The following is a 57,671-nucleotide window of genomic DNA, read 5'->3' on the forward strand; positions in this document are numbered from 1 at the left end:
TTTACGCATGAATCCATATCTATTGCTGTTATTAGTTGGGGGAGCTGCAGCAGTTATAAATATGATTCCTTGGGGTGGTCCATTAGGTCGTGTTGCTTCCGTTTTAAAGACGGATGTCACTGAACTTTGGTATCCTTTAATCACTATTCAAATCATTGGTGTCGTGTTAATGATAACTTTAGCGGTGTTCCTTGGTTTTAGAGAAAAGCGCCGTATTCTAAAACAATACGGTACCCTTGACTTCACAAATGATGATCATGCTATTACACAAGGTGTTGTTTCATCAGAAGTAGACACAAGCTTACAACGACCAAAACTACTGTGGATTAATGCTATTGTTACGGTTCTTGTTATCGGAATTTTAGTTGCAGGTATTTTACCAGCAGGATTAGCCTTTTTAATTGGCGTGGCCATCGCCTTACCAATCAACTATCGTTCTCCTAAAGAACAGATGGAACGTGTACAAGCACATGCACCGAATGCCTTAACGATGGCGTCTATCATTATTGCCGCTGGATTATTTTTAGGCATCCTTAATGGTACTGGGATGTTAACTGCAATTGCCAACAACGCCGTACACATTCTACCATCAGCCCTATCATCTTATTTACATATCATTATCGGGGTTTTAGGGGTACCATTTGATTTATTATTAAGTACGGATGCATATTACTTCGCTTTATTCCCTGTAGTTGAACAGATTGGCTTATCTTTCGATATTGATTCTCTTTCAACTGCCTATGCAATGATTATTGGTAATATTGTAGGTACATTTGTATCGCCACTTGCCCCTGCTGTTTGGTTAGCTTTAGGCTTATCAGGCTTAGAAATGGGAAAACACTTAAAATACTCTTTCTTCTGGATGTGGGGATTGAGCATTACTTTACTATTCATTGCTGTAGCAATAGGAATTATTGCTATCTAGCTCATCATCGATTGTTGGAGATGATATTTTTAAAACGTATGCTATGTGTATAAGTTGATTGGAGTGGGGGCTGGGCGACTCCTTGGGGATTAGCCATATAGAGGCACGAAGGCTAAAAGCATCACGTCCTGTGATAACGCCTTCGTGACCCTGCAGCGAAGCGGAGCGGCTCATCGGACGCCCCCAGGAAGCTTCGCTCTGTGCGAAAGCGGAGCGACAGCTACAAATGTTTTCTGTGCGAAAGCGAAGCGACAGCAACAAAGCGCCCTGCCGGAACGGAAATCAACCATCCGTTATGGTGATAATCCTATAAATGAAAATAAAGACCAGTTATCGAGTCGTGAATCGGCAACTGGCTATTTTATATAGATATCGTCTTATAATGGAAAATCAGATCCAGCAAGTATTTCCTTAGAACTTTTTACATGCAGTTTATTGGCTGAATGATTTCTAATATATGACCTTACTATTTCATAACCAATGCAATACCCTATCCATTGAGGAAGCTTTCCGCCATATAAAAATTCAGCATGATTGTTTAACCCTTGTATATTGATTTGAGGTAAAAAATGCCCCTTCCAAATTTCTAGCATGTTATCTAATGAGTAGGACCTCAACCATGGTGCTAACCATCTATCACCGTAAATCTCCTCCACTGCACATTCTGCTAATCCCTCTAAAATTAAAGAATCTAACAACGTCACCTCATCTAGAGATTTATCTAAATATTGCAGACGACAAACGTGATTATACTCATGCGCAAATAACGCTTTAAGCTCCTGCTTTTCAAGCTCTCCAATATATAAAAACAAAGCATTTGGATAGGCAACACCGTTTTTATTAGTAATCGTTTGCTCTTGTGTGATTGGAAAGATATAGATTGGTATAGTTGGTCCGCTCCATCTCTCTTTTAAATATATAAATTCCTTCTGTACTACTTCCCAAACGTTTTGTTTTTTCAACTTGGTAATGTCTATTTTTTCATGTGATTTAAATAGCCCCTGTTGCTGTAGTTCAAATTGTATTTCATGTGGAGATCCACCAATAAAAATCTCTACCAAACGATCGCAAAGGATAGAGCGTTGTAAGTCCTCAAGATTTTTACTATCATTAAGCCTTTGACTAGCTTTTAATTCATTGAGCCACTTATCTGTTGGTATTACTGACATACATTCCCTCCTTACTATAGCTTATGTTCGAAGTAGACAATCGGCTAGTGATAATGATTGCAACCGCATATATTAGCTTGTAAGGAAGTCGAAAGGAGGGATAGTTTGTGAATCCAGCTAATACTTATAATCTTTGTTGTCAATATCATGGTAAACGTGTAAGAATTGAAGAACGAGGTGGCAGAGTACATTACGGAGAAATAACTAGGGTGGATAGAAGACAAGTGTGGATTCAACCTGATAGACGATTTGGCGGTTATGGTTTAGGTTATTGGGGTTGGGGAGGCGCCGGAGCAGGTTTCGGCGTTGGAATCGCACTTGGAGCGGTTGCCGGAATTGCATTAGCACCACTATTATTTTGGTAATTTTGAAATGACTAATTATTCTATCCGCTGCGCAATGACAGACTTACTGTCATAGGGGAAAAAAACAAGCCATTTCATGCTGCTGAGATGGCTTGCTTTTCCTTATTGCACTTGCTCTTGTTGCTGTTTACTTTTAATCAACTCGGATATTGTGACAAATGTATAACCTTGTTTTTTTAGTTCTGGTAAGATTTCTTCCAGTGCCTTAATGGTCTGCGTACGATTGCCGCCTCCATCATGAAACAAAATAACATCTCCAGGCTTCGACCCCTTCATCACTTTTTGGACAATTTTGTTAACCCCTGGCTGTTTCCAATCTTGAGTATCCTGATGCCAAGACCACATAACTACTTTATATCCATCCTTAATAGCGGAATTGATCATTTGATCATTATAGTATCCGCCTACAGGACGAAACAAAACTGGTGCAAATCCAGTAATACCATAAATTATTTCCTTTGTCTTGCGTAGTTGTGCCTGTAATTCAGCTACAGAAGCTTTAAACGGATGTGAATACGTATGATTGGCCAGCTCATGCCCTTCAGAATAAGATCGTAAAACAAGGTCTGGATATTTTTCTGCATTTTTTCCAATAATAAAAAACGTAGCCTTTGCATCATACTTTGCCAATAAATCTAAAATAGCTGCCGTATATTTAGGATGAGGTCCATCATCAAAGGTAAGAGCAATTATTTTGTCTTTTGTGTTAATATCCCAGACAACTTCCCCTGTCTCCTCATAATAAGGTCGACCTTTATCCGCATAAGTTGTCAGCCCTGTAAAAAATACCGATATGATTAAAAAACAAAGGGATAAAACCAATACATATTTACGTGTCATAAGCATCACCTCCCCAGTTCAAATTCACATAACTCCGTCAACTTACTATTTACGAATTACATTGAATTATACTTGCGAAAGGTTTGGCTGTTTTCTCCTCTTACTTATTTCAAAATTAAATTCCCAGTCATATTTTGAACGAAATGTGAAAACACTCACAAAATACTTTCTTTTTTCACTAATTGATGTAAAATAAAAGACATAGCTGATATATAACAACAACAGATAAAATCAATTTATTTACCATCTGTTATAGCACAAAAAAACAACAAAGGGGATCTTTCATTATGTGGGTTATTACAGTTTTTGAACAAAATACTTACCGTATGTTCGAGTATAAAACTAAAAACGAGGCAACGGTTGCATTAAAAAATTTCAAGCAAACTGCTATGCTTTCTTATACTAAATAATTTTAAAGAATCAGCTCTTATGAAACGGGTTGATTCTTTTCTTCAATTTGTTGGAAAAACTAGGTGTCAATTGAGGTGTCATTTTCAGTATATCGAGGTATTGATTCCTGTTCCAACCTGGGCGCTTTCGTACAGAAAACATCCTCTGCGCTCCAGTCTGTGACGTAATCCCCAAGGAGTCGCTGGGTTGGAACGGAAATCAACCAACTTACTAAGTTGTATCTCCTGGCATAACACATTCGCCGTTCGTTTTATTTTAGGTAACAAATAATTTTTAGTGAAAATGTCGAACACCTTTTTATCTATTGCCATATGTATATAGAGAAAAGGAGTGATTTCGGATGGTAACAATTGAGCCTATTATGATTAAAGGCAATTTTTTCACTGCGATAATTGTTCAACTACCTAAAACAACACTGCTGACAATTTCAAATGATACGGGCTACATTATGTGTGGAGCTTTAGATGTTGGACTATTAAATGATCGTTTAGCAGACCGCAAGATTATTGCTGGGCGAGCAGTTGGTGTGAAAACAATTGATGAGCTATTGACGGCTCCATTAGAATCCGTGACATATGAAGCGCATCAACTTGGTATTACTGAAGGAATGTCTGGCGTAGAGGCTTTATTAAAAATGGTATAACAATTTTTTTACAAAGCGTCAGTGCAATATGCCTAGGCGCTTTTTTACTCCTATCTTATGTAAGGTGTATAAGCTATTTACTATATCCCTATACTTTAGACAAAAGAAGTGTTCGTTTTGGAAAAAGATAAACATCGGAAAACACATGTAATCTTGTTGTTAATAGTACTTATCATTTTCGTGTGGTCTGTCATAAAACCATCATCCTATTTGGACTGGGTCGCAGAAGTAAGTCCTGCTGTCGTTGCCATTATTATTGTAATCGCCATTTATAGCAAGTTTCGCTTTACAACGTTTTCTTATTTTATCATTGCCCTTTTGTCTATTTTAACATTTATTGGTGGGCACTATACTTATTCGGAGGTTCCACTTTTTAACTGGATTAAAGAGGAGTTTCACTTAAAACGCAATGACTACGATCGATTTGGGCATTTTTTAAAAGGTTTGATGGCCATTGTCATAAGAGAAATATTAATACGAAAAACACCACTAGTAAAAGGTGCTTGGTTAACAGGCATAACAATAAGCATTATGCTTGCTATTGCTGCTCTCTATGAAATTATTGAATGGCTCAGTACAAGAATTTCAAAAGGTAGTAAAGGAGCCAAAGATTTTTTAGGTATGCAGGGCGATCGCTGGGATGCACAATGGGACATGTTTTCGGCCTTCCTTGGAACAATTTTGACTTTACTGCTATTTACAAAATTACATGATAGATTATTAAAAAAACTCAAAAACAGGTTTCTTCAAAAGTAAGCATAGTAAAGCTGTATGAGCCTTCTGCCTGGATAACATAAGGCTTTTTCTATAGTTAAAATTTAAAAGTATTTTTTTCTAGACATACTGTTTCATCAAAAGCTTTAAAAATGATATCAAAATGCTGACTATACGAATGCATAAACAATTCATATTGGATTCGACGTTCTTCATGGGAGTGCTTTAAATAATTGATATCAGTTCCCCTTTCAATTACATCACGACTCGACCTTCTCTTCAATTCCGTCTCACCATCTGTATAAAAATAAATTTTTAAATCAAATAATTTCGGATTAATAAATGCTACACTCATTCCCTCAACAATGGTTATTTTAGTTTTTGAAGAAATTAACGCACTTTTCATATAGTGCGTATCAATTGTCAATAAATCCAGACCTTCTCTAACCATCTGAACATCCCTTTCCAAAGAAGGTAAATGATGTGCCGCTGGATGGCAAGCGGTCATTTTAAAATGATGCTGTTTTTTTCGAAAATTATAGTTGATAATTGTATGCTTGCGTATATCCGAACTAACAATATACGGGTCTGTATTAATATAATTCACTTCACTTTGGTTTAAACAGTTGATAAGTTTATTAGCAAATGTTGTTTTTCCTGCTGCACCATGTCCTGAAATACCAATAACAATTGATCTATCTTCCTTTTTGATCCAAGTAACAATATCTTGCAATAACCTATCCATCTTTCTCCCCCTTCCTTTTCCCACAAAATACATTTACATAAAATTCCACAATTAACTTTACAACTCAAAATTTAGCCTATCACATAATGTAGGGTTGATTTCCGTTCCGACTGGGCGCCAGTCGGAACGGAAATCAACTTTACACACAGAATACGTTTTAACTAATGATAGCCAACTTTTATTAAATAGGAAGGATATTCATATAAATTTTCTTCATTCCCATATACGTTCTAGAGTCATTTCATGATCCTTAACACTTAGCCTAAAAACATCTGGATTTCTTAATTGAGTCCAAAATTGAAAGTTTACATCATTATGATAATGTTTCAACAGTAAGGTAATTATATTTCCATGACTAACGATAATTGTATGTTCGGACTCACTTTTGAAAGTTTCCTCAACTGCGTTAACGATACGCTCCATCGCTTCATTACTTGACTCTTCACCCTCAAACTTTAACTCCATATCAGTAAAAGTTGCTCGAAGTTTTTCATACCAATCGAGCAAATCACTTTTGAAACAAGTTCTCGTCTTAACATGATTCATTTACCTCACAGATTAAGTTTTTATTTTACAGTAATTATACCTCCATTGCTAATTAGCTCCAATTTGTTTGACGCATCACCAATCTTACCTTTCTTTAATTGATCCGTATGTTCTTCTTTCTGGTAACCTTCTAAACTTATGTCAGATGAATCACTGTTCGCTATAAGCTCTAATGATTTCGGTGCCTCTTTGTATGAGATCGTAATATCCCCAGAAGCCGTTTCTACAAATAGTGCTTTTCCTTCGCTAATTTCTTTCATTAAGACTTCACCGCTAGTCGAAGTAATTTTCGTTTTCGGACTGTTAACCCTAGTAATGAAGCTATCACCATTTGTAGCAGCTATCGTTAATTCATTTAAAGAACTTTCTACGATACTTAATTCACCATCTTTTGATGTAATTGTACCTTTATCAGCCGATAGGCCTTTAATGATTTTAGCGCCAGAACTCGTAGAGATTGTAAGTTCTTCTGTTTCAATGTTGTTAATTTTGATATCACCATAGCTATTATTTAATGCAATCTTCTTCACTGCATTTTTAGGGATTGAAATATGAATAGTAGCTTTTTTTCCAAAGCTAAAATTTTTCATAGCCCCTTTTTCAGTGTCTTGTTGAAGTACCTTTACTTTATTTCCGTCTTTCTTAATTTCAACAGGATTACTTTGCTGCTTTTGTTGTTGCTTACTGTCAAATTCAATTGTTAGTTTATCAGATTCTGTATTTTCTAATGCTATATCCCAGGACTCTATGTTTAGTTCTAGTTCTTTAATTTGCTCAACATCAAAGGTCTGTTCTTCAGTGATGCTCTTTTCTCCATTTATTTTCAGCGTGAACAATATTCCCCCTATCGCCATAACGAATATCAATGCTATAATTGCTTTTTTCACATTACTTCCTCATTTCTCATTTTTAGGTTAAATCTACTTTGTCGACTTTATAATAGGACAGATAGCCGATAATAAGCCCTAATAGACACATTATTGTTGGGACAATGATAAATTGAGATAAACTTGTAGATGTATCCCCATTTGAAACCGTTGCATTAATCAAAAATCCAATTAAAACAGCGGATGTAATTGTCGCAGCTGTTGATTTTTTCCGCATACCAAAGTACAAAGGAATTAGACTTACCCCAGCCATCATAAAAGCAATGATCAAGGTAGAAGGTATAGTAGCTACCATCTCCTGTATCTCAACGGGAGATTCAAAGAAGTTCATCATTGGATTTAAAAAATAAACAGCGATATTCATCATTAAGGTCGCAATGACAATGCTAAAGAAACAAAATCCGCAAACTAAAGACAGCTTAGCAAAAATAATTTTTTTCCTTTTTAACGGGTACGTAAATAATAATTGAGCCGTCTTATTTTTGTATTCGTCAATGACTAAACGAGATAAAATCACACTCGAAAAAATGATAAAAACAATGCGAATTAATATATTTGTCAAAGACATAAAATCTGTATAATCTTGAAACATCTTTTCATCTGCAGAACCAACTGCCATAAGTGCAACTGCCGCAAAAATTCCAATAATACAAATGGTTAAGCCTTTAAAATAGCTAGACATACTATTCTTTTTCCATTCAAGTCTTAATAGTTTAAGCAATTTGATTCCCTCCATTAATAAGGTTTAAGAAATACTCTTCTAAATGCTGTTGCTGTTTTTCAATGCCATTGACAGCAATGTTATTGAATATAAGTTCTTTATTAATTTGAGATTGAGAAATGCCATGTTCAAAAATTCGAATACAATGCTGATTGACAATTTCATATTTTCGAATTCCTAACTTGTTCTCTAGCACATGGATCGCTTTTTCCACATCGTCTATTTTAATCTCCAGATATTCCATGTTCTCTTTTCGAATATCGTCCATTTTTACTTCCTTTAATAATTTTCCATGATGAAGGATGCCAATTGTATCTGCGATTGATTCAATTTCTGATACGATATGACTTGATATTAAAATGGTGATTCCTAGCTTCTCCTTTAGATATAGCAAGAGCTCTCGAATATCTTTAATACCGATTGGATCAAGACCATTAATAGGCTCATCCAAAATAAGAATTTCCGGTTTAGCAACAATGGCACGTGCGATGCCTAATCTTTGTTTCATCCCTAGAGAAAATTCATGTATTTTTTTATGTTCAACACCATTAAGACCTACTATCTCTAATGCCTCTTCGGTAGCTCCTTTTTCATAAACTCCAATATACTCACAGTGAAGCTCTAAATTCTCCTTCGCTGTTAGCCTGTCGTAAAATTCCGGGTACTCGATAATACTGCCTATTTTGCTCAAGTATTGATAGGAAGTAGTAGAAATGGATTGATTCAATATTTTAATATCACCTGAAGTTGGTTTTACTAAGTTTAAAATCATCTTCATAATCGTTGTTTTTCCAGCACCATTCGGACCTAAAAACCCATAAATCTCCCCTTTCTTAACGTTCATATTGACATTTGAGACGGTTTCGACTCCTTTAAAGCTCTTACTTAATTGATGTAGTTGAATAACAGTTTCCATGTTATGTACTCCTTATCGTTTTGAATTCGTTACATTCAGCTTAATAAACGAAAGTAAAATCAAAGTAAACTCGATGGAAAATGACAGTAATTTTTTCAAGAGAGTAAGGATAAAAGGATCAGAAGCTGTTATGATGAGTTTGAAACGAGGGATAAAAATGGAAACGGCTGAAAAAATCTTAATCGTAGATGATGAGATTGGTATATTAAAATTATTAGAAATTACGTTACGGAAAGAAAACTTTATCCATATTGATACTGCTTCAACAGGCAAAAGTACACTACAGCTTGTCAAAGACAATCATTACGATATTATTTTGCTCGATATCATGCTACCAGATATAAGTGGTTTTGAACTTTGCACAGAAATACGCAAGCATACAAATACACCCATTATTTTTGTCAGTGCTCGCTCTACCGATTTTGATAAATTAACGGGATTAGGTATCGGCGGAGATGATTATATTACAAAGCCTTTTAATCCTTTAGAGGTCGTCGCTCGAATAAAGGTCATCCTTCGACGTCAAAAAATGTATGAAAGTTCTCAACATCAGCAGACTACAAAATTTGATTTCGGTTATTTTGCTCTTAATCCTGAATCTGCTACATTAACCGTTAACAATCAGCCTGTCGAATGTACAGCTAAAGAGCTAGAGTTGCTTCACTTCTTTTGTAAAAATCCAAATCGTATTTTTACAACTTCACAGCTTTACGAATTCGTGTGGGGAAATGATGTATATGGTGAGGAGAAAACCGTCACGATTCATATTTCAAAACTAAGGAAAAAACTTGGGGATGATACGCGTAAACCTAAAATAATTGTGAATTTAAGGGGCATTGGCTATAAATTCATTCCACCGAAAGAGGATTCACTATGCGAATAAACACTCGATTTACGTTACACCTTGCACTTGGGATTATTCTGTGGATGCTATTGAGTGGAATTTGTATTGTGATCGGGCTTGAAGGTATTCTCCCACTCCTTAAAAAATCTGTTAGTGAAGCTTATCAGAGTCTACTAGTCGCATGGATTTTCGGATTTAGCACTATTGTTTGTATTGCTGTATTTGGTTGGTATTTCGGGGGTCCTCTTGGTTTTATAATGTCTTGGATCCATCAGCTATCACAAGAAAACTATACAAAACCTGTTGGACTATCAAAAATCTATACACGCAAAGAAAAGCTCCGTATGCGTTATATGTTATATCAAGAGGTACTTCAACATCTACAATCTTTATCTGAAAAATTAAAAGCTGCTAAAACAGAACGTAACAAGGTTGAAGAGGCAAAACAAGAATGGATTGCCGGTATATCACATGATTTAAAAACGCCATTAACGTATATTACAGGCTACTCTACCTTACTATTAAACGATCAATACGATTGGTCCAAGGAGGAAGCTCGTTCCTTTATTCAAGAGATTGCAGATAAAGGCAAGCATATGGAGGAACTTATTCAAGATTTAAGTCTCGTCATTCAGTTTAATCATACAGATGGTCAGTTACCCTTGCATAAAACCAAGCAGGATATTGTGGATTTCTCTAAAAGAATTGTTGCTAATATAAGCAACAATCCACAGGCCAACGACTATATATTGCATTTTAAAACTGATACATCTGATATAAACATTGACTTTGATACGAAATTCATGCAACGCATTTTACAAAACATTCTGATGAATGCCGTTATCCACAATCCACCTAATACAAATATTTATACACAGATTTTTAATAGGGCAGAGCATGTAGCAATCCACATTGTGGATAATGGCGTAGGTATGTCTCAACACATGAAGGAGAATATATTCCAACAATATTATCGTGGAACTACTACAGAATCTTCTTCTGAAGGTACTGGACTGGGCATGGCGATTGTTTATAAACTCGTTCAAGCTCATAATGGCACTATCACAGTACAGAGCGAACCTTCTGATGGGACTACATTTATTATTACATTACCTAAAAAATAGAAACCCCACCTCTTAGAAGTTAACATCTAAGAGGTGGGGTTTTTGTGTATTTTACTAAAAATTCAAACGACCCAACTTTTCTTACCCCTTGCCTAGTCACTTTTGATTGCCTTTTTATTTGATAACAAAAGCGCACAAAGAATAATAAATATTCCTACCATATGCTGCAATGCTAATGATTCGTTTAAAATAAAATACCCCATCAGTACACCAACTACAGGAACAATGTAATTACTAAAGGAAGCAAATAATGCTCCCTCTTTTTTTATTAATAGGTTATAAAGCATGTAAACAATCCCCGCGTGAAAAATACCTAAAATAACAATCGAGGCCATTTGTAGCCTGTCTATATCCAAATGTAATGGTCGTTCAAAGATAAAGGCTAATGGTAACAATATGATTGTAGAAATCCATAATACATTTCGCATATGAATAACCGGCGAACGATTATCTAACTTTTCCATTAAAATCAATGACAGTGCAAAACTAATTGCCGCCAATAAGAGAAGCACATTTCCAAATATCGTTCCTGAGCCATCCATTACTTGTATCGGCCATGATAGAATAACCATTCCTAAAAAGCCTAAAAAAATACTGAAAAATTGAAACTGACTTACTTTCATTTTAAAGAAAAGGAAGAAAAGAATTAAAGTGATGATTGGTACTGTCGCTATAAGCATAGATGCAATACTGCTCGATACATACTTTTGACCTTGGGCAATAAGGAAAAAGGGTAACACTACTTCAAAAAAAGCGATTCCAACATACAATTTGAAATCGGTCGGGCTTTTTTCTCTTTTAAAAACTAAGCTAACGAAGGATAAGCATAGAGCACCAATAATTGCTTTTAGCAAAGATAGGGTAAATGCTCCAACATCATTCGTTACTAACGCTACGAAGAAAAATTGAGAACCCCAAATACAGCTTATTAAAAGTAAAAGAATATATTTACTCATTGTGCTCCCCTCCTGTGCCCAAAATAATTGGTTCCTATTACGCCAATAATAATGACTAACCCACCAATCAAATGATAGAAATGAAATGTTTCCTGTAAAAAGATCACACCCGAAAGTATTGTAATAAGCGTAGCAAAATTACTAAAAACACTCATTTTGGAAGCTTCCAATATCGATAAAGTATAATTTGATAAGTAGGAAGTAACGAGGGAAGATAGAATACCTAAATATAAAATAGCTATAACAAAATCTACATGAACAAATGGTTTGAAAAATTGAAGAAGCGTACCATTTATTAAGTGATTTCCAATTGATACTCCATTAAAAATAACAAACCCACATAATGTCATCACATATGTTAATGTCAGTAATGAATATTGTTTTGTAAGCTTTCTTGCTAAAACGTTATATAACGAAGCTGCACAAGCTGACATTAATATAAATCCGCTACCAATTAAATTCCCTGAGCTAGCACTTCCATTGTTCATAAAAAGCATATAGATAACACCAAATACTGATAAACTAATGAAAATAAGTTGTTCACGTGTAGCTTTTTCCTTTAAAAGTACACTTGCAAGCAATAATGTAAAAATAGGAATTGTCGCTTGAATAATTCCTGCCTCTGTGGAGGAAATTCTTGCGAGCCCAAGCACCTGAAAAGTAAAAAATGCTATCGGATATAATAGTGCCAAAGGTAGAATTTTAGCTATATCTTGTTTATTAATTTTCAACTTATTCTGTGTAATGACTATACAAAAGACAATACCAATAAGTGCGATAGTAAATCGGTGTGCAAGCGTATCAATAGGGCTTGCCACTGTCAATGTAACTTTAACAAACATAAATGATAGCCCAATGACAAAAGCATAAATAATGGCTGCCAAATACGCCTTTCTTTTCATTGTCATATAATGTACTCCTTCTCTTCATTCCGGCCGGTAAAGCTATAGTAATAAAAAGTAAAGACTCGCACGATATAAAAATTACACATCTGTACCGATACAGATGCGTAGGAGGCTGTATATGTTTAAATACGAATTAATCTATTCTAAGCTATTGAACCAAATACAAACAGGTGCCCTACAGTCTGGTGCAAAGCTTCCCTCTATTCGTCATTTATCACAAGAATTTTCTTGTAGTAAAAGCACCATTTTGACCGCCCTAAGGAAACTGGAAAATCAGCATCTTATATACGCACTATCCAAAAGTGGTTACTATGTTGTTGACAATCAACTCCCAGATAAGCCACAAGAGTACAATTGTATAGATTTTGCAACATCATCACCTAGTTGGCATGCATTCCCCTACAAGGATTTTCAGCATTGTATTAATAAAGCTATTGAGACATATCAAGCAGACTTATTTCGATACGGAACAGCAAAGGGATTGCCTTCGCTAATTATAGAAGCAAAAAAATTGTTAGAATCGTATCAAATATTCACAAAAAAAGATAATATCTTTATCACTTCTGGTGTACAGCAGTCTCTCTGCTTGTTAAGTGTTATACCATTCCCTAATAATCGGACAACAATTCTAGTAGAACAGCCTAGCTACCACCTATACATGGATTATTTAAAAACATATCAAATACCAGTAATGGGCATTAAAAGAACATTAAAAGGCCTAGATTTAGAGGAGTTAGAAACTCTTTTTAAGACGTATGACATTAAGTTTTTTTATACAATGCCACGCCTGCACAATCCTCTAGGTACTTCCTTTAGTAAAAAAGAGAAGGATGATATTCGAAAGCTTGCCTATAAATATAATGTTTATATCGTTGAAGATGATTATTTAGCGGATTTCGATCAAAATACAAAAAATGATCCAATATTTACAGATGATACGGAGGGGCATGTTATATATTTAAAAAGCTTCTCTAAAATTATGTTTCCAGGCTTACGTATTGGACTTGCTATATTACCAGATGTATTCATTGATAGTTTTCAAAAACATAAAAACACCACGGATATTGATAGTTCCATGATTTCACAAGCTGCGCTAGAGCTATATTTAAAAAGTGGTATGTTTGAACGCTACCAAAAGAAAGTGAGCGAATCCTATACAATACGTGCCAATATACTTCAACAATCCATAAAAACTTATTTACCAAAATATCAAGCATCTACAGAAATTTGCATGCATAGTCATATCGTATTGCCGAGGGAGGTCAATACAAATATGCTTATACAGCATTTAGCACAGCAGGACATTTACTTAGATACAATTGATCGTAATTATTTAGATGGATTTTACCGAGAACGAATTTTAAAACTAAATGTTTCGAATGTTGCTGACCAAAAAATTGAAGTCGGTATAAAGGAAATTGCTCAGGCCCTTAGCAGTCCTAATAACTACTTTTAAATCTTATTCATGAAAATTAGGTGATAGGCATATAGTTAGACATCATTATTTGTTCAAAAAGGAGGATTCCATGCAATCTGAAAAATTGCGACTAAGAAAAATTCAACATCTTGCTCATGAAATTACTGATAAAATGAATAAAGGTGAGGAACTTACTCACTCAAAAACGATAATTCCTGTTATTGATAATTTATCTCGTGCAATTGGCGATTTAACCGATTCCTATGGACAGTATTCATTAGATTATGTAGAGGAAAAAGTAAAAAACGCTCATGCCCTTTTATTTAACAAGGAAAAAATTGATGTCTATTTATAAAGATATGGGAAAAGGGTAACCATTAATATGGTTACCCTTTAGATTTAATGCGTTTCAGGATTAAATGTCTTACAATCTGTTTCTTCACTATTAGATGCCTGTTGTCCCTTTTGACTTACAACATAGATTTTTTCTGCACCACATCTGTTTCCAGAGTTCCAAAATGTACAGTTATTGACTTCACAAAGAATTTCTTGTGCCATCGTTTCCACACCTCCTCTTTTTTTATCATTAACAAAATCGAGGTATTCAATACTTATTTAGATGGTGTAATGAAACAGAGGTATGCATCTTATATGAATGTTTATTGGCTCCTGGTAAAGAAATTTAAGCTCCATGATTATAAAAAATGCTATTGCCTTCAGATAGGTAACAGCATTTTTTTCGCACGTTATTCAATAACCTTTGTTGGCGTTGCCTCTTGCACAATTATCATGCCATCATATGCCTCAGTTGGTGTCATTTTAATTGTATAAAGCATCTGTGTGAACTTGTACCAAAAGCTAAAGTCATCTCCGATATTACCCATTCTTTGTTTTTTTGCTAAGATGTCAGCTAAATCCTGAGATTCATTAGCTTTTTTAAAGTCTACGTAGAATACATTTTCCTTCACTTCGCTGAAAGCATCTATTAATGCATTATGATGCTCAATTGTATAATCTTTTCTTTCGCCAGACCCATTTTGTGCCTGAAACGTATTGTTTACAAAGTCAGTTCCAATAGCCAAGTACGCATCTTTATACACTTCGTCTAAATGTTGACCCATAGATTTGTATCCTGCCGTATTCGCTGAAGTTTTCTCTATATGCCCATTATGAGCAGACATTAGTACTTTATCATGACCTTGAGCCGCTTCAAAATCAACGATCCATTGTAAGTTTTTCGCTAAATACTCATCACGAAGATTCATATAATTGCTGTCATTTAAAAATAATTGCGTGCGTTGCTTGATGATTTGTGCATATTGGGCAGCAAATAAATAAGCTTCTTTCGATGATTGCTTTTCATAAGAATCTTTATTAGATTGTAAATCTTTTATGATTGCATCAATATTTTTGTCGAGCTCCTCTAGCTGACTAGTTGATAAATCTCTCATTGTTTTATTCGTCACATCTTTTAACTGTGCCTTATATTTCTTAGCACCTTCACTATTAACCACTTCGTAATAGTTTAATAACCCTTTTTTACTATCATCATAGCGTTGCATATCGTTTCCGTAAAAATAAATTTTATCCTTCTTATCGGCAGTCATGTTATAATCATGCATCCACTGAACAAACTCAATCATTTGCTCCGTTTTATAAATACCATAATCCAACGCTTTTACCGCTTCCTCAGCTGTGCCAGTACCATTTAAAATAAATTGATTAATTTGCTGAGCACCACCAAAGTCACCTTCTAATACAAAAACGCGAACATTTTCATTTTTAATAAGAGCCTGAAATACATCCTTCTTTAATGTTTGGAATTCAACATTTCCATGTGTTGCTTCTCCAAAACCTATTACTTTCACGTCATTTGGAATAACGATATCTTCAATCGCTGATGTATATTTTGCAGCATCCTTAATAGCTTCTCCCTTTCCGCAGCCCGCTAAAGATACCAAAAGAAATAATGCTGAAATTAATAAAAAACTCTTTTTAACAAATACCATTTATAAAAATCTCCCTTAAAAGTTACCAGAATAATGAGGAATAATAATCAATGGGGATGAAGTAAATCCCCATTCATTTTATACAGCTTTTCGTTGGAAATATAAATATCCTCCAAGGAAAAACAGTACGAATCCTCCTCCCACAACTGTTAATAATTGATCCAAAGGCACGAAGAATACATCACCTGTATTGCCACCTACATTCATCATCAAGAAGGGCTGTCCCCATGGATAGTAAGGTCCAAAACGTGCAGAATTGACTGCTAATATAGACGGTAAAGTAAAAGTTACGTTTACTGCAAATGGAGCAGCAAAACTTTTAAACATGATGGACGTCCATAGCTGCAACGCTACTAATGGCATTGTCGCTAGCCATCCGCCAAGAATACTTTTCCACACAATTTCCATTGGGAAAGGATCTGAGTAGCCTTTCATAATACCAACTACATATATAGAACATAAATATAGTATTTGCATCGCCATCACAAGAAGCATAATTAATACATACTTTGCAAAAAACACTTTCCCTCTTGTCACAGGTAGTGCTAAAAGTTGTTTCCAGCCACCAGATTGATGTTCATATCTACAAATAAGACTCGCAAATACTCCTGAAATTAAAGGTAGAAATAATAATGCATACAATAAATTCATAGAAATTAATGAGCTATACCATTCGTTAACCCCAGAATTTGACATGTCATTAAAATTTGATGTTAATCCGATAAAAAGTCCGATTATAGGCCCCGCAAAAATTAATGGCACCATGTTGGATTTGCGTAATTTAAACCATTCAGCGCTCAGTATAGACCCCATTACTTTACATCCCTTCTAGCAAAATCTATCATTCCGATAATATACAGTAAAATACCAATGCCTACTCCAAGCATGACATTAATAACGGGCTCATCCCATTGATTCATTAAAGATGGCCATTTCCAAATCATCCAATCAGGCAATACAAAAGAGGAATACGCAAAAATCACGCCAAAAATACCTACTGTAATTGGGATCCCCTGATTATGACAAACGCTTGCAATCCAAAGCTGAAGTGCCAATATTGGCAATGAAGCAAAATATGGATAGTAAGCAAATTTAGCAATTTCCGCATATGGTATGCTGTCACCTAAATCTAAAAACACGCCATAAGCCATTGACAATAGCATTAAAATCGTAGAAGACATAAACAATAAAATTGCTAGAACAGTGAATTTTGATAAATACACTGTTAATTTAGACACAGGCAGTGCAATTAGTTGCTTCCACGCATTGGTTTCATTTTCAATGCTCGCTATAAATGAAGTTAAAATAGCAATCCCTAAAACGATAGCAAGTGGGGTAAATGCATGAACATTTAATAAGTAGTAGCCCCAATCGTCCTCGCTTTGCTCTAACAAATAGTCCTTCCTTATACCGTAATTCACCATTTGTAGGGCAACAACACCGATTGGTCCTAAAGCTGTTAAAAACCATAATCCTTTGCGTTTAATTTTCAAAAAGTCAGAAGTTAATAGTTTTCCTATCATAGCGCTTGCTCTCCTGTTGTCATTTGAAGGAAAATCTCCTCTAAAGATCGTTTCTCTTCCTCTACTCGGTAAACCGAAATACCTTCTTGTACAAGGATTTGTACAATATGTGCTACTTTTTCATCTGAGCATTCATCGAATAAAATGAGGTCATTCTTATGTTCTGCTTTAATACCATTGGCAACTAGTGAACGCCAGCCCTTTTCACTATCGCTCACTTTAATTACTACCTTTGGCTGAGCAAATCTACGCATTGCTTCAATTGAATCTTGGAAAATCATTTTCCCCTTTGTCACAATGCCCACTTGCGTTGCCATTTGATCTATTTCAGATAATAGATGGCTCGAAATAATAATTGTCATTCCATATTCTTCAGGAAGTCGTTTAATTAAATTACGAATTTCAATAATGCCAGATGGATCAAGTCCATTCGTTGGTTCATCTAAAATAAGTAATTCAGGATTATGTAACAATGATGCAGCAATACCTAAACGTTGCTTCATCCCAAGAGAAAAGCCTTTTACTTTTTTATTTGCAGCATCCTTCAAACGAACAATTTCTAATACTTCATCGATGCGTGACTTCGGTACACCTAAAATTTTCCTTAATGCTTCTAAATTTTCATAGGCCGTTAAATGTGGATAATAGGAAGGGTTCTCTACTAATGAACCAATCTTTGCTAAAATATTAATTCGTTCTTTCTTTAAATCTTTTTGGAAGATTTTGATTGTCCCAGAAGATGGCTTCATTAGACCAAGAAGCATACGAATCGTTGTAGTTTTTCCTGCTCCATTCGGTCCTAAAAACCCATATATTTCACCTTTACGTATTTTTAAATTAATATTTGATACAGCTTGCTCTTTAGCAAAGCTTTTTGATAAGTTTTCTGTTTGTACGATATATTCCATTGTCCTCACCTCTGTAATTATCATAAGAAATGAAGGTTAAAAACAGGTAAGGTCCAAGGTTAAATTTTGTTTAAAAAAGATACTTTATCGTAACGTGGGTTGATTTCCGTTCCGGCTGGGCGCTTTGCCGCTGACGCTTTGCTTTCGCTACAGAAAACATTTGCCGCTGACGCTTTGCTTTCGCGCAGAGCAGAGCTTCCTGGGGGCGTTCGATGAGCCGCTTGGGCCAACACGAGGTTGGTCACGAAGGCGTTATCACAGGATGTGATGCTTTTAGCCTTCGTTCCTCTATTGCTGATCCCCGAGAAAGTCGCCCAGCCTACACTCCAATCAACCAATGGCTCATCACTTGGAATAAAAAAACAGCATGCCATAAGCTTTACTGGCATACTGTTTGAACAATTAGAAGCATGTCTTAGCACGCTTCATGAAATATTCTATTTGTAATGTTTAATTTTAATCTTTGTGCCGGATTCGCTTGACTCAATATCCCAATCTAAATCCATGCCCTTCACCATAATATCAACAATCGATAAGCCGATACCAGCACCTTTCGCATTGGATTCATTTTTCATTCCATTTCCGTGATCCTTTATAATAAATGCATCATAGCGCTCCGTTGAATCGGTTTCAACGCCAATATATTTCCCGCTACTCGCATGACGTAATATATTTTGAAATAGGTTATCAAATATACGTCCAAGCCAAATCGGATCCACTTGCCATTCATTTTTCTCAAATGAATGTAGTTCAATATCGATTTCAAAGCCTTCTTTTTCAAACACTGAATACCATGTAGTCATTTGCTCACGTACAAAACGTATAACATTGATTTCTTTCGCCTCAAATTTATATTTACTAGCCATCAGCAATGTATAGGACATTAAATTTTCTATTAAAGCGTCAACACTAACAATCGATGTTTCCATTGCCTTAATCGCTTGCTTTCCATCCTCTGATAATGCCTCTTTACTAATTGAATAGGATTGCGCTCGTATTTTCGTTAATGGTGTTCGTAAATCATGTGATAAATTAGCAATCAATTCACGTCTTAGCTGTTCTTCCTTTTGCTCACGATTTTTACTCTCCCTAAGCTCGCACACCATGCGATTAAAGCTATGTTCAAGCTGCCCGATTTCATCCTTCTTCTTGACCTTTGTTTCAATAGGTAGGCCATCTACATCACGAAGTTCCATCGCTTCCTGAAGGTGCAACAGTCGTTTCCGAATCCCTTTGAAAAATAAAAAGGAGACTATAACGAAAAATAAAATAATCGCAATAACACCGAAAAATACAAAGGTCCCATATTTTTCATAAACACCCCTAATTGGTGGCTTAAACACTTCTTTTGGAATTTCTAAAACGATAAATCCATTCGATTCATCCTCACCTAAAAAAGCAATGACAGTAAATGGATCTCCACCATAGCGTTCTTTTATAAACTTAGTTGTAAATGCTGGTGACCACTTTAATGGCAGTTGCTCAGTCACATTCAATGTTGTAAGCAATGTACCATCCTCACCTACCCAAAACATAGATGCTTTAGGGTATTGTTTCTTCCAACTTTCAAAATGTTGTACAATTGCTTCTTCTGTCATGTTTTTTATACTTTTAGCTTCTGCATGCCATTTTCCCTCTACTTTACTCTCAATCTCAGCTCCCTTTGAAAGATCATCTTCACCATTTTTGGCAATCCCTAAAACAAAAAGGGGAATGACGAGATAGGCTATTTGAACAATAGAAATAGCGAGCAGAATGATAAACATATACTTAGCTAGTAATGATCGAAAAAATTTCATTGCTTCACCCTATATCCAATACCACGAATGGTTTCAATAATTGTCGGCTTAGCAGGATTAACTTCTATTTTTTCTCTTAAGTATCGAATATGTACCATTAATGTTTTATCGCCCTCTATGTAGCTTTCTCCCCAAACACCTTCATAAAGCTGTTCCTTCGTTAAAATTTGATTTAAATGGCGAATAAAATACTGTAATAAATAGAATTGCTTACCCGTTAATTGAATTTCTTCATCCGTTTCCTTGTTGATAATCCGCATATCTTTCGTATAAATTTTTAGATGCTGAAGATCTAGCACATCATCATTTTTTTGATATCTTCTTAGTAAAACCTCAACACGAGCTATAAGTTCATCTGGGTGAAATGGCTTTGTCAAATAATCATCTGCGAAGTTAAGTCCTTCTATTTTATCCTCTACAGCTGTTCGTGCTGACAGCATTAAAATCGGGATTTCTTTATTTTCTCGCTTAATTCTTTTGCCAATCGAAAAGCCATCTAAGCCCGGTAGCATTACATCCAATATAGCAATATCCTTAGAGGCAATGTGCTGATCGACCTCTTCACCAGATTCAAGCCATGTAACCTCATATCCTCTTTCTGTTAAATCCTTTGTAACCCATTGACCAATCTCTTTTTCGTCTTCTATGTACAATATGCGATACAATGGTAGTCCTCCCAATCTAAGCTAGATTTTTAGAAATAAATGTTATTCTGTATTATACGACTTCATAGATTTGTACTCAATCGTTGTATGTAAAGTGAGAGATTCATTTTATAAATGTTAGGTATGTCGATAAAATTGAAAAGTTAGGTAATAAAACTAAAAAGTTGGGCGATAATCAATTATGCCTTGGATAAAAACAAGCTAATATTAAAAAACGTATTTGGATTCCCCAAATACGTCTATATCTTTAATTATTAGTAATAATCAACATATCATTATCATCAAACTGCCACATGTCTCCATAGGCAACTTCCCAATAGTAGCCATTGGGATCTTGGAAATAGCCACTATAGCCACCCCAGAATACAGTTTCTGGCTCCTTGACGATTTTAGCTCCTGCCTTTTTAGCTAAATCAAATACTTGATCTACTTCTTCTTTAGATTTTCCATTATAAGCGAGTGTAATTCCGTTAAAGCCATCTCCTATCGCAGGTGGATTTGCTTCGTTAATATCTTTTACTAAACGATCAATCGGAAATAGTGAGATTTTTGTCCCCCCATTATTAAAGAAAATAACATCCGGATTTGTTTCCTCACCATAAACCATCACTTCAAACCCCAGACCCTCTCGATAAAATTTAAGAGACTCAACCATATCTTTTACACCCAATGTAAGTAAATTTAAACGATTCATCCCACTCTCTCCTTTTTAAAAGTATCAATTACTTATTCTATTTCAAGCATTGAATCCCCTTCCACAAACTGTATATTCGCTAATATACCATTATTTGTAACGAACGCAGCGGCTGAACCACTTGAACTAATAAAAAAATTTCTGACAGCGAACCATTGATATTCCACAAAAGTTACCTCCACGTTTCTATGAAACCAAAAAGTGCGTACTTTTTTTTGCTCTGGCATGAAAGCATAATAAGAAAGCAACCAAAGCATTAACAAAAATCGGAGGACAAAAAAATGATAAATCATTTACAAGATACAATCACATTAAATAATGGCTTACAAATGCCAGGAATGGGTTTAGGCGTATTTAAAGTAGAAAATGAAGCTACAGCAGAAATGGTGAGAAATGCTATCGAGGTCGGTTACCGTAGTATCGATACTGCCGCTATTTATGGCAATGAAGCCGGGGTTGGTGAAGGTATTAGACAGGCACTAGCATCTACTGGTTTACAACGTGAAGATTTATTTATTACATCTAAAGTCTGGAACAATGGCCTGAGCTATGAAGAGACAATCGCAGCTTACGAGGATAGCTTAGAAAAATTAGGGCTAGATTATTTAGACCTTTATCTTATTCATTGGCCAGGTAAAAATAAATTTGCAGAAGCTTGGAGAGCACTCGAAGATTTATACGGGCAAGGGAAAATAAAAGCTATTGGGGTATGTAATTTCCATGTATCACACTTACAAGATCTTCTAAAAACAGCTCGTATCAAACCCGTTATTAACCAAGTGGAACTTCATCCACGATTACAACAAACTGAGCTACGTTCATTCTGTGAAGAGCACAATATACAACTGGAAGCTTGGGCTCCATTAATGCAAGGTGGACTTCTTGCTAATGAAACTATTTCAAAAATAGCAGAAAAATACGGGAAATCAAATCCTCAAGTTATCTTGCGCTGGGATATTCAAAATGGTATCGTCACAATTCCAAAATCTGTGCGCAAAGAACGTATGATTCAAAACGCTAATATTTTTGATTTCACACTAACTAATGAAGAGATGGCGATCATTAACGCCATGAATCTAGATCAACGTGTTGGACCAAACCCAGATAATTTTGATTTTGTCATGTAAACGATAGCTATGTAAACGTGAAAGAGACTGTCTTATTTTCTTAGTATAGAAAACTTTTTAGACAGTCTCTTTCCTATCTATTTAAGATGTATGCTTTATTGCGATATCTTCGTCACGTTGCATTAACAGTACATCTTCACCTTTATCTTGTAGCATTTCGATATGTTTTTCACCCCAAGTGCAAAGAATGTTCAGCACAGGGTCCATCTCTTGACCATAAGGTGTTAACGAATATTCAACTTTTGGCGGTACTTGATTGAAAACCTTACGATTAATTAATCCAGACTGCTCTAATTCACGTAATTGGCTTGTTAGCATTTTTTGAGAAATGCCTGGAATCAATCGGCGAAATTCATTCGTACGAATCTGACCATGGTGGTTAAGATGACAGAGAATAATAGGTTTCCATTTACCCCCAATTACTTCAAGAGTGGCTTCGACACCAATATTATAAACTTTTTTCATTGTAAACCCCCTGTTATATTCAAAGGTAACTAAAAGTACCCTACGTAACTTTCTAACATGTATGAATATTACTATACACTATACAAAAAATCAAAGGAGATATTAATAGAATGAATGATACAAAAGCGCCAAATGCTAAATTCACATTACTCGCACTTGCAATCAGTGCATTTGGTATCGGCTCTACAGAATTTATAAGCATCGGACTGCTTCCATTAATTACAAAAGATTTTAATATAACATTAAGTACTGCAGGTTTAACCGTATCCATATATGCACTAGGTGTAACTATTGGTGCACCGCTTTTAACAGCATTAACATCGCGCCTTAGTCGCAAAAAAGTGTTACTGCTCGTTATGGTGCTGTTTATTATCGGTAATTTACTTGCAGCCTTAGCACCCTCATTCTCATTACTACTAACTGGGCGTGTTATTTCGGCATTGGCACATGGTGTATTTATGTCCATTGCCTCTGTGATAGCTGCAGATGTTGTGGCACCAAATAAACGAGCAAGTGCAATAGCTTTTATGTTTACAGGACTAACATTAGCAACTGTGACTGGGGTCCCACTAGGAACTTTTATTGGACAAGTAACTGATTGGCGAATGTCGTTTATTTTCATAGTTATCATAGGTATTATTGGATTAATTAGTAATGCCCTGCTTGTGCCAAGTCACTTATCGAAAGGTAATCCAATATCCATTCGAGATATTGGTAAAGTATTAGGGAATATTCGAATGTTATTAATCCTCTTTATTACTGCAATTGGGTATGGTGGCGCATTCGTCGTATACACCTATGTTTCTCCTATTTTAGAGCAGTATATGGGCTACTCACCAAAGGCAATTGTCGTGATCTTAGTTGTATACGGTATTTGTGTTGCCATCGGAAATACATTAGGTGGTCATTTTGCGAATAATAACCCTTTACGCTCTATCTTTATTATCTTTATAGGACTAGCATTAGCACTACTCGGCATCAACTTCTTTTTAGAAGCATCAATCATAGGATTAATAATGGTCTTTATGATGGGGCTATTTATGTTTATGAATGTACCAGGATTACAGCTTTATGCCGTTCAGCTTTCAGAAAAATATACACCATCAGCTATTTCAATGGCTTCAGCATTAAATATTTCGGCCTTTAACATTGGTATTTTTCTAGGATCATACATTGGAGGAATTATTGTTATCCACCAATCATTAGCTAATACTCCTATATATGGATTCGGTATGGTGATGATTGCCGCAGTTACTACTTTCCTATCGTTACACTTCGATAGAAATAAACAATAGATTTCTCTAGAATAACATTAATGAAAGGAAGCCTTAACCATACATAAGGCTTCCTTCTTTTTTATCCCATTTTAAGGAAAGTATCGTCAAAATAGACCTTTAAAAATTCTAATGCCGAGAACTGAGTCCCAAAAGAACTTGATATATACTCTTTTTCATTCCACTCGAGCCCATTTTGCTCATGATTTTCAAAGCATCAGCTGTTAACACCGAAAGTCTATATTGCACATAAGATACTGTATCAGCTATAGGATAGGAGGAATTTAGTTGTATTACAATCCTTATCCGTATTTTGTCTATCCTAATTATTATCCGGCATGGGTAATAGCAAATCAACCAACAACTCAACACCCTTCCAGCCATCTAGCAATGCCGACAACCCCAATGAATAGAAGTCCATTTCCAATCGTCAATACAAAGAAATTAAAGACTTCCGCGAATCGGATCAAGGTTATTATGCAGCAAGCACAATTACTTACGGATAAAATTGATGAATCCGAGCAATTTGCACATGATCTTATGAACGCAGCGCAACAATCAAATAAAACTGAAGTTGAAAAGTTAATTGCCTCAACAGGCATTACTGTAAAATTCGAAACTACCTATACACCAGATGGATTTCGTATAACATTTACTGAAAGTAGCTGTTGTAAGCTAACACTAATTTTAGGTTGGTGAAGAGTTGGCCCTTTGAAGAGGGCCTCTTTCTTTTACCTTTAGCATCATTATGAATTTTAACCTTGTATCCCCATCAAACTTGTAAACTATAAAAAAATATGCTAAAGTGTTTGTAAACATTATTTCTGAAAATTCTTATATCGCATTTTCTTATCAAGAGAGACGGAGGGATTGGCCCTATGAAGTCTCAGCAACCAGCCTATAGGTATGGTGCTAATTCCAATTGGCAAAATTCTGCCTTGAAAGATGAGAAGACTTACTTCAGTTGCTTTGCACGAGAGTCCTCTTCTTCAAGGAGGACTCTTTTTTTATTGTTGCATTCAAAAAAATTAAAAGAAAGCAGGGAAATAGTATGGCAAACGAACTTTTACAAGCAATTCAACTATTGAAATCAAAAAAATGGGTAGACTTAACGCATACATTTGGTCCAAATTCTCCACATTTCTTTATGTTTGATGATGCTAAATTTGAAACATTATTTTCACATGATGATGGCTTCTTTGCACAGCAATTCACTTTCCCAGGGCAATACGGAACACATATCGACCCACCTATCCATTTTGTGCGAGATACACGCTATCTAGATGAATTGGAGTTAAAAGAACTAGTACTACCACTAATCGTTATTGATAAATCGAAGGAAGCCGAAGTAAATAACGACTACACGTTAAGTGTTCAAGATATTTTTGACTTTGAAGCTGAAAATGGGGAAATTGAAGCAGGTACCTTTGTTGCGTTCCGTACCGATTGGAGTAAACGTTGGCCAGATAAAGAATCTTTCAGCAACAAAGATGCTGATGGCAATAATCATATTCCTGGCTGGGGATTAGAAGCGTTACTATTTTTATTCAACGAACGACAAGTAAGTGCTATTGGCCACGAAACTTTTGATACAGATTCAGCAGCAGATTTCCGTAGAAATGGAAAATTAGACGGCGAATATTTTGTGCTAGAGCAAGATACTTACCAAATTGAGCTTATGACAAATTTAGATAAGCTACCTCCAAAAGGCGCTGCTATATTCAATATCGTGCCAAAGCCTGAAAAAGCATCTGGATTCCCTGTCCGTTCATTTGCAATATTACCGTAATATAGCAAAAGGTCTGATTCAACTAAATATTGAATCAGACCTTTTATCAATTATGCCTCGGCATAATTACGTCCGGAATCGGCTCTGTGCTTAGGCCAGCGGATGTTGGACACCCGCTGAAAGAAGTTAAATTTATTTAGATGAATTCTTTCTTTTGAAAACAACATAAATGATGAACATAATGATGATGAACAATACTATAGCATAAATACTGTAGCGGGATAAATATAACTCAACATAATGCCATTTATCTCCAAGTATCTTCCCTAAAGTGATAAAAGTAAATGTCCATAAAGCTGCTCCCATATAAGCAAAGAAAGCAAATTTTTTATAAGGATAATTATTAATAGCTGCAATATATGCAGTAAGATGACGTACACCAGGGATAAAATACCCTATTAATAATAATATTGGTCCAATTTTTTCAAATAATTTTTTAGTAAAATCAATTTTCTGTTCTGTAATATGGACTTTCGAACCGTATTTTCGTAATAAAGGTAGCCCGAATTTATAGCCTATATAGTAACTCAGGGTAATTCCCCCGGCTGCGCCTATCATAGCGCTGATTAAAGCTGGAATATGTGCAAGAGTTTCACGATATACGCTATACCCTACATATGTCAAAAATATTTCATCAGGAAGTGGCAGACCGACAATTCCCCCAACTAGGATAAGAATAATGCCAAAATATCCAAAATGTTCAATAAGAGATTGTACGTGATGCGCCATAAATCCACCCCATCTAAAGCGTAATAATTTTTAATAGTTAGCTTTATAATAACTCAAAGGAGACAACATTATGAGTATTATGGATTAAATACATTTTCTCCATGAAAACATTCATCCATGTTGGATTGTAAAAAAATGCGCTTCATAACTATAGTTTTTTCTTAGTGACTGGTTGATTCATATTTTACTTTCAAATAATTAAATTATTTGCAGCTTACGTAGAGCATAATGAATACCGTCCTCTGTTGATTTTTTCGTTACATAATTAGCGACACTTTTCAATGCTTCACTACCGTTGCCCATTGCAATTCCAAAGCCAACCTGCTCCAGCATGTCGATATCATTATCTCCATCACCAAAAGCAAGTGCTTCCTCTGGACTCAAGTCGAAATAATCTAGTACAGCTTGCACAGCAATAGATTTGGAAACATCATGTTGCAAAACATTTGTAATGTAAGGGTGCCACCTCTTAAATAATAAATGCGGGAATTTTAAAGTATACTTTTTCTCAATATCCTCGCTGCCATATAAACACATTAAGTAAACCTCTTGCGTTAAAATATCTTCATTAATAACGGGAAACTCTTGCAAACATAATGTTTCTTGCATGGCTTTTAATGTCTCTTGTTCTTGGACGTTATTCATCGATAATTGTTCTGTAAAAAACGAAAGACTTTGTTTATTGTTTTCAGCAAAAGCCTTAACTGCGTGGACAATTTCCTTTGCAATAGGAATTTTATGTATTACTTGATCTTGATGCTTAACATGGGCACCATTAGCGGTAATAAACGTATCTATACCTATGCTTCTTAAACCTTGGCACATTGATAAAGGTCTTCCTGTAGCTGCAACAATATGAATTCCATTGTTTTTTAATTGCTCAATAGCGATCATTGTACTTTCTTCAATACGACCATCTTCATAATTTACAAGCGTTCCATCTACGTCAAAGAATACAATTTTATAATCCATCGTTCTCTCCTTACCGATATATATAATTTTATTAGGTATATCGATTAGGGAAACTCACCATAACATGGCCCACTTCGGGGTAATACCTGTGACGATGATCTCCAAGAAATCGCCCACTCCCACTCCGATCACCTGATATAAATGTCATTTTCCACTACAGGCTAATGCCTGGGTGACGCCTCTTTGTTGCTTAACAATAATCCTATATTTCCCTAATCAATATACTTGTCATTTTACATGAAGAAATATCTTTATATCAAAATTTTGTATAGGTCTTATTGCCTATGAAACAGCTTGATAATAAAAAGATTAATAGTTAATGAAACATTTGTACGTTTTATGACAGGCTAAGCCAACCGTATAACTTACTCCAACTACACCGATAAACACTATTACGGGTACATATCGAAATTTCAAATAACTAAGAAAGTAATGAACATTTTTATTTCAATAATTCTAAAGGAGTATACCAAAGAGCATAGAATTGTTAGAATAAAGATAACTAAATTAAATACATTGAACGATACTATCCATCATATAAATAGAACAAAAGAAATATTAATTATCTGAATGTAAAGGAGTTGATTCTTATGGCATTTAACATTTACTACTATGAAAGTAGTGTGGATTGCAAGTTTTGCAAAAAGCATTTTACCACATATAAAGTACGCCCTAATCGTTATAAAATTATCGAAGAGCAAACAGACTTCATGCCAGTTTACGAAGGTTTAAACCCGTTATTGTATGAAGTTGCCGTTTGTCCACATTGTGGCTATGCTTTCCACAAGTCTATGACAAGAACATATGGGCCTTTCATGCTTCTTATTGATGAACTGTACATAAAAGAGCTACATAAACCAATGGATATCCGTAAGGAACGTACGATTGATGATGCCATTGTAAGCTTTAAATTAGCTTATCTTGTATCTAGAGCATCAATGGAAGAGTCACTTCTTATGGCCAATTTCGCTTTAAAAATAGCCTGGCTATATCGCTTAAAAAATGATGAGGAATCGGAAATGCGCTACCTTTTTGCTGCTAGAGATTTTTACAGCAAATCTTATGCATCCAATCAAGAGGGCGGAGAGAGAATTCAATATTTACATGCCGAATTAAGCCTCCGACTTGGAGATATTGCCGAGGCGAAAAAAGGATTCTCTCGATTAATAGCAGATCGAAATATTTCCAATAAATATCGAAAACTAGCACGTAATCGCTGGGAAAACTATAAATATGATGAGCAACCGAACAACGCAAATAAAACTATAGAAGAAGTCATCAATTAAAGTAAAACGAGGAGAGTAATAATTATGCAGCTATTTACCAAAAGGATTGATGTAAGAGAAGAAGATATTTTTTCAGAACTACATCATTTTTTACTAAGAAAAAATAATCGCTATTTAACGAATGATGAAGTAGTTGCATTAACTGGGGTTTCATCTGAGTTACTCTATAAATGGGTAAAAGCAGGAAAATTAAAAAAATCAATTTTTCCTAACTTAGGCGCACCCTGTGAACGCTGCGGACAAATTACTCAGGCAAAAATCTGTGTTAGCTGCTCATCAACCATCGTTAATACTTTAAAACAAGAGGAAAAGAATCGTGCATGGTTCAATCAAATACAGCGGAATCACCCAAGAGCTAGCACATATCACTATAAATAAAATAGCTAACATCTCTATTGTGTATTTACGCTATGGAGATGTTTTTTTATCCGCATCCGCATAAATAATCCAAAATAATGACATTTGACCAAATTTAAACAAAATTTAAACAAAGCCCCCCTTTACTTTAAACTTTACTACCTATAATTGGTCTTACTATAAAGCGAAGGACTGATAGAAAGTGACAAAAGGTAAGAAACGTAAGGTTTTATTATCATTAAGTATTGCGTTAACAAGCTTTGTAGCGTTCAACGGAGTTTCAAATGCATCCGCAGCAGTTCCGGTGGTAGAAGAACGTGTAGCTTTAGATAACAAGTTAGAAGTGAAGCAAGCTCGCACATCCAGTGAAACTCTTCAAGATTGGAAACAATGGACAAACGACCATGCTTACAGCTTAACATCTATTCAACCTGAAGCAGTTGGTCAACAAAACATCCCTTCCACTAAATTTGAAGATTTAGAGATGCTGAAGCCTTTATTGCATGATAAGCGCATTGTTTTTTTAGGGGAAAGTTCACATGGCGCAGCAGAATTTAGCTTAGCAAAAACACGTTTAATTCAATTTTTACACCAAGAAATGGGCTACAATGTCCTAGCCTTTGAAAGCGGTATGGGGAATGCCATGAATGCTCAAGGACAAATCAATAAACAAACAGCGCAACAAACGATGAAGGATGCTATTTTTGGTGTATGGTGGTCAAAAGAAACACTACCGTTATTTGAGTATGCTAAAAAAACACAGAATACCGATAAACCTTTAAAATTAGCAGGCTTTGATATTCAACAGCAAGGTGCATTCACAAACGGTAACTGGCTACAAAATAGTATGCTTGCTAAACAGTTAAGTGAAGTAGAGGAGAAACTTGTTGACTGGAGTTTCGGTACGGATTTAAAAGGCTATCAAAAGGCGAAACCAAGCATTATCGAAGTGTATAAACAAGTAAAATCACAAGTACAGCTAAAAGAGAACGAGTTAAAAGCGGCTTATCCGGGAGAGTCTCATATTGTAAAGCTTATGGAACGTACTTTAGCTGACCGTATCCGTTTAGTAGACGAATATGTAGAACTATCCATTCAAGCAAATATTGAACTTGAGCACAATAAATATGATTCTTTTTTAAAGACAATGGAATGGCGCGACCAATCAATGATGGAAAACCTTCTTTGGTTAGCAGAGGAGATTTATCCAACTGAAAAATTTATCGTCTGGGCGCATAATGACCATATTCGTAAAGCACAATCCGAAGTAATGGGTTCTCCTTATCCAGTAAAATTGATGGGTGAACGTCTACCAGATATCTACAAAAAATATAGTTATGTGCTTGGTCTTTATATGGCTGGTGGGGAAACAGCAAACAATATGGGTGAGCCTATGGCCGTTTTACCGCCAGTAAAAGGATCAATCGAGGATATTGCTTCATCTTCAAATAAACCGTACACATTTATCGACATGCGAAACCGTCAAAATGAGCGTGGAAACTCATGGATGTTTGAGCCACGTTTATCGTATAGCTGGGGAGTGATTCAGGAAAGTCTTGTTCCACGAGATCAATATGATGGCCTTCTGCTGATTGATAAAGTAAGTAAACCTCATTATATAAAATAAGCATATAAAAATAGCAAACTAGTTTTTCTGCTAGTTTGCTATTTTTCTTTTATATTTAAGTATCCATCGACATGTTAGCCCATTCTTCACTTCGATGCCCTATCATCCAGAACAAGCCTCTTCTCCTTTCCATGACGATGCTTTCATTCATCCCGGCAGGAGCCGCTTGGTCTTTTATCCGACTATCTACACAAGCCCAATGGTATCTGTAAATCTTGTCGGCTTCATCCAATATCTCTTCCTGACTACGCATGACAGTTTGAAGGAAAAATTGTTCAAACGTTTCACAGTTAGAAACGACTTGAATGGCATACTCGCAATCACATACTTCATCAGGAAAATCGAGCTTCTCAACAAATCCAAGTGCCCAAATAAGTGTCCAATAAGCCTCGTATTGCCATGAAATATTAATGGCTTCTTGCACATCTGGTTCAGAAGCTTGTAAAAAGTCTCTTTCGTTGCTAGTTAGATAGTCTTCCACTTTATAAGTGCGTAACATATTGATGAAAAAGTCTCGCGATTCTTCTACATTTCCACCTTGCGCCACATCACAGGCAAATTGAATGACAATTAACAGGGCTACAGCTCTTCTAGCAATGTCTTCTCGATTTTTAAACTGACAAGCCTCTATTGTTGGGAGTTGAGGAAGGGAAGCTGTATATGGAATAGCTTTTTCTTTTAAATATGCTAGCGTTTTATTTTTTCTTTGTTCACCTTCTTCTGATGACATCTCTTGTCCCCTTACCTTTCGTAGCGTGAGGTCTAAAGTCAGATGGTCCTGATTGCCCGTCAGGATAAACAATAACGTTCCCTTCATCGTCTACTAAAGTGCCATTCGCTAAAAAGCCAATCCCGCCTATGCTTGATAATAGGTTCGTAAATAACTGCATCTGTTCTTCATTTATCTCTTTTTCCGATTCGATTGCAATCACTGTATTTAAAACAGCTATTTGAGTCAAAACTAATTCTTTTAAATTGTCATCTTCAAAAGGAAAATTGTCGTAATACCCCATCATCCCAGAAATATTATTAGCGAAGTAATCTGGATTCGTATCTTCAGACGTCACTCTAATTATTAATTTATATTTTTTAAACAGCGCCTTTGATGTTATTACATACTCATTGTCATTTTTTTCGATAGCAAAGCCTTTTGCAAAAACATCTGAAATTTTCACTTCAATATCGTCAATGTTGTTCTTAGATGCAAATATAGTGAAATAGTTCATTCTTCTCTCCCCTTTTATTCACCAACTATAGCCTGCAAGAGCTTGGCTAAACTGCTGTTTATTTTTTCGTAGTATTTCGTTTTCCTTCCAAAAAGCAAGTCTTCAATTTCGCTGCGTCATTTGCCATACCGCTCGTATCGCTATAAGCCTTTCTACTTCACTGCCGCTCAACCATTCAAATAACGTCACTACACTTGGCTGTATTTCTGCTAAAATAATCTCGAATCCGAGCCATCAATGATAATCGACAAAACACGATAACGCTAAGTTGTTACACAAATCATGCTCTCATATACATAGTCATATGTTACGTTCTACGTTAGATTTATAAAAACTCCTCGCTCATCATTTATGCTTTTTCTTAGCTTTTGTATGTTCAGGATATCATTTCCTCATTATAACAAGGCTCAATTTATGTACAAATACTAAAATTCCACTTCCTTAAAGGCTCAAAATATATAATAAATTACCTTACCATTTTTATTTCCTAGAACTTTTTCAGTAGCACTAGTCGTCACTTTAATCATTTCGTTGACAATTAAAATATCTCCTTATAGTTACATTCAAATATTCTATAAGGAAGTATTTTTTATACTTCTATACTTATCAACAACCTTTTTTAATTTCTATCATAATTTTCGTTACATAATCCTCTTCCCGATTTTTAATAACGGCGTCATAAATGTATTCCTCATATACGTATTCCCCTAGTTCAAAGCCTTTTTCCCTCATGACCTTAAATAGTCGCTCGTAAGATTCACCAAGTGTAGTGGAATTTCCTACATGATATCCTACAATAAAATTCCCTTCAATCGCTTCAAAATAAGGATGACCTTCTCGCGGGTGTGGCTGCTCTATATACAAGAAACTATAATTATCATAGTTTCCAGCTAATACTTGCTCTCTTCTTGTAATCCCTCCAATGGGATAACCCGTGTCTAATTGAGAACGATCTAACTCATCTATAAAGTCTGATACAGCCTTCGTAAACTGTTCTTCCGTCGAATCCTCGATATTTTTACTTAAATACAATGTGGCCACTGGCAGATGCTCAATCGTAATACTATCAAAATCAAGGTGTAAGGCTTCCTCTGTTAAATCAATTTTTACATCAATAATGCTTTCAATCATCTCCAGCTCTCGACGTTTTTTCGCTACAATTTCCTTTTGCTGATACATTAAATCTAAGAAATTTTCAGGTGATTTATCTGCCATATATTTTTGAATATCCTTTAAAGACATACCAACCGCCTTTAATAGCTCAATCACACTAAAAAATTCATATTGTGCAATGGAGTAATAACGATAGTCTTTACTATCCTTCATAATTGGTGATAATAAACCGATTTGATCGTAGTAGATTAACGTTTGTTTATTAACCTTACAAATTTTAGCGAACTCACCAGTTGTAAAATATTTTACATTTTTATTAAACATTTTTAAGTTTCCCTCCTTGACTATATAGTTACTATATACATTAAATTGTAGCTATTCACAATCAATTATGCCACTGCAATAAACAATGCATTCGGCTGAAAGAAATTAAAAATAGAAAGGTTTTGGAATTATGTTCACGGAAATTCGTGACATTACAGCTTTAAACAAAGAGGAAGTATTAGCACTACGCATTGCTGATAATCAGCAAGATTTTATTGAAAGTACACAACAATGCTTAGCGGAGGCAAAAGCAGATAAACGCTTTATCCCTGTAGGATTGTATAAGGAAGATAACGCAGTCGGCTTCGCTATGTATGGCGTGTTCCCACATAAGGACAATTCACAACGTGTTTGGTTAGATCGCTATTTCATTGATGAGCTCTACCAGCACCAAGGTTTGGGAAAATACTTTTTACAGCAACTTATTCAATATTTAGTAGCTAAATACAGCTGTCAAAATATATATTTAAGTGTTTATGACAACAATACAGTAGCTATTCAGTTATATAAAAAGTTTGGCTTCGACTTTAACGGTGAGCTAGATACTAAAGGTGAAAAGGTGATGGTAAAGGAGGTACATGCTGATGACTACCCTTAACCCAATTGAAACAAGGCCTCTTAGGCCCTTGTTTTTATCATATTTATTCCCGGCCATGATTGGTATGTTACTGATGTCAGTGAATATTTTAGTGGATGGTATTTTCGTTAGTCACGGAGTTGGACCAACCGCTTTAGCAGGAGTAAATATCGCCGTACCTATTTTTTCGATTTTACTATCTATTTCCCTTTGGATTGGTATGGGTGGGGCAACACTATTTTCAATTTCTCTCGGTGAGGGCAATAAAAAAAGAGCGAACCAGCTCTTTACATTAGCATTTACAACCATGATCGTTGTCGTTATGGCACTGATTCTAATACTTTTATTAAATTTAAAGGAAATCTCCTATATATTCGGCGCAAGTGATGCTACATTTCCTTATGTACAAGAGTACTTACATGTTATTTTGATTTTCGGTGTGTTCTACACAATTGAAAACTTACTAAGCATTTTTATTCGAAATGATGGCAATCCAAAGCTTGCAATGATGGGTTTAATCACTACATCTGTGTTAAACATTATTTTAAACTACATTTTTATTTTCGTACTCCACTACGGCGTAACTGGCTGTGCCCTGGCTACAGCACTTTCCACAATAATCGGTATGTCGGTGCTTTGCCTACATTTCTTCCGAAAGCAATCCGAATTAAAGTTTGTGCGTACATTTTTCAACCTATCTGATTTAAAGAAAATATTCGCTATTGGGTTACCAAGCTTTATTGTTGAAGCCTCCGTCGCTATTATGGTTATTTTATATAATGTGACATTTTTACACTATTTAGGATCAGACGGAGTTACTGCTTATGCAATGGTTAACTATATTCATACCGTACTCTTAACAGTATTCCTTGGCATCGGTATGGCCCTACAGCCACTAGTTAGTTATCACCACGGTGCGAGATTAATTGAGAGATTAACGGCATTATTGAAAATAGGTATTGCTACTGCATTTATTATAGGTTTAACTACCGTCATAATTGCTACGTTATTCCCTTCTCAGCTAATTGCATTATTTGGTGATAGCACGTTTGACATTCGCAATATGGCTACACAAGGCTTTGTACATTTTGCAATTGGATATGCATTCCTTGGCGTGAACATGGTATTTGCAGAATTCTTTCAATCAATTGAAAAAATACGTCTTGCAACAACCATCATGTTACTTCGCAGTATTATATTATTTATCCCTGCTCTCGTACTATTGCCTAAATTCTTTGGCCCACAAGCTATTTGGTGGACATTCCCCGCCGCAGAGGGCATTACCGCATTACTAATTTTTATATTTATGAAGAGAAAAACACATACTATGTTCTCAGAAGCAAGTTCCTTAAAGGCACTATAAATAAAGTTAACCCCCTCTCAATGCAATAATCGAAAGGGGGTTAACTGTTTAGGCCATCCTCTATACTGCCAAACCATGGACTTCAAAATTCCCAAGCCAAGAAAAAAAGGAATCATACACACTTGATTCCTTTTTGAATGAAACTTTATTTACTTTATTTGTCTTCTTGTATTTCCCTTGCCTGTTGCAGTTCATCTTCTGATGACGTAACTCCGAGAATATCGAGAAGGAACATGAATAATGGAATACCAATAATTAATCCCCATACACCAAGAAAATGCTCAGAGAAGAGAATGACCATGAATGTATAGAAAATTGGAAGATTTGTCTTAGCAGACATTAGCTTTGGATTTAAGAAGTATGCCTCCATAGCATGTAGTACCATAACAATAACTAAGATATAGACAATGTACATAGGACCACCGATACTGTATGCGATTATAGCTAGAGGAATCAAGGACATGATAACCCCTGCAACTGGCACTAACCCCAGTATAAAGAGCATGATTCCCAGCGCTATTAAATGCGGGAAGCCCATAATGTATAAAGCAATAACAGATAAAACACAGTTGACAGCAGCAATAATGAACTGTGCCTCAATAACTTTACCGAAAGAACGAATGAATATCCTTGAGAAATAATGTAATTCATCGTAGAGATGGCTCATTTTGCTATCTTTAAATTTCGCTGTAAATTCAGTAATACGTTTCTTTTCAAGTAAAATAAACAAGCTCAAAATTAGTGCAATGAATATATGCAAAATGATTTTACCAATATTCGTAAGGTTTTTCAGCGTGAGGTCTACACCTTGCTCTAAATATTTACCCAGTTCAATCTTGTCAAAGGTTGGAGCTAAATACCGTGCAATCTCGTTATCATTTGGGTTAAGACTAAAGCTAGCAATAAGATCAAAGAGCTGTGTAATTTGTTGGGTTACGACAGGCAAATACTTGTAGATAATTGCAACAATACCTGCAACAAGCAAAAGATAGAGGGTAACTGTTACAGCCTTCTCGTTCATCCGTACGTACTTTCTAACCTCTTTTGTTGTCTTCGTGGTAAGTTGATTCATCAAGTAAGTAATAATGAACGTAAGAAGAATTAGATTGATCATACTCCGCATCATATATAATGCAATAGCGATCCCAGCTAGGATTAAAAAACGTTTAAATCCATGGCTTCGAAAGAAATTACTCATGTATTCACTCCTTCTACAAAACGGCTTCGCGGCCTTTACTGCCTGGATTTCGCCATCAAATGAACAAAAACAATTAATAAATTGATGTAAAATATTACGTATCATTCTTATGTAAATGCCCCCTTCATTGGATTATTATTTCCATTAACACTTAGAATAAGACTTAAATACTTGCGCTTTATAAGTCTCATAAGAAATTAATGCATCCAAGGAGCGAAAAGAATAGTATGCCTTATCAAATTAATAACAATATTTTTGAAAGCTGTATCAGCGTTATAAGCCTTAATTTTATTAGTCTATTATAACCCTTTGAACACCATCATAGCCAATGTAAGTTCTTTTATGATAGTACTAAAATTAAATTTTTTATCTTTAGTCTTAGGATGATATTCTTACAGAAATTATAAACTGAAATTATATAGAAAGGATTGATTATGTGAAAATTGCTAGAAACCCGAAGGACATTCATCAACCAGTTGCTCCTTATGTACATCAAATAGAAGTAACAGAACCACAGAGATGGTTAACACTATCTGGACAAATAGGCATGGAAGAAGACGGGACTATACCTGAAGAGCCATTAACTCAAATGAAATTGGCATTAGAAAATATCAGAAAGAATCTTGAAAGTGCGAATATGGAAATTCAAGATTTAACGAAGATAACCCTTTATTTGGTTGGGGAAATTAATGTAGATCAAAGAAAGAAAATAATGAACGACTTTCTTGGTGATCACCTTCCGTGTATGACATTAATGTATGTAGTTGCGCTTGCAGCCCCTTCCCTAAAGGTTGAAATTGATGCCTGGGCTTGTAAGGAAATGTAAACTTATTATATGTTGAAACTAACAAGGGTGTGCGTCTAGATTTGTATTAAATTTTGTGATAAAAACGAGGCCCGGGACATAAGTATATTTTAAAGTAAAGTTTCATAATTAGAAAAGTGCGAGAAATCAACGTTTCTAAAATTGATTTCTCGCACTTTTCATCTCATTTATAGATCTTCATTTTTAGAGCTTATTTTAGCATGCTTGTATCCATAGGCTATATAAATAACTAAACCTATCGCTAACCATATCAAAAAGCGCACTATAGTAAATGGCGGCAGACTAAAAATTAATACAATACATCCTCCAACACCTACAGTTGCTACAAGCCATAGCGCAGGGACTTTAAATACACGTGGTTGATCTGGTCGTGTATAGCGAAGAACAACAACACTAACTGTTGTTAAAGCAAAAGCAGTTAAACCGCCGATGTTAGCAAATTCCGCTAATTCTCCGATCGATAAAAATCCTGATAAAAGAATGCCTGTTACAACAACAATTAAAGTTGATAATACAGGTACGCCTGTTTTTTTATTTGTTTGTGCAATACGTTCTGGTAGAAGTCCATCACGGCTCATTGCGAACAGCACGCGTGTCGCACTTGTTGTATTTGCAATCATCGTAGCAAGCAAGCCAAAAATAACTGATACTGCAATGATAGCACCTCCCCATTGAATCCCAACAGATTCTAGTGCATATACAGTAGGATTTGGAACATCCAACTCAGGGGATGGAACAATACCTGTTAATACTAGTGCAACAATTGCATAAATAAGCGTTAGTATACTTAGACCACCAATTAAAGCTTTTGGTATTGTTTTTTGTGGATTTTTTACTTCCTCAAGAACTGTTGTTACACCATCAAATCCGGTAAAGGCAAAGAACACTAGTGCCGCTCCCGCCATTACACCTGACCAGCCAAACGGTGTAAACGGTGTCCAGTTTATAGGGTTAACGTGAAAAGCCCCAATAGCAAGGAATAAGATAATCGCGCCAACCTTTGCAGCTGTAAATAACATATTTGATCGACCCACATTTTTAATTCCACTCATTGAAATCCAAGCTACAATAAGCCAACCAGCCACAGCAGGTAGATTCACAATCCCACCATGAGCAATATCCTTTGTTAAAACTTCTGGCAAGTGAATTCCAACAGATTGTAAAAACGAATTGACGTAGCCACTCCAGCCAACTGCGACTGTACTAGAAATAACGATAAATTCCAATAATAAATCCCAACCGATTATCCAAGCAATCATTTCACCTAACGCAATATAAGAATAGGTGTAAGCACTCCCGGCAACAGGAGCCATCGCTGCGAATTCAACATAGGCTAATCCAACTGCTATTGTTACAAGACCACCTATTAAGAATGAAACAACAACACCCGGACCCGCATGTAGAGCAGCTGTAGTTCCTGGCAACACAAAAATGCCTGCTCCTATTGTAGCCCCTAGTACGTAAAGCAATAATTGCAACGACCCTAGTTCACGCTTTAGTTTAAAACGTTCGACTTCAGTTATTTTATTGGCTTGCTCGATTGATTTCTTTCGTAAAAAATTCGCCATAATAACCACTCCACTTTCAAAAAAGAAAATAAATTTCATTTTTATGTATTTTTATCAATAAACAGTATATTATCCGCATTTTCGAATTGAGTCAACAATTAGATTATTATAACAATTTACCTTTTTACTTGAAAATGAGTTAATAGAAGTTCTTTTACATGAAACTTTTAACAATCTTTAGTTCCCATTTCACTAGAATCATAATGGCGGCTGCTTTACTTTTTCTTCTTGTAATAACTTTGGTTCATCACCAAAAGTTATGGATGACTTTTGTTAAAACGTCTACTATGTAAATGGTTGATTGGAGTGGAGACTGGGCGACTCCTTGATCCATAACTTTATAAAAAGCTCGGTTATTCCCTTCTCTCAATGACTTCACCTGCCATTTTTTCACTATACATTAGATGTTGTAAATATGATGTCAATAAAGAAAATCATAAGCATATAGAAAGCATCTCAACAGATAGGAGAGACAAAAAAGAATTGAAATTCCACCGCCTATCATAATCCCCTGTAGAGACTTATTTCTATAAGAAACTATCCAAACTAGTAAATCAATAGTAAAGATGGTATTGTACAAGCTAGAAATTAAGAAGTTAGGAGAGGGCAAAATGGATTCCTATGAAGTATCGACATTAAAAAAGGGCCTTTTGATTTTGGATGTATTACGTCAAAAGCATTCTCTTACATTAACTGAAATTATGGAAGAATTATCAATGAATAAGACATCCGTTTTTCGTATGCTTTATACGCTCGAAAAAATGAATTATGTCATTAAATATAATAAATACTATCAATTAAATCCGCATATCTTTAGGGATGAGCACTTATATTGGCACAAAGATATCCAATGGGCGTCTCTCGTGGCGCCATATCAATTAGCCCGCCAAGAAGAAATAACTACTTACATTGGTATTTTGGAAGATTATGAGATGGTGATAAAAAATGTGATTAGGGAGCCTTTTGAACATCCTACTTATCAAGCAATTGATACTCGGACACCTATGCATTCAAGCGCACTCGGAAAAGTAGTATTAGCGCATCTGTCGGCTAAAAAACAGCGTGAAATATTAAATAGTATTGAACTAAATACATTTACAACAAAAACCTTCTATGATTATGGCCTATTAATTCCTCACTTACAGGTCATTAAAGCACAGGGATATGCTGTTGATAATGAAGAAACGAATGTTGGTAAAATTTGTATTGCAGTTCCGATTTATGTGAATGAAGAAGTCTTCGGTGCAATTGCTTTGCACGGTTCGACGAATCAAATTAGGAAAACGGCCATTCGGTCATTTGCAAAAAAATTAGAAGAGGCAAGCCAGCAATTAACGGAAGAAATCCATTACCTGTTAGCATAAAGGGAAATTTCAACTCCCTTCAGCAACTATTTTGCGTAGCGAAAGTGAAACGGCAGCTACAAAGGTCTCCCACCCCTATAGGTGGTGAGATAAATGCATGTTTAAGTTACTTTTCAGCGGATGTCACGGATTCCGAACGCAATTATGTCGAGGCATAATTGATTCGATCTTCTAGTTGCAATTAAAATGCTTTTGTTTCTATATATGAAACTATAACTATGTATGTTGGTAAAATATTTTTTTTACTCTATTCTAATTACAGAAAACAGAGGAGGTAGGAATATGAAATTTCATACATTAAAAAAAACAAATATCAAGATTTCCGAAATTGGTCTGGGGACGAATGCTGTAGGTGGCCATAACTTATATGAAAACTTAAATGAACAAGACGGGACGGAGCTAGTAACAGCTGCACTTGACCTAGGGATAACTTTATTTGATACAGCAGATATCTATGGAAAAGGGCGTTCAGAAGAACTTGTTGGCGAAGTATTACAAAAATATCCTAGGGAAGATTTTGTTTTAGCGACAAAGGGAGGCAGACATTGGCTTGAGGATGGCTCAGTAAAAACAAATAATCATCCGCAATATTTACGAAGTGCATTTGAAAATAGCCTAAACCGGCTACAAATGGACTATGTAGACCTCTACTATTTACACTTCCCAGACAACGAGACCCCTCTTGCGGAGTCGATTGGGGAATTATCACGCTTAAAAGAAGAAGGAAAAATCGGAGCAATAGGTATTTCAAACGTAACATTAGACCAGCTTATAGACGCTAATGTGCACAATGATATTTCAGTGTTACAATCTCCGTACAATATGTTGAACCGATCTGCAGAACAAGAATTATTGCCATACTGTGTAAAAAATGATATTTCCTTTATTCCATACGGTCCACTTGCATATGGCCTACTTGGTGGAAAGTATACAAAAGACTTTAAGTTAGGCACTGGAGACTGGAGAATTTCGGATCCTTTATTCCAAGGTGAATTATTTGAACAAACATTAATAAAAGTAGATGAATTAAAAGGAATTGCAGAGGAAAAGCAAACGACCTTACCAAATCTAGCGCTAGCTTGGTTATTAGCTCAAGATGGTATTGATGCAGTTATCCCAGGTGGAAAACATAAAAGCCAAGTGGCTACCAATGTGAAAGCAACCGATATCTTATTAACTAAAGAAGATTTAGGGAATATAGAAAGAATTTTAGCATAACATAAAAATGCGAAAATGCTGTTATATCAACATTTTCGCATTTTTTTATTGAGGACGTTCTAAAGCAAATATTTCTCCAATTTTTGCATAATTCGAGCCAGCTAGTCTGCTAACTGCTTTTAATTTCCTTGGGTCAATACGCCCTTCATTATAAATAGTCTCATCTATATGAAATTGAACAACCTGACCAATGAACAAATCACCCGTCTGTTCGTCGCCATTCATCAAAGGAATCGTCTGTACTAAACGACATTCCATCCGAACCTTTGCCTCTTGAATACCTGGTACAGATATTAGCTCACTATCGGTTAATGTAAATTGAGCTCTATCAATTTCACTTTCACTTACAGGTAATGAAGCTGCCGTTTCATTCACCTGCTTAACATTATCCTCATCTACAATATGCACAACAAATTGTTGCTGATGATGAATATGTCGAGCGGTATCTTTTAAGCGCCCTTGTGGTCTTTGAATGGCTAGAGAAATCATCGGTGGATTTGATGATATAATGTTAAAGAAACTAAAAGGTGCGCCATTGATGACTCCTTGCTCTGATTTCGTCGTGACAAAGGCAATTGGTCTCGGAATAATACTGCCAATTAATAATTTATAGTTTTCACGCTCAGTATTTTTTGTAGGATCAATCGAAATCAAACGACTCATCCTCCTTAATCAAGTACACGCACTTCAATCGGAATTAATGTTCTTTCTAATTGTTCACGATGCTGTTCATATTGAGCTGGTAACATTAATTGACTACCCATTGTTTCAGGTGTTTCATCATGAGCGAATCCAGGTGGATCTGTCGCAATTTCAAATAAAATCTCACCAGGTTCACGGAAATAAATCGCATTAAAATAATTTCGATCTTTCACTTCAGTTACATGTTGTCCATGATTCATTACATACTCTTGCCATTCTAGATGATCCGCATTATCCTGGGCTCTCCAAGCAATATGATGAACTGTTCCAACTCCCATTTGACCGCGCATACCAGGAACTACTTTTAAATCTACTGTATTGCCAATATCTGCACTGGATTTGAAACGAGTATACTCACCTTCCGTTGCTACTTTCTCAAGACCCATGACTTCAGTTAAGACTTTTGCTGTTTCTTCAGGGTGACTCGAATACAGTGTTGCACCGCCAAATCCTTTAATCGCAACCTCAGGAGTTACTTCACCAAATGTCCATTCATTTAATTCACCTTCCGCACGTGCCACTAATTCAATATGAAGTCCGTGTGGATCATCAAATTGTATTACTTGTTCACCAAAGCGTTCAGCTTTTTGGAATGGAATAGCGAATTTCGCAAGACGATTAATCCAAAAAGGTAGTGCTCCCTCCGGTACTACATAAGTAGTTACACCAACTTGGCCATCACCAATGCGGCCTTGATAAGCATCTGCCCATGGGAAGAATGTAATAATTGTCCCCGGTTTACCACCTTTGTTCCCGAAGTAAAGATGGTATGTACCTGGGTCATCGAAATTTACTGTTTGTTTAACTAAACGTAGACCTAATACTCCAGCATAAAAATCAATATTTTCTTGTGGATGCCCTACAATCGCTGTGATATGGTGAATACCCGCAGTATGTTTTTTCATGTTAACAGTCCCTTTCATGATAAATGTATTGCTCACCTATACTTTATCCAATAACGTTCTACCTCAATCTATCAATTATGCCTCGGCATAATTGGGTCCGGAATCGGCTTTTTGCTTGCATAAAAAACTCCTTTCCGATTCCGTGACATCCGCCGGAGGCTTTAGGCCAACAGATGTTTTTTGTGCGAAAGCGAAGCGTCAGCAACAGCACGAAGTTGGTCACCCAGTCGTTGCCACAGGACGTGGCTTTTTTAGACTGAGTTCCTCTATTTCAGTGGGTGTTTGGACACCCGCTGAAATAAGTTAAACATGATTAACGAATTGTATATAAAGCTTTTGACCAAGGAATTAATTGATCTAACATTTGGTTAACTGAATCTATTTGTACTTCTTTTGGTTTAAAATCAGTACCATTTTCAAAGTCTGTGAATAGTGACAATGCTGGATGTACACGGACATCTGCAATTAAAAGCTCACCCATAATACCACGTAAATGTTCAGCTGCACGTGCACCACCTACAGAACCATACGATACAATACCTGCAGCTTTGTTATTCCATTCTACACGTAAATAATCTAGTGCATTTTTTAAAGCACCTGTAATAGAGTGATTATACTCTTGTACGATAAATACAAATCCATCTTGTTTTGCAACAATTTCTGACCAAGCTTGAGCGCCTGAAGCGTCTTGCCCTGGTTCACCTAGTAAAGGTAATTTGTAATCTGCAATATCAATAATTGTATAGTTTGCATCTCCTCGTTGATCTGCGATTTCTTTTACCCATTGTGCTACTTGTGGACTTACACGACCTTCACGTGTTGATCCGATAATAATCCCGATATTTAATTCTGCCATTGTTTTTTCCTCCTCTTTTTTTGAAGCAAATAATTTATTTAAAAAACCCATTATGATTACCTCCTTATGATGAAAAGTGAAGCTTTGCTTTCTACATGGATTAAAAGGTTCGAATTCATTTATCTTGAATTTATTTATCTTGAATTCGAGATAATAATAACACGATGGTTTCATTTACGTCAACATGTTTGTTTAAATATTAAAAAAAGCACAGTTGTTAACACTCTGCTTAAGCTTGTAGACCAAAGGATAAATATAAAATAATGCGTATCAATAAACAAAGGTTGATTTTCACTCCGAGTAGGGGCTTTCAGCACAAGCTCATCCCGCAGGAATCGCCACTCTCCGTGAAAAATCAACAGCTCCTCATCATTATATGGGTAGACAAGCTGAACCAAAAGAGAATTATAACTACGATTAAATAGTAACAAGGTCTAGCCTAAATTATAATGGACTGTGTTTGATTACTTTTCATCCAAGATACATCTCACAAAGGTTTCGTTGCTCCTAACAAAATGAATATCAGTATCTTACGCTTAAATCAACATACAAAAAGTAGCTACAGTTGACCCTAGCTTTTTCCTAAATACTCATGAACCTGTGATTTTAGATAGCTATATTGAATATCGTTCGTATCTTGGAAAGCCTCTTCCCTACTAGAACGAACATCCTGATAGTAGAGGTTGTACGGAAATTGTTCTTGTGTAAAATCCTTTCTGTCCCCATCGAGAATATTATAAAAATGCCAGCCTTCATCAAGCCACGTTTTATAAATTTCGCCCCCAAGGATATCATTAACAACTAACGAAGTGACTCCGCATTGGCCTTTTGCAGGATTATCTAAACTCCATTTTGAGCTAGATTGAATGGACCAGGATTTTTTAAAAGCTTTTAACAGATCATTTTCTGTAGACATTCCTCAACGTCCTTTTCTACCTTAGTTTTAATATGGTATGTCATCGATTTTAATAGGCGTTGTTCTACCTAAAATCCAATCATCTTTGATTGCACCATAAACGATACTATCTGTCACAGTACCATCTGCATTTTCCCAAGCATTTCTTAAATAGCCCTCTTTTACAAAACCAGCTTTCGCAAAACATTTCCTCATTCCCATATTATCAACTCTCGTATAACCTTCGATACGAATCTTATCTTTTTCTCCAAACAGGTAATCTTGTAACCAAAGGAGGGTTTTTACACCGTATCCTTTTCCTCTATAACGCGTATCTAAACGGATATCGAATAACGGGATCGTATCACTTATGTCATGAATGATAATAATCCCGACCTTTTTTTCATTATCAACTATCCAATGCGTTTCGCGATCGCTGTGATAGTATCCTTCTGTATATGCTTTTCGAACGGATTCCTCTTTTAAATGTTGATCGGTATGATAAATCCACTTGTTTTGAGTTAACAGTTCCACTAAATCTTCAATTTCATTTCCTAATAGTTTATATTCCATTTATATTATCCTCCAATGAATAATAATGAGCTCATCACCATACGTAGAGTTGAAATTCCGTTCCACTAGGCGCTTTCCCGGGAATGCTCACTTAGAAAGCAATATTATATACCTCTACTGAACCCTAGATTCTACTAACCCTACTTTAACAAGTGCTGTTAGGATGTGCAAAAGGTATTGGCATAAAATTTACATTTCTTCTATAAGATTTAATGTGTAGGTCATCATGCAGTATATGTGATCGAATATTTCATCATTACCTCTCGAAAGTATTCATAACAAAAAAATATACTTGAAAGAAGTATATATCTTTGTTAAATTTATCCTATGGATAGAACAAGTTTAATAAAAGGTCATTTAGAAATGTGTGTATTGTCTATATTGTCTAAGAAAAAAAGTTATGGCTATGAAATTATGAAAGAGTTAGAAAAACACAATTTGAAATTGAAGGGCGTAGGAAGCATTTATCCCATCTTGACTAAGCTAAAAGATCAAGAATGGGTTGATACTTACCGTGAAATGACAGACAACGGGAAAGTCAGAGTTTATTATGAAATCAATGAAAAAGGAGAAGTATATCTTCAAAAAAAAATCAATGAGTGGTTGGAGTTGCAACAAGACATAAAATCCCTACTTCAAAGCGGTCTGGAAGGAGAACTTATTGAATGAGTATGGAATTAAGTTTAGTAGAAAAACAATATTTAGCCGAAGTTCTAAATGAGTTAAAACAGTATCGTATCAGCTCAAAAGAAAGAAAGAATATAAAGCAACAGCTTTTAGAGCATATTCAAGAATCTCGTGATAATGGAATTGATAGTATAAATGATCTGGGAGATACTACGACATTTATTAAAGATTTTTTAGAAATTAAAGGTATAGATCTTCATTCGGAAATAAAACAAATGCGGAAAAGTCGACCTGGAATATCATTAGTTATTGGGTTTTGTACTTTTATTTTTACCTATCTTGCTTGTCAGCTAATACTATCGATGTTTTTGACAGATTCCTTTAATCCTCAAAAGACTATTGCAACATTCGATTATAATATTGTTTATCAGATTTCTGATGTTGCTTGGTGGAACTTCTTGCTAATTTCAATCAGTATTTCCACTTCCTCTTTAATATCTTTACTTGCAATAAAAATTTTCGGAGGAAATAGGTGAAATAACAATGAAAAGAAAACCAATATATAAAGCTATATTAGTTTGTTTATTAGTAATTCCACTTTATCTATTTCAACTAGTCTCACCAATCTCCACAGAAGCCGCAGAACAAGATGTTAAGAGTACTATAGATAAGTATGTTGGAAACTTTTTAGAAGAGCAGCGAATTCCAGGGGCATCTATTGCTATTGTTCATAAAAATGATATCTTTTATTCTAAATCGTGGGGTGTAACAGGCGAATCCGAAGAAAAGGTAACTGCTGAAACTCCATTTGTTGTCGGCTCAATTAGTAAATCACTAACAGGTTTGGCCATCATGAGATTGGTTGATGCAGGCATTATTCAATTAGATGATCCAGTTCAAAAATATATGCCATGGTTTACCCTAAAAGACAAACAAGCCGCTTCTCAAATAACGATTAAACATTTACTTACGCAAACAAGTGGGATAAGCACTTATTCTGGCTTAGCTATATCAGACAAGGAATCTAAAGATTTAAGTGCTATAAAGGACAATGTAGAAAGTTTATCGAATGTGAAGCTGACTGCTGCTCCTGGGGAAAAACATCAATATAGTAATGCTAACTTTTCTATTCTTGGAGCTCTCATCGAAGAGGTTACCAAACAACCATTTTCTAAATATATGGAGGAACAAGTTTTTTCTCCATTAGGGATGAAAAATGCAGCCGCTAATAGTAGCATAGCCTATGAAAAAGGATACTTATCTGGCTATCAATCATGGCTTGGTCATCCTGTCAAAAGTGCAGTCACATTTGATAATGGAGGGACACCCTATGGATATATAACAGCAAGTGCAACAGATATGGTGCAGTACATTAAACTACTTAGTCGCCATGAGCATAACAATTTTTTAAGTAAAAATGCGATGAATCTTTATATATCACCGTTTGTTCAAACTAGTAAATATCGATATTACGGCCTTGGTGTACGAATCTCATATCCAGAATCCAAAGAAGAAATGATATGGCATTCTGGTTCAAATCCTGACGCACGCTCAGAAGTATTTTATCTACCAGAAACCGATTGGGGCGGGGTAATTCTCACTAACAAAAGTCATATATTAGAAGAAAAGTCACTTCTTTACTTGAAAGAAGGGATTATCAACATTTTAAATGGAAAAGAGCCCGTTGACGCACCTAAATATAAACCTACATCTCAAGTCATAACAATCGCTATTTTATGTTTACTTTTTGTGCTGTTTATTTATCTTCTAATAAAAGTTAAAGCTAAAAATGTGAACAAAAGAGGCGTGTTGGGTATATTCGGTCTTATACTTTTAGTTTTGGCCATTATCTCCATTCCATTATTAAGCTATAATACAGGAACACCTTGGCACACTATTAGATATTTTGCCCCTGATATTGCATTTTTGGTTATAGCACTAGTTACCCTTTTAACATTGAATGGCTTATTATATATATATATTTCATTTAAACGACGACAAAAAAGACAACTTCTCTAAGTAGGAGTTGTCTTTTGTATGCTTGTATGACCACGGAAAAAGCTTCGATTATTCATTGCCCTGACCGTAGCCTGCTTCCGAGGCCTCAGCGTCTGCTTTCGTAACATGTACCGTACCAAATGGATGGTTAGGAGGAGCGTATATTGAATAAAGCTTTAGTGGTATACTCCCTGTATTTGTGACGTTATGCCATGTTCCAGCAGGCACTACTACAGCGTAATTTTCATAGACTTTTCTTTCATAATTTAAATTGTTTTGACTAGGGCCCATTTGAGCAAAACCCTCACCCTGTTCAATATATAAAATTTGATCCACATTTGGGTGTACTTCCAAACCGATATTATCACCAACATTAATACTCATTAAAGTAATTTGTGAATTCTTTCCCGTCCACAGAGTAGTACGATACGTATCGTTTTGCTTAGCTGCATCTTTAAGATTGATGACAAGTGGCTTGGGCCCATAATCTTTTAATACAATACTTTCGCCATTGGAAAAACGAGAAGGCTCAGCTCTGTTCGCGTACCCCGTCTGATAAGGAGGTGTCCAATAAACTAGCTGATCTCCATAGTTATACATAGGCATGTTTCCGTAATAAGGAATGTAGTACATTTTCTCAATCCCCTCACACATTATAAGGTTATCCTATGCAACTTGTTCCAGAAATGTACGTAAACGTATTCCCATCCTTTAGTACGGCTTAGAAATTTTTTTACTCAAAGGTATCCTCATCTTGAGCATACTCTAAAATATCTCCTGGTTGGCAATGCAAGACTTTACAAATTGCATTTAACGTGGAAAAACGTATTGCCTTTACCTTTCCCGTTTTTAAATTCGATAAATTGACAATCGATATATCTACTGCTTCTGCAAGCTCACTTAATTGCATTTTTCTATCAGCTAATACTCGATCCAATCTTACGATAATCGTCAATTTCTTCACTTCCTATACTGTTGCATCATACTCTTCTTGTAAAAAAGAGCCATATCTAAATATCCTACCTATTGTCCAAACTATAAAACTACATAGTAGTATGCGCCAATTCATATCAAAAAATTTAAAAGAAACGGATTGAATCCATTCAATATTGTCTAATTCATTATTGTTTAAAAACATATGTACTACCGTTGAAACCAAGTATGCTTGAACCGTGTTACTTAAAAAACTTAAAATGAATAAACTGCATGCTATTAGCTCTATTCCTTTACTATTTCTAAGAGTAAAGACATCCCCAACAATGACTGATCTAACAAATTTCCATAATGAAATAAAAATTGCCATAACAATCAAAGTAAAGATCATCGAGAGTAAAATTAAAACGATTGTTTCACTTTTATCATAAACAAAATTTCTCATTATATCTTTATTTAAAAAAACAGTTATTCCATTAAATTTAAAAGAAATGTCAATGTTAGAATCTAAAACTAGTTTACTAACTTTCTCTTCAGAGACTGTTAAAGCTACAACTAATAAACCAAAGAGTAATAAGATACATGATGCTATGATTACTAAAGTAGCTATTAATAATATATTTAATATTCTCAAGCTCATTTTCATATTACGAATTGCTAACGATTGATCCATAACTGCTACTAACACCCCTTATTTTTGTTCTTTATTTTTATTCCTTCCCCCAATTATTATAGGATATATTATTTCACACCCCCGTTTAACTAGCCCTAACTTCAAACTTTAAGTTCGGATATAGTATATATATTATAAGCTGATTTCAGCATGATTCCACATAACTATTTAACTTCTTTCAGCGGGCAATTATGCTAAAGGTATAATTAATTAGCAGCTTCATGAACTATTTTTTAAATTCGACTTTTTCTCTAATAAAGGACATACTAACAAGTATAGATTTATCATAAACGAACATTCCAAAAAGTATATAAAATGTCTAGAGCTTGATATAGTATGTATTTAGGAAAAAATCAATTTGTTTTGGTGGTGTATATATGAAGAAGTTCATGATGGATTTTTTAATGATTACGATCGGGGCGTTGCTTTTTGCACTGGCTGTAAACTTATTTGTTATACCTAATGATTTAGGTGAAGGTGGCGTAACAGGTTTAACAATCATTGCCTATTATTTGTTTGGATGGTCGCCAAGTATTGTGAGCTTTTTGCTTAACGCAGCTTTATTAGTAGTTGGCTATAAATTTTTAAGTAGGCAAACGACTATTTATACGATTATTGCAGTATCCCTCCATTCACTGTTTTTACATTTAACAGAATCGTGGTCGATTTCTTCGAATGAAATTATTGTGAACGCTATTTTTGGCGGGGTGTTTGCTGGAGTTGGTATAGGCTTAATTATAAGAGTTGGTGGAACAACAGCAGGTTCAACAATCTTAGCTAGAATGACGAACAAATATTTAGGCTGGAGTATTAGTTACGGTTTATTGTTTTTTGATTTAATAGTTGCTTTTTCATCTTACTTTATTATCGGAGCAGAAGCATTAATGCTTACTGTCATTATGCTTTATGTCGGAACAAAGGTAATGGAGTTTGTTATTGAAGGTGTAAATCCGAAAAAGGCAGTTACGATTATTTCGAAAAAGCCAGAGGAGATTGCCAGTCATGTGAATGGCTTTATGAACCGAGGCGTGACAGTTCTATCAGGCCATGGCTATTACACGAAGGAACAAAAAGAGATTCTGTATATTGTTATTAGTAAACAGGAAGTTGTAAAGCTAAAGAAAATCGTCAAAGAAATAGACACGGATGCTTTTATTGCTATTCATGATGTACGAGATGTTTTTGGACATGGATTTATTGAATTATCTAAGGCGTAATTAAGAAACTGAGAAAACACCTTTTGTTGAAAATGAGGATTATCCCTTTAAAAATCAACATAGAGGTGTTTTTCTATTGACTATTTATACTAATCCCCACGGAGTCGCCCAGCCTCTACCCCTGATGAACCCTTTATCCCCTAACCTGTAAGGAAATTTCAATAATCCTATCTAAAAGTTTTGTATAGGTAATTCCTGCCGACGATGCGCTTTTTGGGAGTAAGCTGTTCTTTGTCATCCCTGGCAAGGTGTTAACCTCCATGACATATGGGATTCCATCCTTGATCATCATATCGATTCTGGCGTAAACATCACACTTTAATGCTCTATAGCAAGCTTTTGCTGCCTCGGTAACTCGTTCATGTACGGCAGGTGGAAGCTCTACAATTTCCTCTATCGTAGCAGCATCCTCATATTTCGCCTTATAGTCAAAGAACTGCGCTGTATGTTGAATCGAAATAATCGGTAATAGCTCCCCGTCCAAAATGGAGCATGTTATTTCTTCACCTTCTATATATTTTTCAATAATGATTTCAGCATCCCATTTGAATACTTCCTCAATGGAAGTGAGTAAAGAATTTTTATCATAAACTATTTTCACCCCTACACTGGAGCCACCCGAATTAGGTTTAACGACGAACGGATAGCCCATCTTATCTAATTCATCAAACTGAAGCTCCTCGATATTCGAAAGATGGAGCCAATCCGGTGTTTCAATGCCTTCATGACGTAGAATTTTTTTCGAAATGTTTTTATCCATACACATACTGCTTGAAAGTATTCCACTCCCCGTATACTTAACGCCCATAGCCTCTAGTACACCTTGAATCGTACCATCCTCTCCAAATTTGCCATGTAGTGCTAATAAAGCAATATCAATATCTCTCACCTTTTCAATAAGCTCCGACGTGTTATGTTCATTTAGTTTAATAGCAACCACTTCGTATTTACTCGTATCTATATGAGCGATCATTTCTTTCCCTGTCATAATAGAGACCTGCTTCTCCGAGGAAACGCCCCCCATAATAACGCCAATTTTCATATGTTCAACTCCCTATTTCATTTTTTAAGGTATCACCAATAATCTTAATACCACGCACAATATCCTCTTCTCTTAGCCGAGAAAACCCTAATCGAAATGTGTTACTGCCCTCACCATTGCTGTAAAAAACGTCACCAGGATAAAAAACAACTCCCCTTTGATAGCACTTCTTCAATAGTGTACGAGCATCCATTCCTTCTTCTAACTCAATAAAGAGATGCAGTCCACCATCTCCTGTCATTCTTTTAAAAGGAATGTATTGATGGCAAGCTTGACGGGCTATTTCATACTTTTTCTTATATACAAACTTAGCCTTTTTTAAATATTTTTCAAAATAACCATCCTGTAAATATTGATAAAGCACAGCCTGATCTAGTGTCGAAGTATGAATAGTACGTGCTCTTTTCATACTTTCTAAACAGTGGATGAGTTCCTTATCAGCTAATATCCACCCGACACGTAAGCCTGGAAAAAGAATTTTAGAAAAGCTACTAATATAAATAACATTGTTGCCCTCACCGATAAAAGTCATTAGCGGTGCTAAATGCGAGCCTGAATAACGTAATTCCTCATTAAAACCATCCTCCACAATTGGAATTTGATATTGTGAAAAAAGCCTAATAATTTCAGCTCTTTTTTCAGAGGATGTCACAATACCTGTCGGATTATGATAGGACGGGATTAAGTAAGCAAAATCAAATTCCTTTTCCGATAAGCTTTTCTTAACTTGTTCAATATCGATACCGTCATCCTTCATGTCGATTCCGTGTATGTCAAATCCGTGTAGACGAAAAAGCTTTAATGCCGCATGGTGAGTAGGGTTTTCACAAATAACACGTCCAGATTTTTTCGCTAAGGAAGATAATAAAATATCTAAGCCCTCGGTAAAACCATTCGTAATCAAAATATCCTTATTGGAAATATCTACACCCTTCATTTCCATATAGTGAAGAAGGTACTCAATTAAAGGTTTATAGCCCTTTGCATACCCGTAATTCAAAACGATATCTCCTTCAAGGGACATCCGAGTCAGAAAAGCTCTTTTAAAATTTTCAACATCAAAAAGCTTCTCATCGGGAGAAACACTATTGAAGGAAATCATTCCTTTTTCCCAATGAATATCTTGCTTCATTAAATCTAGCTCATCAGCTAACAAGGTAACGTTATTCAGTCTCTCCTTCCAATTAAATTCGACAGATGCAGCTTTCAACGTTTCGACTTTCCCTACAAAATTACCTCTTCCTTTCACTGCATAGATCATGCCCTCTTGCTCTAAATCTGCATATGCATTTAGTACCGTATTTCTACTAATCGATAATAATTTACTAAGTTCACGGGTAGATGGAAGCTTTTGATGCTCCAGCAAGTGTCCCTTCATAATCATTTCTTTTAAATAGTCTTTTAATTGGCTATAAACTGGACGATTACCTATAAGCTTAAAATCATTAAACACTTCCTTGACCCCCTTGCTTTATTTTTACATAACTGTTTCTAACTCAAAAGGTCCACAGTATAGGGATTTTCCCTTCCTTGTGGTATGGTCTGATTCAAAAAATGCAACCCTTCAAAACGAAGAATTGCACCTATAAAAGGCTAATAAAAATACATTTTGAAGTCCTTTCTATCAGCTCGTTCTTTAAGAACTATCGTATTTATTTCTAGGAATAATTGAAAGGGCTAGCCTCTCTTACCTCCTCCTATTCCTTTTTAAATAAACCTACTAAAAACCCTTCTAGACCAAAATATTGGTGTTCATCAGATAGGGCTTTCATTTTCCGTATTTCTATATCTTCTAATGATTGAAATATTTCTTTCAGTTGATGTTCGGTATATCCTAATCCGCCTTCTAAGCTACGTTTTATATATACTTCTTCATCCGAGATGGCTGAGCCACCATATGTACCATGTTCCTCAAATGAGCATAAAGCAAAATAACCATTGGGCTTTAATAGTGTATGAATCAATTCAATATACGTCACACGACGATGAGGTGCTATATGATGAAAACAACCTGAATCATAAATAAAATCAAAGCTCTCTTCTTGTAGATTCAGTTCAAAAATATTAGCGCAAATGAAATCTACATTGACGTCTGCTTCATCAACCCTTTTTTGTGCCCACTGCAATGCATGATCCGATAAGTCGACTCCAACAACTGAACAGCCTTGTTTTGCTAAGTAAATAGCATTTCGTCCTGCACCACAACCTAACTCTAAAACACTATTTGGTCGAATCATCTTTTTTTCAAAATAGCTTACTAGATTTTCATCAGGTTTATTAACAAAAAAAGGTACCTTTTTAAATGTTTGATCATAAAATCCATCCCAAAATCCTTGCGGTTCACGTAATAAATTATCTAATACTCCTAGCAATTGTTGATTTGATTTGCATTTTACGCCTCCATTTTGCATTTATCCAAAAACTAAATATTCTATATTTTCATTATATGGGATAACCCTCCAAGGATGTTAGCCATCTTTCTTCCGAATATAGATAACTATCTCTCCTTCTATTAGTTTTGACACTTCCTAATGTTCATTGAAATACAAAATGTTACACTTGAAATGGCTAGTATTTTTCACGCTACTTATCGTAAATGGCTCACCGTGCGTCAACAAAAACAAAGGACTAAACGGCTTAAGCCCATAATTATTTCCACTGTCTGCTTGTAAGGGAGCAATTCATATTTGGTTCCTGAATAGCAAAGGAAGGAGTTATCTAATGAACTTAAATCTCAAAGCATTGTTTTCTACTTACCGTCATTATCGAACAAAGCCAACGGAGTTAATGTATGACTTTTTTTATTTCTACCATCGACAAGCAAATGCATGGTTTTCTGTTTCAAAGCAAGAGATTTCACAGCGTGACTACCAATGGCTCACTGTTTTTTATACGGAGATCACTTCTACAATATCTCAACCATCAGAAATCTGGTATGAATTTTTATATTTGAACGGTGACATACCATCTAAATTATCATTTAGCAAAGCTCGCGTTATTCAGCTCATTTTTTTAAATGATAATCCTCCTGCTGAAGAGTTAAAAGAAGCTACTTTAAACTTTTTCCAGCAAGATACGGTAGTACTTCAGGTTGCCACAAATCGCTTTCTATTAATTGAGGCGATGGATCATTCGATTAATAAAAAGGAAGATTTCATCGCACTTATTCGTACAATTGAAACAGATTTTTTCGTTCAAATTCATTTGTATCAAGGCGAAACTTATGAAATAAATAAGCAATTCCCAAGTAAGTTCCAACGGGAAGCTCAATGGTTTGAGGAATGCTTACATTATAAAAATGCTGAACAGTTTTATTCATTTGAAACGATTTTTCCTATTTTATTAACGCAACAAATGCCTGCTTCCATATGGCAATTTATAGAAGAACAAATTTTAATACCTTTGCAGTCTGATATGGAGTTACTTGATACAGTCAGGACATTTTACGAATGTGGGTTAAATATTTCTTTGACATCAAAGAAACTACATATTCATCGTAATACGCTTAATTACCGTTTAGCAAAATTTCAAGAAACAACAAATATTTCTACAAAAAATCTAGACGGTGCTATACTCGTCTATATTGCTAGCTTTCTTCGATCAAAATTACAAAATGCACAAAAATAATAACTGAAAATTATGCATTTTAAATATTTAGTTTTCCCCTACACTTTTTATACACTAAAAAAAACAAACAAAGGGGCTTATAAACATGGAAAAAATCATACTTAAAAATATTATTAAAACATATGATGGCGGTGTAACAGCTGTATCTGACTTTAATTTAACAATTCAAGATCGAGAGTTTATTGCACTTGTCGGGCCTTCAGGTTGTGGGAAATCGACAACATTACGAATGATTGCCGGCTTAGAGGAAATTTCGTCTGGGGAATTTTTAATAGATGGCAAGAAAATGAACAATGTGCCTTCTAAGGATCGAGATATTGCGATGGTTTTCCAAAACTACGCACTATATCCACATATGACTGTATACGATAATATGGCATTTGGCTTAAAGCTTCGCAAGTTTTCTAAGCAGGAAATAAAAGAGCGTGTCCACAATGCAGCTGCAATTCTCGATTTAGAAAAGTATTTAGATCGCAAGCCGAAAGCTCTATCAGGTGGCCAGCGTCAACGTGTGGCACTCGGTCGAGCCATCGTCCGCGATGCAAATATTTTCTTAATGGATGAGCCTCTATCCAATTTAGATGCAAAGCTTCGCGTTCAAATGCGCGCTGAAATAACAAAGCTTCACCAACGATTAAAAACGACTACTATTTATGTAACACACGATCAAACAGAAGCGATGACAATGGCCACTCGTCTCGTTGTAATGAAGGATGGTATAGTTCAACAAATTGGGACACCTGAAGAAGTATATGGAACACCAGAGAACAAATTTGTTGGTGGTTTTATCGGCTCACCATCCATGAACTTCTTTAAAGGAGTATTCCAAGAAAACGGGATTCAGATTGCTGATATTACACTAGCTATTCCAGCAGAAAAAAGTAAATTATTAAAAGAACGAGGTTATTTACAAAAAGAACTGTTTCTTGGCATTCGACCAGAGCATATTTATGAAAAATCTTCTGTAAATCCTGAACCGTTCTTCACAGCTGTTGACGCGAATATTGAAGTATCCGAATTAACAGGTGCTGAGCTAATGTTACATGCCCAATTAAATGGTCAGCCTTATATCGCGCGGGTGAACTCCGATACAAAAATTACACAAGGTCAGGTCGCGCATCTACTATTTGACATGTCACGCATTCATTTCTTTGACTTAGAAACAGAGCAACGCATTCGCTAAGGTTAGATATTACGGGAGCGGAAAGGCGTTCAAATGGGATGTTAGCCTAAAATCATCGCATCTTTGCGATAACGGCTAACTTACCTGCATCGATAAAAATAGTTCAGGGCAGTACCGAAATGACCGATTTCGTGTCGACCCTTGCTGTCGCTACGTTAGCACCGCGCTTTCGCACAAAAAACATCTGCAGGCATAAGCACAGTATACTCCTTCCCTTCCTAGGGAAACCTACGTTATCCTTTAAAAATAGAAAAAGGCAGTAAACAAACGTTCATTTGTTTACTGCCTTTCGTTATTTTATCGCTGCTCCG

At 35.6% G+C, this 57,671-nt stretch carries 64 protein-coding genes, 1 pseudogene and 1 riboswitch (2 of these 66 only partly in view); of the genes and pseudogenes, 28 read left to right on the forward strand and 37 right to left on the reverse strand.

Annotated features, from left to right (window positions below; genetic code table 11):
- Positions 1–925 carry the 3' portion of a CitMHS family transporter gene (locus C7Y47_RS09910; RefSeq protein ID WP_142508632.1) on the forward strand. It extends 398 nt beyond the left edge of the window, so only the last 925 of its 1,323 coding nucleotides appear in the window; its start codon lies beyond the left edge, outside the window; it ends in the stop codon at positions 923–925.
- Between the two features lie 377 nt (positions 926–1,302).
- Here C7Y47_RS09910 and C7Y47_RS09915 read toward each other — a convergent pair whose 3' ends face one another.
- The gene (locus C7Y47_RS09915; RefSeq protein WP_142508633.1) at positions 1,303–2,094 is read right to left on the reverse strand and encodes a DUF2268 domain-containing protein; all 792 of its coding nucleotides are present in this window, start codon (positions 2,092–2,094) and stop codon (positions 1,303–1,305) included.
- A gap of 107 nt (positions 2,095–2,201) precedes the next feature.
- Here C7Y47_RS09915 and C7Y47_RS09920 point away from each other — a divergent pair, with 107 nt between their 5' ends.
- Positions 2,202–2,459 (forward strand): hypothetical protein, encoded by a 258-nt coding sequence (locus C7Y47_RS09920; protein WP_142508634.1) that lies wholly within the window; start codon positions 2,202–2,204, stop codon positions 2,457–2,459.
- A 102-nt stretch (positions 2,460–2,561) separates the two neighbouring features.
- Here the strand turns inward: C7Y47_RS09920 and C7Y47_RS09925 are convergent, their stop codons facing one another.
- Positions 2,562–3,299: a polysaccharide deacetylase family protein gene (locus C7Y47_RS09925; protein WP_142508635.1), complete on the reverse strand. Its 738-nt coding sequence runs from the start codon at positions 3,297–3,299 to the stop codon at positions 2,562–2,564.
- Between the two features lie 287 nt (positions 3,300–3,586).
- Between C7Y47_RS09925 and C7Y47_RS25595 the strand changes: the two genes are divergently transcribed.
- The 3 genes from C7Y47_RS25595 (at position 3,587) to C7Y47_RS09935 (ending at position 5,109) form a co-directional block, all read left to right on the forward strand.
- Positions 3,587–3,709 carry a hypothetical protein gene (locus C7Y47_RS25595; protein WP_255505116.1) on the forward strand — a complete coding sequence of 41 codons (123 nt, stop codon included), beginning with the start codon at positions 3,587–3,589 and terminating at the stop codon, positions 3,707–3,709.
- A 341-nt stretch (positions 3,710–4,050) separates the two neighbouring features.
- Positions 4,051–4,353, forward strand: coding sequence for a YunC family protein (locus C7Y47_RS09930; protein WP_132361317.1), 303 nt, complete (start codon positions 4,051–4,053; stop codon positions 4,351–4,353).
- A gap of 117 nt (positions 4,354–4,470) precedes the next feature.
- Positions 4,471–5,109 carry a DUF2238 domain-containing protein gene (locus C7Y47_RS09935; RefSeq protein WP_142508636.1) on the forward strand — a complete coding sequence of 213 codons (639 nt, stop codon included), beginning with the start codon at positions 4,471–4,473 and terminating at the stop codon, positions 5,107–5,109.
- Between the two features lie 55 nt (positions 5,110–5,164).
- Here the strand turns inward: C7Y47_RS09935 and C7Y47_RS09940 are convergent, their stop codons facing one another.
- The 5 genes from C7Y47_RS09940 to C7Y47_RS09960 form a co-directional block, all read right to left on the reverse strand.
- A complete protein-coding gene (locus C7Y47_RS09940; protein ID WP_142508637.1) occupies positions 5,165–5,812 on the reverse strand; it encodes a uridine kinase family protein in 648 nt (215 codons plus the stop codon).
- Between the two features lie 213 nt (positions 5,813–6,025).
- The gene (locus C7Y47_RS09945; protein ID WP_142508638.1) at positions 6,026–6,358 is read right to left on the reverse strand and encodes a histidine phosphatase family protein; all 333 of its coding nucleotides are present in this window, start codon (positions 6,356–6,358) and stop codon (positions 6,026–6,028) included.
- A 20-nt stretch (positions 6,359–6,378) separates the two neighbouring features.
- A complete protein-coding gene (locus C7Y47_RS09950; protein WP_185903449.1) occupies positions 6,379–7,245 on the reverse strand; it encodes a DUF4097 family beta strand repeat-containing protein in 867 nt (288 codons plus the stop codon).
- A 22-nt stretch (positions 7,246–7,267) separates the two neighbouring features.
- Positions 7,268–7,966 carry an ABC transporter permease gene (locus C7Y47_RS09955; RefSeq protein WP_142508639.1) on the reverse strand — a complete coding sequence of 233 codons (699 nt, stop codon included), beginning with the start codon at positions 7,964–7,966 and terminating at the stop codon, positions 7,268–7,270.
- Positions 7,959–8,882 (reverse strand): ABC transporter ATP-binding protein, encoded by a 924-nt coding sequence (locus C7Y47_RS09960; RefSeq protein WP_142508640.1) that lies wholly within the window; start codon positions 8,880–8,882, stop codon positions 7,959–7,961. The genes C7Y47_RS09955 and C7Y47_RS09960 overlap by 8 nt, the downstream gene beginning before the upstream one ends.
- Positions 8,883–9,039: 157 nt before the next feature.
- Here C7Y47_RS09960 and C7Y47_RS09965 point away from each other — a divergent pair, with 157 nt between their 5' ends.
- Together C7Y47_RS09965 and C7Y47_RS09970 are read left to right on the forward strand one after the other, a co-directional pair.
- Positions 9,040–9,765: a response regulator transcription factor gene (locus C7Y47_RS09965; protein WP_142508641.1), complete on the forward strand. Its 726-nt coding sequence runs from the start codon at positions 9,040–9,042 to the stop codon at positions 9,763–9,765.
- The gene (locus C7Y47_RS09970; RefSeq protein WP_142508642.1) at positions 9,756–10,850 is read left to right on the forward strand and encodes a sensor histidine kinase; all 1,095 of its coding nucleotides are present in this window, start codon (positions 9,756–9,758) and stop codon (positions 10,848–10,850) included. The genes C7Y47_RS09965 and C7Y47_RS09970 overlap by 10 nt, the downstream gene beginning before the upstream one ends.
- Before the next feature lie 92 nt (positions 10,851–10,942).
- Here the strand turns inward: C7Y47_RS09970 and C7Y47_RS09975 are convergent, their stop codons facing one another.
- Positions 10,943–11,806, reverse strand: coding sequence for a DMT family transporter (locus C7Y47_RS09975; RefSeq protein WP_142508643.1), 864 nt, complete (start codon positions 11,804–11,806; stop codon positions 10,943–10,945).
- Positions 11,803–12,714, reverse strand: coding sequence for a DMT family transporter (locus tag C7Y47_RS09980; protein ID WP_142508644.1), 912 nt, complete (start codon positions 12,712–12,714; stop codon positions 11,803–11,805). Before C7Y47_RS09980 ends, C7Y47_RS09975 begins: the two co-directional genes overlap by 4 nt.
- A 115-nt stretch (positions 12,715–12,829) precedes the next feature.
- Between C7Y47_RS09980 and C7Y47_RS09985 the strand changes: the two genes are divergently transcribed.
- Both C7Y47_RS09985 and C7Y47_RS09990 read left to right on the forward strand, forming a co-directional pair.
- Complete coding sequence (locus C7Y47_RS09985) at positions 12,830–14,167, forward strand: PLP-dependent aminotransferase family protein (RefSeq protein ID WP_142508645.1); 1,338 nt, start codon at positions 12,830–12,832, stop codon at positions 14,165–14,167.
- Positions 14,168–14,237: 70 nt separating this feature from the next.
- Complete coding sequence (locus tag C7Y47_RS09990) at positions 14,238–14,483, forward strand: group-specific protein (protein WP_142508646.1); 246 nt, start codon at positions 14,238–14,240, stop codon at positions 14,481–14,483.
- Positions 14,484–14,527: 44 nt separating this feature from the next.
- Here the strand turns inward: C7Y47_RS09990 and C7Y47_RS09995 are convergent, their stop codons facing one another.
- The 5 genes from C7Y47_RS09995 to C7Y47_RS10015 form a co-directional block, all read right to left on the reverse strand.
- Complete coding sequence (locus tag C7Y47_RS09995; RefSeq protein WP_082172635.1) at positions 14,528–14,686, reverse strand: DUF1540 domain-containing protein; 159 nt, start codon at positions 14,684–14,686, stop codon at positions 14,528–14,530.
- A gap of 188 nt (positions 14,687–14,874) precedes the next feature.
- The gene (locus C7Y47_RS10000; RefSeq protein ID WP_142508647.1) at positions 14,875–16,137 is read right to left on the reverse strand and encodes an erythromycin esterase family protein; all 1,263 of its coding nucleotides are present in this window, start codon (positions 16,135–16,137) and stop codon (positions 14,875–14,877) included.
- 78 nt (positions 16,138–16,215) lie between these two features.
- Positions 16,216–16,950: an ABC transporter permease gene (locus C7Y47_RS10005; protein ID WP_142508648.1), complete on the reverse strand. Its 735-nt coding sequence runs from the start codon at positions 16,948–16,950 to the stop codon at positions 16,216–16,218.
- Positions 16,950–17,660 (reverse strand): ABC transporter permease, encoded by a 711-nt coding sequence (locus C7Y47_RS10010; RefSeq protein WP_142508649.1) that lies wholly within the window; start codon positions 17,658–17,660, stop codon positions 16,950–16,952. Before C7Y47_RS10010 ends, C7Y47_RS10005 begins: the two co-directional genes overlap by 1 nt.
- Positions 17,657–18,568, reverse strand: a complete 912-nt coding sequence (locus C7Y47_RS10015; protein WP_142508650.1) for an ABC transporter ATP-binding protein — start codon at positions 18,566–18,568, stop codon at positions 17,657–17,659. The genes C7Y47_RS10010 and C7Y47_RS10015 overlap by 4 nt, the downstream gene beginning before the upstream one ends.
- Positions 18,569–18,780: 212 nt before the next feature.
- On the opposite strand from C7Y47_RS10015, the gene C7Y47_RS10020 reads away from it, so the two are divergent.
- The gene (locus tag C7Y47_RS10020) at positions 18,781–18,966 is read left to right on the forward strand and encodes a hypothetical protein (RefSeq protein ID WP_142508651.1); all 186 of its coding nucleotides are present in this window, start codon (positions 18,781–18,783) and stop codon (positions 18,964–18,966) included.
- 39 nt (positions 18,967–19,005) lie between these two features.
- Here the strand turns inward: C7Y47_RS10020 and C7Y47_RS10025 are convergent, their stop codons facing one another.
- From C7Y47_RS10025 to C7Y47_RS25600, 4 genes are all read right to left on the reverse strand, one after another.
- Positions 19,006–20,367, reverse strand: coding sequence for a sensor histidine kinase (locus tag C7Y47_RS10025; protein ID WP_142508652.1), 1,362 nt, complete (start codon positions 20,365–20,367; stop codon positions 19,006–19,008).
- A complete protein-coding gene (locus tag C7Y47_RS10030; protein WP_142508653.1) occupies positions 20,364–21,032 on the reverse strand; it encodes a response regulator transcription factor in 669 nt (222 codons plus the stop codon). Before C7Y47_RS10030 ends, C7Y47_RS10025 begins: the two co-directional genes overlap by 4 nt.
- 247 nt (positions 21,033–21,279) lie before the next feature.
- Positions 21,280–21,726: a VOC family protein gene (locus C7Y47_RS10035; RefSeq protein ID WP_142508654.1), complete on the reverse strand. Its 447-nt coding sequence runs from the start codon at positions 21,724–21,726 to the stop codon at positions 21,280–21,282.
- A gap of 32 nt (positions 21,727–21,758) precedes the next feature.
- A complete protein-coding gene (locus tag C7Y47_RS25600) occupies positions 21,759–21,893 on the reverse strand; it encodes a hypothetical protein (RefSeq protein WP_255505117.1) in 135 nt (44 codons plus the stop codon).
- A 114-nt stretch (positions 21,894–22,007) separates the two neighbouring features.
- Between C7Y47_RS25600 and C7Y47_RS10040 the strand changes: the two genes are divergently transcribed.
- Positions 22,008–22,853, forward strand: coding sequence for an aldo/keto reductase (locus C7Y47_RS10040; protein ID WP_142508655.1), 846 nt, complete (start codon positions 22,008–22,010; stop codon positions 22,851–22,853).
- Positions 22,854–22,934: 81 nt separating this feature from the next.
- On the opposite strand, the gene C7Y47_RS10045 is transcribed toward C7Y47_RS10040, so the two are convergent.
- Positions 22,935–23,318, reverse strand: a complete 384-nt coding sequence (locus tag C7Y47_RS10045; protein ID WP_132361292.1) for a winged helix-turn-helix transcriptional regulator — start codon at positions 23,316–23,318, stop codon at positions 22,935–22,937.
- Positions 23,319–23,428: 110 nt separating this feature from the next.
- On the opposite strand from C7Y47_RS10045, the gene C7Y47_RS10050 reads away from it, so the two are divergent.
- The 3 genes from C7Y47_RS10050 to C7Y47_RS10060 all read left to right on the forward strand — a co-directional run bounded on the left by C7Y47_RS10050 (position 23,429) and on the right by C7Y47_RS10060 (position 26,381).
- Entirely contained in the window at positions 23,429–24,613 is a 1,185-nt protein-coding gene (locus tag C7Y47_RS10050) for an MFS transporter (RefSeq protein ID WP_142508656.1), read from the forward strand.
- A 267-nt stretch (positions 24,614–24,880) separates the two neighbouring features.
- Positions 24,881–25,291, forward strand: a complete 411-nt coding sequence (locus C7Y47_RS10055; protein WP_142508657.1) for a hypothetical protein — start codon at positions 24,881–24,883, stop codon at positions 25,289–25,291.
- Positions 25,292–25,438: 147 nt separating this feature from the next.
- Positions 25,439–25,544: riboswitch (SAM riboswitch) on the forward strand.
- Between the two features lie 99 nt (positions 25,545–25,643).
- A complete protein-coding gene (locus C7Y47_RS10060) occupies positions 25,644–26,381 on the forward strand; it encodes a cyclase family protein (RefSeq protein ID WP_142508658.1) in 738 nt (245 codons plus the stop codon).
- A gap of 132 nt (positions 26,382–26,513) precedes the next feature.
- Here the strand turns inward: C7Y47_RS10060 and C7Y47_RS10065 are convergent, their stop codons facing one another.
- Both C7Y47_RS10065 and C7Y47_RS10070 read right to left on the reverse strand, forming a co-directional pair.
- Entirely contained in the window at positions 26,514–27,110 is a 597-nt protein-coding gene (locus tag C7Y47_RS10065) for a DedA family protein (protein WP_142508659.1), read from the reverse strand.
- Positions 27,111–27,308: 198 nt separating this feature from the next.
- Positions 27,309–28,082: a Cof-type HAD-IIB family hydrolase gene (locus tag C7Y47_RS10070; protein ID WP_142508660.1), complete on the reverse strand. Its 774-nt coding sequence runs from the start codon at positions 28,080–28,082 to the stop codon at positions 27,309–27,311.
- Between the two features lie 590 nt (positions 28,083–28,672).
- Here C7Y47_RS10070 and C7Y47_RS10075 point away from each other — a divergent pair.
- From C7Y47_RS10075 to C7Y47_RS10085, 3 genes are all read left to right on the forward strand, one after another.
- Entirely contained in the window at positions 28,673–29,368 is a 696-nt protein-coding gene (locus C7Y47_RS10075; RefSeq protein WP_142508661.1) for a DUF2225 domain-containing protein, read from the forward strand.
- 24 nt (positions 29,369–29,392) lie between these two features.
- Positions 29,393–29,746: a hypothetical protein gene (locus tag C7Y47_RS10080; RefSeq protein WP_142508662.1), complete on the forward strand. Its 354-nt coding sequence runs from the start codon at positions 29,393–29,395 to the stop codon at positions 29,744–29,746.
- A gap of 181 nt (positions 29,747–29,927) precedes the next feature.
- Positions 29,928–31,352 (forward strand): erythromycin esterase family protein, encoded by a 1,425-nt coding sequence (locus tag C7Y47_RS10085; RefSeq protein ID WP_142508663.1) that lies wholly within the window; start codon positions 29,928–29,930, stop codon positions 31,350–31,352.
- Positions 31,353–31,407: 55 nt separating this feature from the next.
- On the opposite strand, the pseudogene C7Y47_RS10090 reads toward C7Y47_RS10085, so the two are convergent.
- Positions 31,408–32,578: pseudogene (locus C7Y47_RS10090) on the reverse strand (DUF4272 domain-containing protein).
- Positions 32,579–33,184: 606 nt separating this feature from the next.
- On the reverse strand, positions 33,185–34,015 hold the full coding sequence (locus tag C7Y47_RS10095; protein ID WP_142508664.1) for a MerR family transcriptional regulator: 831 nt from the start codon (positions 34,013–34,015) through the stop codon (positions 33,185–33,187).
- Positions 34,016–34,145: 130 nt separating this feature from the next.
- On the opposite strand from C7Y47_RS10095, the gene C7Y47_RS10100 reads away from it, so the two are divergent.
- Positions 34,146–34,613 (forward strand): GNAT family N-acetyltransferase, encoded by a 468-nt coding sequence (locus tag C7Y47_RS10100; protein WP_142508665.1) that lies wholly within the window; start codon positions 34,146–34,148, stop codon positions 34,611–34,613.
- A complete protein-coding gene (locus C7Y47_RS10105; RefSeq protein ID WP_142508666.1) occupies positions 34,600–35,955 on the forward strand; it encodes an MATE family efflux transporter in 1,356 nt (451 codons plus the stop codon). Before C7Y47_RS10100 ends, C7Y47_RS10105 begins: the two co-directional genes overlap by 14 nt.
- Before the next feature lie 154 nt (positions 35,956–36,109).
- On the opposite strand, the gene C7Y47_RS10110 is transcribed toward C7Y47_RS10105, so the two are convergent.
- Entirely contained in the window at positions 36,110–37,153 is a 1,044-nt protein-coding gene (locus C7Y47_RS10110) for an AI-2E family transporter (RefSeq protein ID WP_142508667.1), read from the reverse strand.
- 436 nt (positions 37,154–37,589) lie between these two features.
- Here C7Y47_RS10110 and C7Y47_RS10115 point away from each other — a divergent pair, with 436 nt between their 5' ends.
- Positions 37,590–37,979, forward strand: a complete 390-nt coding sequence (locus tag C7Y47_RS10115) for a RidA family protein (RefSeq protein WP_142508668.1) — start codon at positions 37,590–37,592, stop codon at positions 37,977–37,979.
- Between the two features lie 167 nt (positions 37,980–38,146).
- Here C7Y47_RS10115 and C7Y47_RS10120 read toward each other — a convergent pair whose 3' ends face one another.
- Entirely contained in the window at positions 38,147–39,547 is a 1,401-nt protein-coding gene (locus C7Y47_RS10120) for an amino acid permease (protein ID WP_142508669.1), read from the reverse strand.
- A 611-nt stretch (positions 39,548–40,158) separates the two neighbouring features.
- Between C7Y47_RS10120 and C7Y47_RS10125 the strand changes: the two genes are divergently transcribed.
- Both C7Y47_RS10125 and C7Y47_RS10130 read left to right on the forward strand, forming a co-directional pair.
- Positions 40,159–40,911 (forward strand): IclR family transcriptional regulator, encoded by a 753-nt coding sequence (locus tag C7Y47_RS10125; RefSeq protein ID WP_185903450.1) that lies wholly within the window; start codon positions 40,159–40,161, stop codon positions 40,909–40,911.
- Positions 40,912–41,193: 282 nt separating this feature from the next.
- On the forward strand, positions 41,194–42,129 hold the full coding sequence (locus tag C7Y47_RS10130; RefSeq protein WP_142508671.1) for an aldo/keto reductase: 936 nt from the start codon (positions 41,194–41,196) through the stop codon (positions 42,127–42,129).
- Positions 42,130–42,174: 45 nt separating this feature from the next.
- On the opposite strand, the gene C7Y47_RS10135 is transcribed toward C7Y47_RS10130, so the two are convergent.
- The 5 genes from C7Y47_RS10135 to C7Y47_RS10155 all read right to left on the reverse strand — a co-directional run bounded on the left by C7Y47_RS10135 (position 42,175) and on the right by C7Y47_RS10155 (position 46,060).
- Positions 42,175–42,783 carry a flavin reductase family protein gene (locus C7Y47_RS10135; RefSeq protein WP_142508672.1) on the reverse strand — a complete coding sequence of 203 codons (609 nt, stop codon included), beginning with the start codon at positions 42,781–42,783 and terminating at the stop codon, positions 42,175–42,177.
- Positions 42,784–42,797: 14 nt separating this feature from the next.
- Positions 42,798–43,736, reverse strand: a complete 939-nt coding sequence (locus tag C7Y47_RS10140; protein WP_185903451.1) for a ring-cleaving dioxygenase — start codon at positions 43,734–43,736, stop codon at positions 42,798–42,800.
- Between the two features lie 313 nt (positions 43,737–44,049).
- Positions 44,050–44,643, reverse strand: coding sequence for an NADPH-dependent FMN reductase (locus C7Y47_RS10145; protein ID WP_142508673.1), 594 nt, complete (start codon positions 44,641–44,643; stop codon positions 44,050–44,052).
- A gap of 520 nt (positions 44,644–45,163) precedes the next feature.
- Positions 45,164–45,508, reverse strand: a complete 345-nt coding sequence (locus tag C7Y47_RS10150) for a YunG family protein (protein ID WP_142508674.1) — start codon at positions 45,506–45,508, stop codon at positions 45,164–45,166.
- Between the two features lie 27 nt (positions 45,509–45,535).
- Positions 45,536–46,060: a GNAT family N-acetyltransferase gene (locus C7Y47_RS10155; protein ID WP_142508675.1), complete on the reverse strand. Its 525-nt coding sequence runs from the start codon at positions 46,058–46,060 to the stop codon at positions 45,536–45,538.
- A 327-nt stretch (positions 46,061–46,387) separates the two neighbouring features.
- On the opposite strand from C7Y47_RS10155, the gene C7Y47_RS10160 reads away from it, so the two are divergent.
- The 3 genes from C7Y47_RS10160 to C7Y47_RS10170 are packed head-to-tail and all read left to right on the forward strand — an operon-like array spanning position 46,388 to position 48,706.
- Positions 46,388–46,729: a PadR family transcriptional regulator gene (locus tag C7Y47_RS10160; protein WP_142508676.1), complete on the forward strand. Its 342-nt coding sequence runs from the start codon at positions 46,388–46,390 to the stop codon at positions 46,727–46,729.
- A complete protein-coding gene (locus C7Y47_RS10165) occupies positions 46,726–47,223 on the forward strand; it encodes a hypothetical protein (RefSeq protein ID WP_142508677.1) in 498 nt (165 codons plus the stop codon). Before C7Y47_RS10160 ends, C7Y47_RS10165 begins: the two co-directional genes overlap by 4 nt.
- A gap of 7 nt (positions 47,224–47,230) precedes the next feature.
- Positions 47,231–48,706: a serine hydrolase domain-containing protein gene (locus tag C7Y47_RS10170; RefSeq protein ID WP_142508678.1), complete on the forward strand. Its 1,476-nt coding sequence runs from the start codon at positions 47,231–47,233 to the stop codon at positions 48,704–48,706.
- Positions 48,707–48,754: 48 nt separating this feature from the next.
- Here C7Y47_RS10170 and C7Y47_RS10175 read toward each other — a convergent pair whose 3' ends face one another.
- The 3 genes from C7Y47_RS10175 to C7Y47_RS10185 form a co-directional block, all read right to left on the reverse strand.
- Positions 48,755–49,318, reverse strand: a complete 564-nt coding sequence (locus tag C7Y47_RS10175; RefSeq protein ID WP_142508679.1) for a cupin domain-containing protein — start codon at positions 49,316–49,318, stop codon at positions 48,755–48,757.
- 100 nt (positions 49,319–49,418) lie between these two features.
- The gene (locus C7Y47_RS10180; protein ID WP_142508680.1) at positions 49,419–49,640 is read right to left on the reverse strand and encodes a helix-turn-helix domain-containing protein; all 222 of its coding nucleotides are present in this window, start codon (positions 49,638–49,640) and stop codon (positions 49,419–49,421) included.
- A gap of 12 nt (positions 49,641–49,652) precedes the next feature.
- Positions 49,653–50,291, reverse strand: coding sequence for a DUF2975 domain-containing protein (locus C7Y47_RS10185; protein WP_142508681.1), 639 nt, complete (start codon positions 50,289–50,291; stop codon positions 49,653–49,655).
- A 377-nt stretch (positions 50,292–50,668) separates the two neighbouring features.
- Between C7Y47_RS10185 and C7Y47_RS10190 the strand changes: the two genes are divergently transcribed.
- Positions 50,669–51,508 carry a YitT family protein gene (locus tag C7Y47_RS10190; RefSeq protein ID WP_142508682.1) on the forward strand — a complete coding sequence of 280 codons (840 nt, stop codon included), beginning with the start codon at positions 50,669–50,671 and terminating at the stop codon, positions 51,506–51,508.
- Between the two features lie 133 nt (positions 51,509–51,641).
- Here the strand turns inward: C7Y47_RS10190 and C7Y47_RS10195 are convergent, their stop codons facing one another.
- The 3 genes from C7Y47_RS10195 to C7Y47_RS10205 all read right to left on the reverse strand — a co-directional run bounded on the left by C7Y47_RS10195 (position 51,642) and on the right by C7Y47_RS10205 (position 54,961).
- Positions 51,642–52,550: a D-alanine--D-alanine ligase gene (locus C7Y47_RS10195; protein WP_142508683.1), complete on the reverse strand. Its 909-nt coding sequence runs from the start codon at positions 52,548–52,550 to the stop codon at positions 51,642–51,644.
- Between the two features lie 4 nt (positions 52,551–52,554).
- Positions 52,555–54,003: a PLP-dependent aminotransferase family protein gene (locus tag C7Y47_RS10200; protein ID WP_142508684.1), complete on the reverse strand. Its 1,449-nt coding sequence runs from the start codon at positions 54,001–54,003 to the stop codon at positions 52,555–52,557.
- A 244-nt stretch (positions 54,004–54,247) separates the two neighbouring features.
- Entirely contained in the window at positions 54,248–54,961 is a 714-nt protein-coding gene (locus tag C7Y47_RS10205; protein WP_142508685.1) for a class I SAM-dependent methyltransferase, read from the reverse strand.
- A 310-nt stretch (positions 54,962–55,271) separates the two neighbouring features.
- On the opposite strand from C7Y47_RS10205, the gene C7Y47_RS10210 reads away from it, so the two are divergent.
- Together C7Y47_RS10210 and C7Y47_RS10215 are read left to right on the forward strand one after the other, a co-directional pair.
- The gene (locus C7Y47_RS10210) at positions 55,272–56,177 is read left to right on the forward strand and encodes a PucR family transcriptional regulator (protein WP_142508686.1); all 906 of its coding nucleotides are present in this window, start codon (positions 55,272–55,274) and stop codon (positions 56,175–56,177) included.
- 85 nt (positions 56,178–56,262) lie between these two features.
- Positions 56,263–57,360: an ABC transporter ATP-binding protein gene (locus tag C7Y47_RS10215; protein WP_142508687.1), complete on the forward strand. Its 1,098-nt coding sequence runs from the start codon at positions 56,263–56,265 to the stop codon at positions 57,358–57,360.
- A 292-nt stretch (positions 57,361–57,652) separates the two neighbouring features.
- On the opposite strand, the gene C7Y47_RS10220 is transcribed toward C7Y47_RS10215, so the two are convergent.
- Positions 57,653–57,671 carry the 3' portion of an ROK family protein gene (locus C7Y47_RS10220; RefSeq protein ID WP_142508688.1) on the reverse strand. It continues 857 nt past the right edge of the window, so only the last 19 of its 876 coding nucleotides appear in the window; its start codon lies beyond the right edge, outside the window; it ends in the stop codon at positions 57,653–57,655.

Source organism: Lysinibacillus sphaericus, from assembly GCF_006864135.1.
In the GTDB taxonomy this organism is placed as follows: Bacteria; Bacillota; Bacilli; order Bacillales_A; family Planococcaceae; genus Lysinibacillus.

Coding starts and splice junctions, on each gene's coding strand:
- C7Y47_RS09915 (WP_142508633.1), bottom strand. CDS start 2,094: ATGTCAGTAATACCAACAGATAAGTGGCTCAATGAATTAAAAGCTAGT.
- C7Y47_RS09925 (WP_142508635.1), bottom strand. CDS start 3,299: ATGACACGTAAATATGTATTGGTTTTATCCCTTTGTTTTTTAATCATA.
- C7Y47_RS25595 (WP_255505116.1), top strand. CDS start 3,587: ATGTGGGTTATTACAGTTTTTGAACAAAATACTTACCGTATGTTCGAG.
- C7Y47_RS09930 (WP_132361317.1), top strand. CDS start 4,051: ATGGTAACAATTGAGCCTATTATGATTAAAGGCAATTTTTTCACTGCG.
- C7Y47_RS09940 (WP_142508637.1), bottom strand. CDS start 5,812: ATGGATAGGTTATTGCAAGATATTGTTACTTGGATCAAAAAGGAAGAT.
- C7Y47_RS09945 (WP_142508638.1), bottom strand. CDS start 6,358: ATGAATCATGTTAAGACGAGAACTTGTTTCAAAAGTGATTTGCTCGAT.
- C7Y47_RS09960 (WP_142508640.1), bottom strand. CDS start 8,882: ATGGAAACTGTTATTCAACTACATCAATTAAGTAAGAGCTTTAAAGGA.
- C7Y47_RS09965 (WP_142508641.1), top strand. CDS start 9,040: ATGGAAACGGCTGAAAAAATCTTAATCGTAGATGATGAGATTGGTATA.
- C7Y47_RS09970 (WP_142508642.1), top strand. CDS start 9,756: ATGCGAATAAACACTCGATTTACGTTACACCTTGCACTTGGGATTATT.
- C7Y47_RS09975 (WP_142508643.1), bottom strand. CDS start 11,806: ATGAGTAAATATATTCTTTTACTTTTAATAAGCTGTATTTGGGGTTCT.
- C7Y47_RS09980 (WP_142508644.1), bottom strand. CDS start 12,714: ATGACAATGAAAAGAAAGGCGTATTTGGCAGCCATTATTTATGCTTTT.
- C7Y47_RS09985 (WP_142508645.1), top strand. CDS start 12,830: ATGTTTAAATACGAATTAATCTATTCTAAGCTATTGAACCAAATACAA.
- C7Y47_RS09990 (WP_142508646.1), top strand. CDS start 14,238: ATGCAATCTGAAAAATTGCGACTAAGAAAAATTCAACATCTTGCTCAT.
- C7Y47_RS09995 (WP_082172635.1), bottom strand. CDS start 14,686: ATGGCACAAGAAATTCTTTGTGAAGTCAATAACTGTACATTTTGGAAC.
- C7Y47_RS10000 (WP_142508647.1), bottom strand. CDS start 16,137: ATGGTATTTGTTAAAAAGAGTTTTTTATTAATTTCAGCATTATTTCTT.
- C7Y47_RS10005 (WP_142508648.1), bottom strand. CDS start 16,950: ATGGGGTCTATACTGAGCGCTGAATGGTTTAAATTACGCAAATCCAAC.
- C7Y47_RS10010 (WP_142508649.1), bottom strand. CDS start 17,660: ATGATAGGAAAACTATTAACTTCTGACTTTTTGAAAATTAAACGCAAA.
- C7Y47_RS10015 (WP_142508650.1), bottom strand. CDS start 18,568: ATGGAATATATCGTACAAACAGAAAACTTATCAAAAAGCTTTGCTAAA.
- C7Y47_RS10020 (WP_142508651.1), top strand. CDS start 18,781: ATGAGCCGCTTGGGCCAACACGAGGTTGGTCACGAAGGCGTTATCACA.
- C7Y47_RS10025 (WP_142508652.1), bottom strand. CDS start 20,367: ATGAAATTTTTTCGATCATTACTAGCTAAGTATATGTTTATCATTCTG.
- C7Y47_RS10035 (WP_142508654.1), bottom strand. CDS start 21,726: ATGAATCGTTTAAATTTACTTACATTGGGTGTAAAAGATATGGTTGAG.
- C7Y47_RS10040 (WP_142508655.1), top strand. CDS start 22,008: ATGATAAATCATTTACAAGATACAATCACATTAAATAATGGCTTACAA.
- C7Y47_RS10045 (WP_132361292.1), bottom strand. CDS start 23,318: ATGAAAAAAGTTTATAATATTGGTGTCGAAGCCACTCTTGAAGTAATT.
- C7Y47_RS10050 (WP_142508656.1), top strand. CDS start 23,429: ATGAATGATACAAAAGCGCCAAATGCTAAATTCACATTACTCGCACTT.
- C7Y47_RS10060 (WP_142508658.1), top strand. CDS start 25,644: ATGGCAAACGAACTTTTACAAGCAATTCAACTATTGAAATCAAAAAAA.
- C7Y47_RS10065 (WP_142508659.1), bottom strand. CDS start 27,110: ATGGCGCATCACGTACAATCTCTTATTGAACATTTTGGATATTTTGGC.
- C7Y47_RS10070 (WP_142508660.1), bottom strand. CDS start 28,082: ATGGATTATAAAATTGTATTCTTTGACGTAGATGGAACGCTTGTAAAT.
- C7Y47_RS10075 (WP_142508661.1), top strand. CDS start 28,673: ATGGCATTTAACATTTACTACTATGAAAGTAGTGTGGATTGCAAGTTT.
- C7Y47_RS10080 (WP_142508662.1), top strand. CDS start 29,393: ATGCAGCTATTTACCAAAAGGATTGATGTAAGAGAAGAAGATATTTTT.
- C7Y47_RS10095 (WP_142508664.1), bottom strand. CDS start 34,015: ATGTTTAATAAAAATGTAAAATATTTTACAACTGGTGAGTTCGCTAAA.
- C7Y47_RS10100 (WP_142508665.1), top strand. CDS start 34,146: ATGTTCACGGAAATTCGTGACATTACAGCTTTAAACAAAGAGGAAGTA.
- C7Y47_RS10105 (WP_142508666.1), top strand. CDS start 34,600: ATGACTACCCTTAACCCAATTGAAACAAGGCCTCTTAGGCCCTTGTTT.
- C7Y47_RS10110 (WP_142508667.1), bottom strand. CDS start 37,153: ATGAGTAATTTCTTTCGAAGCCATGGATTTAAACGTTTTTTAATCCTA.
- C7Y47_RS10120 (WP_142508669.1), bottom strand. CDS start 39,547: ATGGCGAATTTTTTACGAAAGAAATCAATCGAGCAAGCCAATAAAATA.
- C7Y47_RS10125 (WP_185903450.1), top strand. CDS start 40,159: ATGGATTCCTATGAAGTATCGACATTAAAAAAGGGCCTTTTGATTTTG.
- C7Y47_RS10130 (WP_142508671.1), top strand. CDS start 41,194: ATGAAATTTCATACATTAAAAAAAACAAATATCAAGATTTCCGAAATT.
- C7Y47_RS10140 (WP_185903451.1), bottom strand. CDS start 43,736: ATGAAAAAACATACTGCGGGTATTCACCATATCACAGCGATTGTAGGG.
- C7Y47_RS10145 (WP_142508673.1), bottom strand. CDS start 44,643: ATGGGTTTTTTAAATAAATTATTTGCTTCAAAAAAAGAGGAGGAAAAA.
- C7Y47_RS10150 (WP_142508674.1), bottom strand. CDS start 45,508: ATGTCTACAGAAAATGATCTGTTAAAAGCTTTTAAAAAATCCTGGTCC.
- C7Y47_RS10155 (WP_142508675.1), bottom strand. CDS start 46,060: ATGGAATATAAACTATTAGGAAATGAAATTGAAGATTTAGTGGAACTG.
- C7Y47_RS10160 (WP_142508676.1), top strand. CDS start 46,388: ATGGATAGAACAAGTTTAATAAAAGGTCATTTAGAAATGTGTGTATTG.
- C7Y47_RS10165 (WP_142508677.1), top strand. CDS start 46,726: ATGAGTATGGAATTAAGTTTAGTAGAAAAACAATATTTAGCCGAAGTT.
- C7Y47_RS10170 (WP_142508678.1), top strand. CDS start 47,231: ATGAAAAGAAAACCAATATATAAAGCTATATTAGTTTGTTTATTAGTA.
- C7Y47_RS10175 (WP_142508679.1), bottom strand. CDS start 49,318: ATGTACTACATTCCTTATTACGGAAACATGCCTATGTATAACTATGGA.
- C7Y47_RS10185 (WP_142508681.1), bottom strand. CDS start 50,291: ATGGATCAATCGTTAGCAATTCGTAATATGAAAATGAGCTTGAGAATA.
- C7Y47_RS10190 (WP_142508682.1), top strand. CDS start 50,669: ATGAAGAAGTTCATGATGGATTTTTTAATGATTACGATCGGGGCGTTG.
- C7Y47_RS10195 (WP_142508683.1), bottom strand. CDS start 52,550: ATGAAAATTGGCGTTATTATGGGGGGCGTTTCCTCGGAGAAGCAGGTC.
- C7Y47_RS10205 (WP_142508685.1), bottom strand. CDS start 54,961: ATGCAAAATGGAGGCGTAAAATGCAAATCAAATCAACAATTGCTAGGA.
- C7Y47_RS10210 (WP_142508686.1), top strand. CDS start 55,272: ATGAACTTAAATCTCAAAGCATTGTTTTCTACTTACCGTCATTATCGA.
- C7Y47_RS10215 (WP_142508687.1), top strand. CDS start 56,263: ATGGAAAAAATCATACTTAAAAATATTATTAAAACATATGATGGCGGT.